The 57,671-nt window shown below is 48.1% G+C and carries 47 protein-coding genes (1 of these 47 running past the window's edge); 30 read left to right on the top strand and 17 right to left on the bottom strand.

The window, feature by feature from the left end; translation table 11 throughout:
• The 11 genes from F0P93_RS30285 to F0P93_RS30235 form a co-directional block, all read left to right on the top strand.
• Positions 1–309: the end of an efflux RND transporter permease subunit gene (locus tag F0P93_RS30285; protein WP_225309719.1), read on the top strand. Its footprint begins 1,044 nt before the window's first position; the window shows 309 of its 1,353 coding nt (coding positions 1,045–1,353); its start codon lies beyond the left edge, outside the window; the stop codon is at positions 307–309.
• 2 nt (positions 310–311) lie between these two features.
• Entirely contained in the window at positions 312–2,255 is a 1,944-nt protein-coding gene (locus tag F0P93_RS30280) for an efflux RND transporter permease subunit (protein ID WP_150881535.1), read from the top strand.
• Positions 2,242–3,579, top strand: a complete 1,338-nt coding sequence (locus tag F0P93_RS30275; RefSeq protein WP_150881534.1) for a TolC family protein — start codon at positions 2,242–2,244, stop codon at positions 3,577–3,579. Before F0P93_RS30280 ends, F0P93_RS30275 begins: the two co-directional genes overlap by 14 nt.
• A 19-nt stretch (positions 3,580–3,598) precedes the next feature.
• Complete coding sequence (locus F0P93_RS30270; protein WP_225309718.1) at positions 3,599–4,963, top strand: heavy metal-binding domain-containing protein; 1,365 nt, start codon at positions 3,599–3,601, stop codon at positions 4,961–4,963.
• Positions 4,964–5,163: 200 nt separating this feature from the next.
• Positions 5,164–6,789: an efflux RND transporter periplasmic adaptor subunit gene (locus tag F0P93_RS30265; protein WP_310588026.1), complete on the top strand. Its 1,626-nt coding sequence runs from the start codon at positions 5,164–5,166 to the stop codon at positions 6,787–6,789.
• A 64-nt stretch (positions 6,790–6,853) separates the two neighbouring features.
• Complete coding sequence (locus tag F0P93_RS30260; protein WP_150881531.1) at positions 6,854–7,930, top strand: class I fructose-bisphosphate aldolase; 1,077 nt, start codon at positions 6,854–6,856, stop codon at positions 7,928–7,930.
• A 244-nt stretch (positions 7,931–8,174) separates the two neighbouring features.
• Positions 8,175–8,606, top strand: a complete 432-nt coding sequence (locus F0P93_RS30255) for a 5-fold beta-flower protein (RefSeq protein WP_150881530.1) — start codon at positions 8,175–8,177, stop codon at positions 8,604–8,606.
• Between the two features lie 907 nt (positions 8,607–9,513).
• Positions 9,514–10,803: an efflux RND transporter permease subunit gene (locus tag F0P93_RS31935; RefSeq protein WP_150881529.1), complete on the top strand. Its 1,290-nt coding sequence runs from the start codon at positions 9,514–9,516 to the stop codon at positions 10,801–10,803.
• 17 nt (positions 10,804–10,820) lie between these two features.
• Positions 10,821–12,752: an efflux RND transporter permease subunit gene (locus tag F0P93_RS31930; RefSeq protein WP_150881528.1), complete on the top strand. Its 1,932-nt coding sequence runs from the start codon at positions 10,821–10,823 to the stop codon at positions 12,750–12,752.
• Positions 12,753–12,801: 49 nt separating this feature from the next.
• Positions 12,802–14,055, top strand: a complete 1,254-nt coding sequence (locus tag F0P93_RS30240; protein ID WP_150881527.1) for an efflux RND transporter periplasmic adaptor subunit — start codon at positions 12,802–12,804, stop codon at positions 14,053–14,055.
• Between the two features lie 18 nt (positions 14,056–14,073).
• The gene (locus F0P93_RS30235) at positions 14,074–15,249 is read left to right on the top strand and encodes a permuted SH3 domain-containing protein (protein ID WP_150881526.1); all 1,176 of its coding nucleotides are present in this window, start codon (positions 14,074–14,076) and stop codon (positions 15,247–15,249) included.
• Between the two features lie 473 nt (positions 15,250–15,722).
• Here the strand turns inward: F0P93_RS30235 and F0P93_RS30230 are convergent, their stop codons facing one another.
• Both F0P93_RS30230 and F0P93_RS30225 read right to left on the bottom strand, forming a co-directional pair.
• Positions 15,723–16,730 (bottom strand): IS110 family RNA-guided transposase, encoded by a 1,008-nt coding sequence (locus F0P93_RS30230; RefSeq protein WP_150881525.1) that lies wholly within the window; start codon positions 16,728–16,730, stop codon positions 15,723–15,725.
• 575 nt (positions 16,731–17,305) lie between these two features.
• The gene (locus tag F0P93_RS30225; RefSeq protein WP_374756798.1) at positions 17,306–19,276 is read right to left on the bottom strand and encodes a heavy metal translocating P-type ATPase; all 1,971 of its coding nucleotides are present in this window, start codon (positions 19,274–19,276) and stop codon (positions 17,306–17,308) included.
• A 906-nt stretch (positions 19,277–20,182) separates the two neighbouring features.
• Here F0P93_RS30225 and F0P93_RS30220 point away from each other — a divergent pair.
• From F0P93_RS30220 to F0P93_RS30210, 3 genes are all read left to right on the top strand, one after another.
• Complete coding sequence (locus tag F0P93_RS30220; RefSeq protein WP_150881524.1) at positions 20,183–20,767, top strand: helix-turn-helix domain-containing protein; 585 nt, start codon at positions 20,183–20,185, stop codon at positions 20,765–20,767.
• 52 nt (positions 20,768–20,819) lie between these two features.
• Complete coding sequence (locus tag F0P93_RS30215) at positions 20,820–21,212, top strand: hypothetical protein (RefSeq protein WP_150881523.1); 393 nt, start codon at positions 20,820–20,822, stop codon at positions 21,210–21,212.
• A 240-nt stretch (positions 21,213–21,452) separates the two neighbouring features.
• Positions 21,453–23,735, top strand: coding sequence for a heavy metal translocating P-type ATPase (locus F0P93_RS30210; RefSeq protein ID WP_374756797.1), 2,283 nt, complete (start codon positions 21,453–21,455; stop codon positions 23,733–23,735).
• Between the two features lie 662 nt (positions 23,736–24,397).
• Here the strand turns inward: F0P93_RS30210 and F0P93_RS32100 are convergent.
• Together F0P93_RS32100 and F0P93_RS30200 are read right to left on the bottom strand one after the other, a co-directional pair.
• Positions 24,398–24,742, bottom strand: coding sequence for a four-helix bundle copper-binding protein (locus F0P93_RS32100; RefSeq protein ID WP_150881522.1), 345 nt, complete (start codon positions 24,740–24,742; stop codon positions 24,398–24,400).
• Between the two features lie 34 nt (positions 24,743–24,776).
• Positions 24,777–25,418 carry a DUF305 domain-containing protein gene (locus tag F0P93_RS30200; protein WP_150881521.1) on the bottom strand — a complete coding sequence of 214 codons (642 nt, stop codon included), beginning with the start codon at positions 25,416–25,418 and terminating at the stop codon, positions 24,777–24,779.
• 701 nt (positions 25,419–26,119) lie between these two features.
• On the opposite strand from F0P93_RS30200, the gene F0P93_RS30195 reads away from it, so the two are divergent.
• From F0P93_RS30195 to F0P93_RS30185, 3 genes are all read left to right on the top strand, one after another.
• Complete coding sequence (locus tag F0P93_RS30195; RefSeq protein WP_150881520.1) at positions 26,120–26,581, top strand: hypothetical protein; 462 nt, start codon at positions 26,120–26,122, stop codon at positions 26,579–26,581.
• A 542-nt stretch (positions 26,582–27,123) separates the two neighbouring features.
• Complete coding sequence (locus F0P93_RS31820) at positions 27,124–27,510, top strand: hypothetical protein (RefSeq protein ID WP_225309717.1); 387 nt, start codon at positions 27,124–27,126, stop codon at positions 27,508–27,510.
• A 164-nt stretch (positions 27,511–27,674) separates the two neighbouring features.
• Positions 27,675–28,286, top strand: coding sequence for a DUF305 domain-containing protein (locus F0P93_RS30185; RefSeq protein ID WP_150881519.1), 612 nt, complete (start codon positions 27,675–27,677; stop codon positions 28,284–28,286).
• Positions 28,287–28,538: 252 nt separating this feature from the next.
• Here F0P93_RS30185 and F0P93_RS30180 read toward each other — a convergent pair whose 3' ends face one another.
• Both F0P93_RS30180 and F0P93_RS30175 read right to left on the bottom strand, forming a co-directional pair.
• The gene (locus F0P93_RS30180) at positions 28,539–30,953 is read right to left on the bottom strand and encodes a multicopper oxidase domain-containing protein (protein ID WP_225309716.1); all 2,415 of its coding nucleotides are present in this window, start codon (positions 30,951–30,953) and stop codon (positions 28,539–28,541) included.
• A gap of 317 nt (positions 30,954–31,270) precedes the next feature.
• Positions 31,271–31,798, bottom strand: coding sequence for a DUF305 domain-containing protein (locus F0P93_RS30175; RefSeq protein ID WP_150881517.1), 528 nt, complete (start codon positions 31,796–31,798; stop codon positions 31,271–31,273).
• Positions 31,799–32,458: 660 nt separating this feature from the next.
• On the opposite strand from F0P93_RS30175, the gene F0P93_RS30165 reads away from it, so the two are divergent.
• From F0P93_RS30165 to F0P93_RS30150, 4 genes are read left to right on the top strand one after another with little or no spacing between them, the layout of a single operon-like run.
• On the top strand, positions 32,459–32,854 hold the full coding sequence (locus F0P93_RS30165; RefSeq protein ID WP_019991102.1) for an ArsR/SmtB family transcription factor: 396 nt from the start codon (positions 32,459–32,461) through the stop codon (positions 32,852–32,854).
• Positions 32,851–33,438 (top strand): mercuric transport protein MerTP, encoded by a 588-nt coding sequence (gene merTP, locus F0P93_RS30160; RefSeq protein ID WP_027303351.1) that lies wholly within the window; start codon positions 32,851–32,853, stop codon positions 33,436–33,438. The genes F0P93_RS30165 and merTP overlap by 4 nt, the downstream gene beginning before the upstream one ends.
• Positions 33,439–33,444: 6 nt before the next feature.
• Positions 33,445–33,654 carry a GDCCVxC domain-containing (seleno)protein gene (locus F0P93_RS31810; RefSeq protein ID WP_083940642.1) on the top strand — a complete coding sequence of 70 codons (210 nt, stop codon included), beginning with the start codon at positions 33,445–33,447 and terminating at the stop codon, positions 33,652–33,654.
• A 26-nt stretch (positions 33,655–33,680) separates the two neighbouring features.
• Complete coding sequence (locus F0P93_RS30150; protein WP_138279473.1) at positions 33,681–34,085, top strand: VOC family protein; 405 nt, start codon at positions 33,681–33,683, stop codon at positions 34,083–34,085.
• A gap of 37 nt (positions 34,086–34,122) precedes the next feature.
• Here the strand turns inward: F0P93_RS30150 and F0P93_RS30145 are convergent, their stop codons facing one another.
• A complete protein-coding gene (locus F0P93_RS30145) occupies positions 34,123–34,737 on the bottom strand; it encodes a recombinase family protein (protein WP_019991099.1) in 615 nt (204 codons plus the stop codon).
• A gap of 120 nt (positions 34,738–34,857) precedes the next feature.
• Here F0P93_RS30145 and F0P93_RS30140 point away from each other — a divergent pair, with 120 nt between their 5' ends.
• From F0P93_RS30140 to F0P93_RS30110, 6 genes are all read left to right on the top strand, one after another.
• Positions 34,858–37,845, top strand: a complete 2,988-nt coding sequence (locus tag F0P93_RS30140; RefSeq protein WP_138994907.1) for a Tn3 family transposase — start codon at positions 34,858–34,860, stop codon at positions 37,843–37,845.
• 538 nt (positions 37,846–38,383) lie between these two features.
• Positions 38,384–38,698: a DUF8478 family putative metalloprotein gene (locus F0P93_RS32095; RefSeq protein ID WP_510186278.1), complete on the top strand. Its 315-nt coding sequence runs from the start codon at positions 38,384–38,386 to the stop codon at positions 38,696–38,698.
• Between the two features lie 64 nt (positions 38,699–38,762).
• Positions 38,763–40,040 (top strand): di-heme oxidoredictase family protein, encoded by a 1,278-nt coding sequence (locus F0P93_RS30125; RefSeq protein ID WP_225309715.1) that lies wholly within the window; start codon positions 38,763–38,765, stop codon positions 40,038–40,040.
• Between the two features lie 18 nt (positions 40,041–40,058).
• Positions 40,059–40,526, top strand: a complete 468-nt coding sequence (locus tag F0P93_RS30120; protein ID WP_150881515.1) for a QcrA and Rieske domain-containing protein — start codon at positions 40,059–40,061, stop codon at positions 40,524–40,526.
• Positions 40,526–41,785, top strand: a complete 1,260-nt coding sequence (locus tag F0P93_RS30115) for a hypothetical protein (protein ID WP_225309714.1) — start codon at positions 40,526–40,528, stop codon at positions 41,783–41,785. Before F0P93_RS30120 ends, F0P93_RS30115 begins: the two co-directional genes overlap by 1 nt.
• A gap of 97 nt (positions 41,786–41,882) precedes the next feature.
• Positions 41,883–42,242 (top strand): hypothetical protein, encoded by a 360-nt coding sequence (locus tag F0P93_RS30110; RefSeq protein WP_150881514.1) that lies wholly within the window; start codon positions 41,883–41,885, stop codon positions 42,240–42,242.
• A gap of 78 nt (positions 42,243–42,320) precedes the next feature.
• Here F0P93_RS30110 and F0P93_RS32090 read toward each other — a convergent pair whose 3' ends face one another.
• Together F0P93_RS32090 and F0P93_RS30105 are read right to left on the bottom strand one after the other, a co-directional pair.
• Positions 42,321–42,470 (bottom strand): four-helix bundle copper-binding protein, encoded by a 150-nt coding sequence (locus F0P93_RS32090; RefSeq protein ID WP_510186277.1) that lies wholly within the window; start codon positions 42,468–42,470, stop codon positions 42,321–42,323.
• Positions 42,471–42,708: 238 nt separating this feature from the next.
• Positions 42,709–43,422 carry a DUF4198 domain-containing protein gene (locus F0P93_RS30105; RefSeq protein ID WP_150881513.1) on the bottom strand — a complete coding sequence of 238 codons (714 nt, stop codon included), beginning with the start codon at positions 43,420–43,422 and terminating at the stop codon, positions 42,709–42,711.
• A 77-nt stretch (positions 43,423–43,499) separates the two neighbouring features.
• On the opposite strand from F0P93_RS30105, the gene F0P93_RS30100 reads away from it, so the two are divergent.
• Positions 43,500–43,721 carry a hypothetical protein gene (locus tag F0P93_RS30100; RefSeq protein WP_150881512.1) on the top strand — a complete coding sequence of 74 codons (222 nt, stop codon included), beginning with the start codon at positions 43,500–43,502 and terminating at the stop codon, positions 43,719–43,721.
• A gap of 72 nt (positions 43,722–43,793) precedes the next feature.
• Here F0P93_RS30100 and F0P93_RS30095 read toward each other — a convergent pair whose 3' ends face one another.
• The 7 genes from F0P93_RS30095 to F0P93_RS30070 form a co-directional block, all read right to left on the bottom strand.
• Positions 43,794–45,779: a heavy metal translocating P-type ATPase gene (locus F0P93_RS30095; RefSeq protein WP_150881511.1), complete on the bottom strand. Its 1,986-nt coding sequence runs from the start codon at positions 45,777–45,779 to the stop codon at positions 43,794–43,796.
• Positions 45,780–45,787: 8 nt separating this feature from the next.
• Positions 45,788–46,414 (bottom strand): hypothetical protein, encoded by a 627-nt coding sequence (locus F0P93_RS30090; RefSeq protein ID WP_150881510.1) that lies wholly within the window; start codon positions 46,412–46,414, stop codon positions 45,788–45,790.
• Between the two features lie 33 nt (positions 46,415–46,447).
• Positions 46,448–46,705 (bottom strand): hypothetical protein, encoded by a 258-nt coding sequence (locus tag F0P93_RS30085; RefSeq protein ID WP_150881509.1) that lies wholly within the window; start codon positions 46,703–46,705, stop codon positions 46,448–46,450.
• Between the two features lie 49 nt (positions 46,706–46,754).
• A complete protein-coding gene (locus F0P93_RS31640; RefSeq protein WP_191908960.1) occupies positions 46,755–46,904 on the bottom strand; it encodes a hypothetical protein in 150 nt (49 codons plus the stop codon).
• Between the two features lie 232 nt (positions 46,905–47,136).
• Positions 47,137–48,435, bottom strand: a complete 1,299-nt coding sequence (locus F0P93_RS30080) for an efflux RND transporter periplasmic adaptor subunit (RefSeq protein ID WP_150881508.1) — start codon at positions 48,433–48,435, stop codon at positions 47,137–47,139.
• A gap of 8 nt (positions 48,436–48,443) precedes the next feature.
• On the bottom strand, positions 48,444–52,865 hold the full coding sequence (locus F0P93_RS30075) for a CusA/CzcA family heavy metal efflux RND transporter (RefSeq protein WP_150881507.1): 4,422 nt from the start codon (positions 52,863–52,865) through the stop codon (positions 48,444–48,446).
• 93 nt (positions 52,866–52,958) lie between these two features.
• A complete protein-coding gene (locus tag F0P93_RS30070) occupies positions 52,959–53,288 on the bottom strand; it encodes a DUF6660 family protein (RefSeq protein WP_310588025.1) in 330 nt (109 codons plus the stop codon).
• A 394-nt stretch (positions 53,289–53,682) separates the two neighbouring features.
• On the opposite strand from F0P93_RS30070, the gene F0P93_RS30065 reads away from it, so the two are divergent.
• Complete coding sequence (locus tag F0P93_RS30065; protein WP_225309713.1) at positions 53,683–54,783, top strand: cytochrome-c peroxidase; 1,101 nt, start codon at positions 53,683–53,685, stop codon at positions 54,781–54,783.
• Between the two features lie 311 nt (positions 54,784–55,094).
• On the opposite strand, the gene F0P93_RS30060 is transcribed toward F0P93_RS30065, so the two are convergent.
• Complete coding sequence (locus F0P93_RS30060; RefSeq protein WP_150881505.1) at positions 55,095–55,808, bottom strand: hypothetical protein; 714 nt, start codon at positions 55,806–55,808, stop codon at positions 55,095–55,097.
• A 618-nt stretch (positions 55,809–56,426) separates the two neighbouring features.
• On the opposite strand from F0P93_RS30060, the gene F0P93_RS30055 reads away from it, so the two are divergent.
• Complete coding sequence (locus tag F0P93_RS30055; RefSeq protein ID WP_150881504.1) at positions 56,427–57,530, top strand: replication initiation protein; 1,104 nt, start codon at positions 56,427–56,429, stop codon at positions 57,528–57,530.
• The last annotated feature ends 141 nt before the right edge of the window (positions 57,531–57,671 follow it).

Raw genomic sequence — 57,671 nt, 5'->3', positions numbered from 1 at the left:
GTGGTGATTCTGTTTCTGCTGCACTGGCGGAGTGCCATCAGCATCATTATTCAGATTCCGATCACCATCGCTACCAGTTTTATTCTGCTGAACGCCTTCGATATTTCGTCCAACATCATGTCCCTAACGGGAATTGCCCTGGCCATCGGGGTCATTGTCGACAACGGGATTATCATGGCTGAGAACGCCTATAAAAACCTGGCCGTCCGCCAGGCTGAACTGACGGCGGAAAGCAGGAAGGTGGGGCCCCAAGAGAAAACGAGTGAAAATAAACCGGAGTCTACTCTCCATCCCCAAACGCAACCGTAATCATGTGGACGAAATTAAAACGCTGGTTCGGATTTGGACCCAAGAACTACATCGAAGTTCCCGAAGAAGAGCGGCTGGCGATTATTGAAAAATCCAGTATTCAGGTCTCCCGGGGCGTGTTCTACTCGACCATTATCATCATCACATCGTTTCTGCCGGTATTTCTCCTGACCGGTCAGGAAGGCAAGCTGTTTCACCCGCTGGCCTGGACCAAAACGTTTATCTTGCTGGTGGATGCGGTCCTCGTCGTCACGCTGGCCCCCGTGATGCTGTCCCTGTTTTTAAAAGGTCGCTTCAAGGATGATCACGCCAATCCCATAAACCGCTTCCTGGAGCGGGTCTATGAGCCCCTCATCCGGGGGGTGCTGCGCTGGCGAAAAACCACCCTGGCCATTAATCTGCTGGCACTGGGCATCAGTGTTCCTATGCTGCTGAGTTTAGGATCGGAGTTCATGCCCCCCCTTGATGAACAAAGTATCCTGTTTATGCCCGTCACGCTCCCGGACATTTCCAACGCCGAAGCCAAGCGAATTTTGCAGGTTCAGGACAAGATCATTAAGTCGGTGCCGGAGGTTGACAAAGTTCTGGGCAAGGCCGGTCGGGCTTCAACCGCAACAGACAACTCCCCCATTAGCATGATTGAGACCATTATCATGCTCAAACCCAAGTCGGAGTGGCGGGATGGCATCACGAAGAAAGCGATTATCAACGAATTGGACGCCAAGCTACAAATTCCGGGCGTCATCAACGGTTGGACCCAACCCATTATCAACCGCATCAACATGCTGTCCACCGGTATTCGAACCGACGTGGGAATTAAAGTTCACGGTCAATCGCTGGATAGCATTTATGCGGTATCTGAACAGGTCAAAACCGCTCTCGAAGGCATACCGGGTATAAAAGACCTATACGTAGAGCCGGTCACCGGCGGTAAATATTTGACGGTGGACATCAACCGAGATGCTTTGGGGCGTTACGGACTGAGCGTCGATGATGTCAATGGGGTGGTTGAATCGGCCATTGGCGGCTCGCCGATCGGTCAGACGATCGAAGGGCGTCGGCGGTTTGCCATTAACGTCCGGCTGGCGCAGGATTACCGAAACAGCGTTGAACGCCTTCGACGCATCCCCATTGGAACAGCCGCTTTTGGAACCATTCCGTTATCGGCAGTAGCAACCTTGAAATTTGAAGATGGCCCCCCGATGATTACCTCGGATAATGCCCTGTTGCGCGGGGCAGTCATGTTCAACGTGCGGGACCGCGACTTAGGCAGCACGGTGGAGGAAGCCATCGCCAACGTAAACCGGGAGCTTAAACTGCCGGGTGGTTACTTTCTGGAATGGAGTGGGCAGTACGAAAACCTGATTCGGGGTAAGCAAACCCTGCTACTGATCGCACCAATTGTGCTGGTCATTATTTTTCTGTCGCTCTATTTGGCTTTTCATTCGGCCCGGGAAGCATTTTTAAGTCTGATCACTATTCCCTTTGCCTTAATCGGTGGTGCCTACATGGTTTACTTTTACGGGGTTAATCTATCGGTAGCGGTGGCCGTTGGCTTTATTGCTCTGTTCGGCATCGCGGTGGAGACGGGGGTGGTAATGGTCATCTACCTCAATGATGCCATGCGAAAACTGGTCGAGCGGAAAGGCAATTCCAGGGAAACCATAAGCCCGCAAGATTTAAAAGAGTCCGTCATCGATGGGGCTGCCAAACGGTTGCGGCCCAAAATCATGACGGTTTCGGTGGCCCTGTTTGGCCTCGTGCCGGTTCTGTGGGCGTCAGGCGTAGGCAGCGATGTGATGCTACCCATCGTCCTGCCGATGATTGGTGGTGTTTTAACTTCCTCGACGCATATTCTGCTGGTAACTCCACTCATCTTTTTGATGACCAAGGAGTATGAATTAAAAAAATACGGTAAACTGGACGTATCCGATGTTACGCATTAAATCCCCCTATATTCTGGGTTTTACCTACCTCCTTTGCCTGACCGGGTTTGCACAAACCGCTCCAGGCAATCCGGTTGCCGAACCAGCCACCCTTTCCAGCCCAGCACATCGTAACCCGAATGAACGCGGCCCGGTTCTACGGCTCGATAGCATTCTGGCCGCCATTGACGCCGGCAATCCCCAACTCCAAACATATGGGAATCGCGCGGCCTCCCTGCGGGCGACGGCGGAGGGAGCCAGGAGCTGGATGGCACCGATGGTGGGCGCCGGAACATTTATGATGGCCTACCCACGAAGCTATATCATGGAAGAACGCGATAAAGGTTCGGTAATGATTTCAGGCGAGCAGGCCGTTCCCAATCAGGCCAAACAACGAGCACAGGTAGCTTATCAACGCTCCCGGGCCTCCGTCGAAGAAGCCGGGAGGGCGGTTAGTTTCAATCAGCTACGGGCTCAGGCCAAGCAACTTTACTACGAATGGCTGGTAGGCAAACAGAAGCAGGCGGTCCTGATTGAAAATCAGCAAATTTTGCAAACGATGAAGAAACTGGCGGACATCCGCTATCCCTATTCGAAGGGCAGTCTGGGAAATATCTACAAAGCCCAGGCCCGGCTTTACGAATTGGATAATATGCTGCTGATGGTTAAGGCAGAGATCGATCAGAAACGAATTGGGTTGAATACGTTGATGAACCGGCCTAAAACGGAGTTTTTCACGATTGATACGACCTTAATCATTCCGAAAGACCTGTCCCTGTCGGAGGTAACCTTGATCGACACGGCGCTGATTGCCGGCAATCGAAGCGACATTCGACGCATGGATCAGACCATTCGTTCCATGTACTTTGGCATTGAAGCCCAGAAAGCGGAGCGCAAACCTGAATTTCGGATTCGTTTCGACCATATGTCTCCCCTCGATAAAGTGATGCCCAATCAGTTCACGGCCATGGGGATGGTGACAATTCCCATTGCTCCCTGGTCTTCGCGGATGTACAAAGCGGAAGTTAAAGGAATGAAATATGAGATCCAGGCCATGCAGAAAGAGCGGGAATCGATGCTCAATGAAACGCAAGGCATGGTTGCCGCCATGCAGACGGAGTTGCGCAACATGAATCAGCAGCTGGACAATTACCGGGAGCGGGTCATTCCGACCTTCCAGAAAAATTATCAAACGCTGATGATTGCCTATGAGCAAAATAAAGAGCAATTGCCCGTCGTGATCGACGGCTGGGAAACGCTCAATATGAGCCAAATGGATTACCTGAATCGCTTGCAAGACTATTACCGAATGATTGTCGCTTATGAACGTGAATTGGAGAAATAGAGGAATTTTCCTCCTGCTTATGACCGGACTGCTGTTGGTAGGTTGCCAGTCGAAGAACGGGCAGAAATCACTTGAAGGTGATTCCCGCAACTTGAACGAAGGTGCACATCAGGGGCACGCTCACCAGTCCGTGAAAGAGGAATATACCTGCCCGATGCACCCGCAGATTGTACAGGACAAACCCGGTAGCTGCCCAATCTGTGGAATGGATTTGGTCAAGAAAGCCAGTGCAGGCGACAGCGTAGTGATTGACACGGACTTAAAAAGCCTGCTCAAGCCCACGAACTCCATTGTGGTGGCCACGATATCGACCGTACATCCCGAAAGGCGCAGTGAAACCGTCGAATTGAAGGCTAATGGCATTGTCACCTACGATACCCGGCGACTTTTTACCATTCCAACCCGATTTGGCGGTCGGGTTGAAAAGTTATTCGTGCGTTATAACTACCAGCCCATTCGAAAAGGGCAGAAGCTGCTGGAAATCTACAGCCCCGATATCGTTACGGCCCAAAGGGAGCTACTTTTCCTAGTGAGTGCCGACGCAGAAAACCTCCCTTTGATAAGCTCCGCCAAACAAAAACTCAGGTTGCTCGGTGTCACCGATAGCCAGATTGCTGACTTGATCAGGACCGGCAAGCCTAGCTATTCGCTGGCGGTATTTAGTCCCTACGACGGGTATGTGGTAGAAGAATCAGCGCCTGTACCAGCCGCTTCGACACCACCGGGCGAAGCTGCTGGTGGTATGAGTGCCGGCGGCATGAGTAGCGGTTCGGATGAAATCACCTTCACCCAACCCGCTCCCGCGTCAGCTGGCATGGGTAATGATCGGGTTGCTCCGCTGTTGTTGCGTCAGGGGCAGTATGTACAGACTGGTCAAACCCTATTTCGGGTGGTAGACCCCAGCCGACTTTGGGCAGAATTCCGGCTGTACGCCCGGGATGCGACCGGGGTCAAACCAGGCGATCCGCTAACCATGTCCTTCGACCAGGCTGGCCAGCCTTCACAGTCAGCCCGGGTGAGTTTCATTGTGCCTTTTTTTGAGAATGGGGGCACCGGGGCGTCGTCAAGCTTCGTGACAATCCGCGCTTACCTTCCAGGAGGAAAAAATAAGCGCGTGGGACAATTAGCCCGCGCCATTATCCGACAACCGGCCCGGGAAGGGTTATGGCTGCCCGCGACAGCCGTGCTGGATTTAGGAAACGACCGGGTGGTATTTATTCGCCAGAATGGAAGTTTTAAGCCGGTACGTGTACAAACCGGTGGCGTTTCTGGTCATCGGATTGCCATTAGGGGGGGATTAAGGGAAGATCAGGAGGTAGCCCGAAATGCCCAATTTTTGATTGATAGTGAAAGTTTTATCAACGTTTCTAATTCAACCGAATAATTATGCTCAGGCAATGGATATATGGATCAGCCGCTCTGCTGGTGCTGCTGAATGCAGCCTGCCAGTCGGACGGATCAACCGCGACTAAAACAAAGGATACAACTCAGCTACAGGCCGACAACCACCCGCACCTAGTTGATGGATCGGATGGACATTCTCATGGACCAGAGCAGGCCGGTGGAACCACATATACCTGCCCAATGCACCCGCAGGTTGTACAGACGGCTCCCGGAACGTGTCCCATCTGTGCGATGGATTTAGTACCGGTTACCAAAACCGGTGGAAAAGTGGCTGATCGTTCCGCCGTCGCGATTATGCTGAGTGAAAGTCAAATGCAACTCGCTAACGTAACCGTACAACCGGTCTCGGCGGGTAGCATTAGCAACGCAACGGTGCTCAACGCTCGATTGGCAGCCAATCAGGAGCAAACTGAGGTCATCAGCAGTCGCGTATCCGGACGAATCGAGCGGTTGGTTGTCAAGGAATCCGGCCAGTTCGTTCGCAAAGGGCAGGTACTTTACGAAATTTATAGCGAGCAACTCCTGACCGACCAGCAGGAATATCTGGTGGCTCTTCAGCAGGAAAATGAACTCAAGGAACCTCGTTATGAACAGTTTCGCAAAGCGGCCGAACAAAAACTACGGCTTTCAGGCATGACACCCGATCAAATCCGTCAGTTGGCCCGCACCAGAAAGGTGCAACTGCGCATCCCGTTCGTGGCTCCGGCTGGCGGAACGGTGACGGAGGTAGCGGCCAGTGAAGGCCAGTACGTGAGTGAAGGGGCCTTGCTGTACCGTCTGGTCAACCTGGGGCAACTTTGGGTGGAGGCTGATCTCTACGCCGGCGAATCGAATTATATAAAAGTTGGTGATCAGGTTGGGGTTGAGGTGGTCGGCAGCGAAGAAAGGCTGAATCTGACGGCACGGGTTGCTTTCATTAATCCGGAATACCGAACCGGGAGCCAGGTGCTGACGATGCGAGCCCTGTTGGCTAATCCGGGCGGCAAATTTCAGCCCGGCCAGCAGGCGCGGGTATTCATTCGGCATGGTATCCAGCGTGGGGTGACCCTGCCCACCGATGCCGTTGTACGGGCGGGCGACGGAGCGGTCGTGTTCATTCAAACGGGTACGGGCACTTTTCAGCCCCGTAAGGTTGAAATCGGCACCGAAACCGACCAGCGCGTGGCCATTAAGAAGGGTTTAATCGGTACCGAAAAGGTCGCCATGTCGGGAGCGTACCTGCTCTACAGTGAAATGATTCTGAAAAAAGGGATTAATCCGATCACGGCCAAAATCGATGAGGAGGACGTTCAAACGGCTCCCAATCAGAAAAAAGCTCCTGTCGCAAAACAAGCGGCTTCGCCCAACGTTCAGCAGACGCCTGACGCCTTTAAAAAACAACTGACCCTGGTGTACGAGGCTTCACTAAAATTGACCGAAGCCTTGATTCGGTCGGATGCCCGGCAAGCCCAAACCGCAGCGGGCGGGGCGGAGAAAGCCATTTCCAGCGTAGATATGAATTTGCTTTCCGGTGCGACGCATCAGGAATGGATGAAGCATGAAAGCACCATGAATGCGGCCCTGAAAATCATTCGTACCACGAATAATCTGGAAAAACAGCGTACGGCTTTTGCCGGGTTCGAGGATGAGTTATACCATAGTGTGAAAGCGTTTGGCATTACTGATAAGCCTGCTTACCGGCAGTATTGCCCCATGGCCCAAAACAACAAAGGAGGCTATTGGTTGAGTGATCAAAAAATCATTCGCAACCCTTATTTTGGGGAAGCGATGCTCAGCTGCGGGGAAACCAAAGAGGTTATTCAATAAGTTTTAAGGATAGATTGAACCGATCCATCCGCAAGCTGAATTTTTTATTTTAACCTGCGAAGCCATGAATAAATCAGAAATATCCAATTTATTGGGCGAAGAGGCAGAAAGTCTGTTGACCCATGTGTCCCAAACCATCCCAAAAGAGCAACTTCACCTTCCTGGGCCTGATTTTATTGACCGGATATTCGTACCGTCTGATCGGTCTCCACAAGTGCTTCGAAGTCTAGGGCATCTCTTCAATCATGGCCAATTGACCGGGACCGGTTATCTGTCGATTCTTCCTATTGATCAGGGCGTCGAACACAGCGCCGGGGCTTCTTTTGCTAGAAACCCCCTCTATTTTGATCCTGAAAATATTATTCGATTAGCGCTGGAGGGTGGCTGTAATGCAGTTGCCACAACATTCGGAGCACTGGGTATTGTGGCCCGGAAGTATGCACACAAAATTCCATTTATCGTTAAAATTAACCACAATGAATTGCTAACCTACCCTAATAAATACGATCAGATCCCATTCGGAACTGTGAAGGAAGCCTGGAATCTGGGGGCAGTTGCCATTGGCGCAACGATTTATTTTGGCTCCGAGGAATCAGGTCGGCAGATTGTTGAAATTGCCCAAGCGTTTGAAGAAGCACATTCCCTGGGAATGGCTACTATTTTATGGTGCTATCTTAGAAACAACGCGTTTAATAAAGGGAAAGGAGAAGATTACCATGTAGCCGCCGACTTGACGGGTCAGGCTAACCATCTTGGCGTTACGCTACAGGCAGACCTGATTAAACAAAAACTTCCGGAAATCAACGGAGGCTTTCAAGCTCTCAATACGGGTGGGAGTAGTTACGGTAAACTGGATGATCGTATTTACACCCAGCTCAGCAGTAAACACCCCATTGATCTATGCCGGTATCAAGTGGCCAATTGTTATATGGGCCGCGCAGGACTTATTAATTCCGGAGGAGGCTCCCTCGGGGCCTCGGATCTAAGAGACGCTATCCGCACGGCTGTCATCAACAAGCGGGCGGGCGGAACCGGTTTGATTTCGGGTCGCAAAGCGTTTCAGCGGCCCTTTGAAGAAGGAGTTAAGCTTTTGAATGCAATCCAGGATGTGTATTTGGATCCGGAAGTATCAGTAGCCTAATTCATGTCGTATAGTATATTAGGCTACGGGTACTAATCAGTCTAACAACCTTTATAGGGTTATGCCTAAAATCTATCTCATATTTCTGTATGATTAGGATCAGTTTAATGATTTAGAAAACTATTCACATTTGTACCAGGCCAAACAACGTATGTAAGTTGAATCAGGGATTATTTCTCTAGAAGTGCTCACTATACGGATTTTTAGGACCTTCATCTGAAACCAATTCTATCATTATACAACTATGAAATCATTCACTTTTTTTATTCTGCTGCTTTTGGGGTTTATTTCCGTTTCCATTTCTTCAACTGCACAAAGCCAGAACTACAAACATATTGGGCATAACGGGGAAATTAAAGACGAACGAGGAGTCACGATAGGCAAAGTGACAAAGGACCAAATTATTCAAGACAATCATGGCCAGAAAATTGCCTTTATCGACAACCAGGGCAATCTTGTTGACGCCAAAACCAACAAAAAAATGGGTCGTATGGGTAAGGACGGCAAAACGTACTATAATGTCAATGGTGATATTGAGTTAACGATTAAAGACAATGGAAAAACCTGTGATGTTTACGACGCTGAAGGAAAGAAAATTGGTAATGTGCACAGCAGCTTAAAAGGTTCTGCCTGTGCCTTGGTTTGTTTTCAGGAGCAACATGTCAAAAAGCCATAATAGATATATCTACATCATTTTTTAACTTCGAAGTAATAGATTCTGTTCATTAATCAGCAGCTGGAGTAAAAGTTAACAAATACCAGAAACTTAACTCCAATTCAGTTGTAACATGGCAGAGAAATTTGACTGCGTAGGCGACCACGTTCGACAAGTTTCAGGCTCAGACCATTAAAGCCTTGTACGCGGGCAAGTCTCTCACCGGTGGAAATGACGTATTTGCTCTTTTACTGAAACATTTCATAATAACGGCTTTTCAGGGTAAAATGCACCTGCGCTTGCAAGAAAAATAAGTGGCTGCCATCGTTAATCGCCAAAATGTGGAGGCTCCATATAAAATTCAGCTGAAAGGCAACGTAGTTTCCCGCGATTGTATAGCGTCATTGGCTTAAGTTTGAAAGGGAAATAAGAAGTGTTCGGTATCTACCTGACAGAAAGTAAAGTGAATAAATTTTGCGGGGCAGCCCGTGCGGCTTCCGGTAATGACCGACTTCCGGCAACGTGGTGTATCCAATGTTTTTGTTGTTTGTATTGACGGCTTGAGAGGTGTTAGATTTTGCCGATGAGCTGGCAAGTTGGGAAACACCCATTTTGTCTGAAGGGAAATGAGGAATCATTCTACCCAAGCCGTGTTTGCGATTTCTAAAAGCAAAATATTTCCATTACGGTTCGATTACTCCCACCACTTTTGATTTTCAACACTCCTAGAATTCGCCCGCATACAAATAGTTTATCAACGTCATGTCATGGCAGGCAAATACTCCATTTCAAAGAAAGCCTATCAGTGCAGCTTTTTGCCTAAAAGGTTCAGTTGATAATGACTAATGTTTATTAGAGCTAACCTTCAAAATTGAACCTACCAGTCAGTGACTATCTATTGCTTTCATTGCCTAATTGTGCTCATGATATGATCGAAAAAACTATTACCTGGTCTATTCACAATCGATTCATGGTGCTGCTACTGATTATCGCTATCCTGTCAGGTGGTATATATGCCATCTGGGAGACCCCCGTGGATGCCATTCCGGATCTTTCTGAGAATCAGGTGATCATTTATACCGAATGGATGGGGCGTAACCCGCAGATAATGGAAGACCAGATTACGTATCCTTTGGTAGCCAATCTGCAGGGTATTCCAAACATAAAAAATATAAGAGCGTCGTCCATGTTCGGAATGAGTTTCGTTTTTGTCATTTTCAATGACGATGTAGAAATCTACTGGGCACGCTCACGGGTATTAGAAAGGCTCAATTATGCTGCTCGCTTACTGCCTCCCGGTATCACCCCAACGCTCGGCCCGGATGGCACGGGGATCGGGCATGTCTTCTGGTACACGCTGAAGGCTCCAGGTTATGATTTGGGTGAACTTCGAGCGGTCCAGGATTGGTATGTCAAATTTGCTCTTCAAAACGTTCCGGGGGTAGCAGAAATTGCCTCATTCGGAGGATTCCAGAAGCAATACCAGGTGACTATAGACCCTAATAAGTTAGTCTATTATAATATTTCCTTTATGTCCCTCATTCAAGCCATAACCCGGAATAACCGGGATGTGGGGGGAAGTCTTTTTGAAATGAACCGGGCCGGATATATGGTGAAAGGGCTAGGGTATTTGAAAAGCATGGAGGACATTGAAGATATCCGGTTGGGAATGTATAAATCCATTCCCATCACAGTGAAAGATGTAGCCTCTGTGCAAATGGGGGGAGATATCCGGCTTGGAGTTATCGAAGAGAATGGCGAGGGAGAAGTCGTCGGTGGCATTGTCGTAATGCGGTACGGCGAGAATGCCAAAGATGTAATTGAACGGGTCAAGTCAAGGCTTCAGGAAGTAGAAAAAGGGCTTCCACCAGGAGTATCTTTTCAAGTGGCCTATGACAGAAGCAACCTCATTCTGGCCGCCATTGATACGTTACGAGAGACTATTACGGAAGAAATCGTGGTGGTATCGGTCATTGTATTGTTGTTTCTCTTCCATTGGGGAGGAGGCCTGGTAGCTATTCTCAGCATTGTATTTTCCATTCTGATAGGATTTATACTCATGAAAATATTTGGGATAACTTCCAATATTATGTCATTAGGAGGGGTAGCATTAGCGGTGGGTGATTTAGTCGATTCAGGCATTGTGATGGTAGAGAACGCTTATAAGCAATTAACAAATGAGGTACTCGACATTGACGAGCAAAAGCTGGACTACTAAAGCAAAGAATGACTACCATGGCTAATCCAAAGCATCGTATCGGTCATACGAAGGAACTCAAAGAACAAGATAGAATTGATATCATTGAAAAATCGAGCCGAACGATTGGCAGAGCTGTATTTTCCTCCATACTTGTCACCCTAATTTCATTCTCCCCCATTCTGTTTCTAACCGGGCAAGAAAAAAAGCTATTTAGCCCTCTTGTTTTGACCAAAACGTTTACCATGGGCGGTTCGGCAGTTGTCACTTTGCTGATTATCCCCATGTTACTACGGATTTTCCTAAAAGGAAGATTAATCCCAGAAAGTCGTAATCCGGTTTCTAACTTTTTTATTCACCTTGCCAGCCCCGCCGTGCATTTAGGTCTGAAGTGGAAAAAAACTACACTTGCCTTGGTTCTACTGACGCTGTTGGGAAGTATTCCTATCCTGATAAATACCGGTTCTGAATTCATGCCCCCTTTGGATGAAGGCTCCTTGCTATTGATGCCAGTTGCTCTGCCCGATGTTTCCAATTCAGAAGCCAAGCGAATCGTACAAGTACAGGACCGGATTATTAAAAGTTTTCCGGAGGTGGAAAACATCTTAGGTAAGGCCGGACGTGCCTCTACGGCTACCGACAACTCTCCCATCAGCATGATTGAAAGCATTATCATCCTTAAACCCCGTGACCAGTGGCGGGAAGGAATGACAAAGGAGAAGTTAATCCAGGAAATGAACAATAAAATAAGAATTCCAGGGGTCTCAGTGGGCTGGACGCAGCCCATCATCAACCGAATTAATATGCTGTCAACCGGTATCCGCACCGATGTGGGAATCAAGGTGTACGGGCAGCGCCTTGATTCCATCTATGCCCTTTCTTTACAGATAGAAAAAGTCATCAAAGGCGTGGAGGGATTACAGGATTTATACGTCGAGCAGTTGATGGGTGGGAAATACCTTGAATTAGCCATGAAACGCAAGGAGATCGCCCGGTACGGCCTTGATGAGGAAGATGTAGGAATGATCATAGAAACCGCCCTAGGCGGGGCGAATTTAACCAGCACTGTGGAGGGTCGCCGTCGCTTCAATGTAAATCTGCGCCTTGGGCAGGACTATAGGAACGATATTGCTGAAATTAAACGAATTCCAATACTTACGGAGCAATATGGTACCATTCCCCTTTCCTCCGTTGTGGATATCCGAGTGACCGAAGGGCCACCAATGATTAATTCTGAAAACGCATTGCTACGGGGAACGGTACTCTTTAACGTAAGAGGCAGGGACATGGGTAGTGTGGTGAAAGAGGCTAAACTTCGCGTTGAAGAGCAGTTTAAAAGACTACCACAGGGGTACTTCATCCAGTGGAGCGGGCAATATGAAAATCAAGTCAGAGCCCAACAACGACTGACTTTCATTATTCCCATCGTGCTCCTTATCATCACTTTGGTCCTATACCTTACGTTCAAATCATTACGAGAAGTATTAATTGTGCTAAGCAGCGTACCTATTGCCTTAATGGGGGGCGTATACTCGTTGCATTTCTTTCAGGTAAATTTTTCAGTGGCGGTAGCGGTCGGCTTTATTGCCCTCTTTGGGGTAGCCGTAGAGACGGGTGTATTAATTTTGGTCTACATGAATCAATCCTTAGGAAACTTAGTTCGGCAGAAGGGGCAGCGCCAGGAAACGATATCCGAAACCGATATTGAAAATGCAATTTTTGCAGGAGCTGTTTTACGAATTCGGCCCGTACTGATGACGGTAGTGGTAGACATGATTGGTTTATTCCCGGTTTTGATTTCAACGGGGGTAGGTAGCGACATCATGAAGCCCATAACGTACCCGTATGTTTTTGGTCTGGTTACGGCAACAATATATGCCTTAATTATCTTACCCGTGGTCTTTTCACTTGTAAAAATCTGGGAGTTTCGGCGGCAGGGTAGGCTTTCTTTTCTCACTGTGGAAAATTAACCGGTTCTTTTACCGGATGTAAACACGATTATTCAAAAAATCAAAGCAAATGTTTTCCATAGGTTGCTTTTCTCGTTTTTCCTGGGAACAGAAAATTCTGTTCCCATTGATGCTATCTTACCTGGTAGGTTGCACTCAAAAAGAACACCTGTCTGGCGAGCATCCTTCGTCTTTAGATCTATTGAATCCGCAGGAAGTGCAGTTAATGGAAGACATCGCTCAATCCGCTAATCACATAGTTATTTCCAACCAGACGCTGGTTAAACCAAAGTTTGTGCCACACAATCTCCGTGTTCCTATTAAGGGATACCTTACTTACGATAGTCGTCGGAACAATAAAGTAGCCATTCGGGTAGGAGGTCGGATAGAAAAACTCTACTATAAATACAATTATCAGTTCATTCACAAAGGGGATAAAATCATGGATCTCTATAGTCCAGAACTTAACACCTACCAAGCCGAGTTTCTGTACCTTTTGCAATCCGATAACAATCCTAACCTTATTGAGAAAGGACGGGGAAAACTCCGGCTGTTAGGGCTATCAGATGACCAAATAGGTCAATTAGAAAAAACGGGGAAATTTACTGAAACGATTGCTATTCATAGTCCTTATCAAGGGTATATCCTTTTTGAAACCGCATTAGATGCACCAACCGCCATGGGCGACAGTGGCTCCGAAACAGAACCCAATGGCATGAAAAAGATGAATAGTAATACTGAGGAGGTAACCTCATACAGCACTTATAGGAACGATGAACTACGGGAGGGAAACTATGTAAATACCGGGCAAACCTTATTTTCTGTAAATGATTTGAACACTCTTTGGGCAATTGGATCCTACGAAACCCGAATGTCCTTTGATGTCCGATTAAACGATCCAGTGATATTATACAGCGATCTGGTGCCGGATCAGAAGTTAGCCGGAAGAGTTAACTTTATTGAGCCAATTTTTCAAAAAAACCAAAAGTTTGCGCAAGTAAGGATTTATCTAAACAATTCAAGCCACCGGTTAAAGATAAACGCTCTGGTGAGCGGGATACTTATTCCGCGATCCTCAAGCCTCTTCGTTGTGCCTGTATCAAGCGTGTATGATCTAGGACGACGAAAGATTATTTGGGTATTTGCGGGTAAAACACCAAGCGGCAAAAAGCGTTTTAAAGCCCGCCAGGTATTAACAGGTGTACCGCAAGACGGCTACATACCCATACTTCAAGGGCTAAATGGACAAGAAGAGATTGCCCAGGAAGCTGGCTATCTGGTAGATAGTGAAAGTTATATTGAGCCTTCGGTTTATCCTTTCTAGCCTTTATTTCCCGTGCAGATGTATAAAACTATTAAATACCGTTCCTTGCCTATCATTTGCGGCCTGTTGTGGTGGGCTATCGGTTGCGGTATACCCACCTCCCCAGAAGGGCAACCTAAGCAAAATGTACCAACACCTCACACTGGCCACAAAACCCATAAGATTGGACCGGAAACTCATTCAGCCATAGAAGGTGATACGTTACATTTGGAAGCCTTGCCAAGCTTATTGGCTGCTTTAAAATTAGATACGGCGAAACAGAAGTCTATTTCTCAGTTCGACAACTTGGTGGGCATTGCTGCTGTGGATCAGGAAGCCGTAACCGTCGTAAGTGCCCGGGTGAAAGGAAGAATTGAAAAACTTCTTGTGCGAAACCCGGGGATGGCTGTAATGAAAGGTCAGGCACTCTACCAAATATATAGTGAGGAGTTATTGATTTACATCAATGAATACCGCTTCGCCCTTCAGCAGTTGGCTAATGTTACACCTATTAGCCAACTGGTAAGTAGGCGAATTCAGGAAGGCGCTAAACGAAAATTACTATTGTGGGGCCTCAACGAATACCAAGTCCATCAAATTACCAGTACAGATACACTATCTGCTTTTATTACCTATTATAGTCCTGCATCAGGCCACCTAATAGACTTACAGGTGAAAGAAGGACAGTACGTAGAAATTGGATCTCCCCTTTTCACAATGGCCAATTTGCAGACGCTGTGGATTGAAACTCAGCTATATTCCAACGAGGTGCATTATATGGATCAACAGCCAAAAGTAACGCTCCATTTCGAAGCTTCCCCCTCCCGGATCTACGTTGGCAAGTTGGTGTTTAACAATCCCAAATTGGAGGAAAATCAAAAAATAAACCTGGCCCGTTTCCGGATCGTCAATACTGACTTAAAAATAAAGCCAGGGATGATGGCTTACGTGAATTTTAATCGAAACGGAAGAAGAGCATTGGTCATTCCGAAATCCTCATTAGTTATTGGCAAGATGACCGTGGCATGGGTAAAAACCGGTGAAGGAATGTTTGAACGCCGAATGCTTCAAACGGGGATTGAGAGTAAGCAAGAAGTAGAAGTAGTTAAAGGTATTCATGATGGAGAAATAGTGGTTACTTCGGGAGGATACTTGCTCAGTGGTGAACTTACGCTCCGACAAGGAGGATTGAAAGGACATTCTCACTCTCAATAGTCAACTCTAACCTAGCTCGACTTCTATACCAACGAAATGACCTGCCTCAACTGTACCCGAAATAATCAACAGGTCCATGCTATATTCAGAATATATTTTTGAAATGATTCTTTACTTTTATGCCAGAATCACTTCGAGGAAGACTATTCGTAGAACATATCCGAACATCTCGGCAGAAACCACAGTTTTCTCATAATCTCGACTAAGCCGACGATTACATTAAGCCAGGCGAGCTGCGTTTAACCTGCCAATGCTCTGTTTGGGTGACAATGCCTAGGGATATTTCAGTGTTAACGAATGTCAACGCTTTATACAGAGTAGCCTGCATATCGCTCAAACCCACCAGAATAACTGCCATCTGCCACGATCAGCACCAGCCGTTCCTGCATGGCATCTAATTGCCACAGCATTTCGCACGGCTACGTGTCGCTTGCGTCCACTGACCCGTTTGTTGCCGCACGGATTTCCATGGTTTATGCAAGTGAAAGGACATAATTTTTGTCATATTTCTGCTGCCGGTGGACGACCGAGCAAACCCGATGAATCAGCTTATTGCGAACGGCATTGAGAACAAGCATTTTGTTCTTGCCTTCGGCCACTTTACGTCGGTAATAGTCCTGGAGTTCGCCCTTCATGCGGATAGCTGACATAGCTCCTAAGTGGAAGAGCGATTTCAACCGTTTTCGGGCATGTTGGCTGACGCTGGTTTTGCCCCGAACACTGCTCCCTGACTTGTACTCAAAAGGAGCAACCCCGGCATGACAGGCCAGTTTTTTAGGGTCAGTGAACTGTTTGAATTCGTCCGTAGCGACCAGCACTTCGGTGGCGGTCGCACTACCAATACCGGGCACAGAAGTCATCCAGTCGACTAATTCTTTCAGGCGCTCATCGCTCTGAATGAGTTGGGCGAGTTGTTGGTCAACCTTTTGTAGGTCGGCATTGAGCGCTTTGAGTGAAGCCTGACAGCTTTTCATCAACTGCTTTTGGAGAGCCTTGTCGATGAAGCCCTGCTGTTCAGTAATCGGTTGTTGGAGTTGTTGGCGTACCTGCAACAAGCGTTGCCGCATGGCACTAAGTGCCGCCAGTTTTTGTAAAACGGGGCGCGGAGGTTGCCAAAGCCGCATCTGATCGCGGAAGCGAAAAGCGTATTGGGCAATGCGAACGGCATCAATTGTATCGGTTTTACCGCGTTGCAAACCGCCTGCTTTTTTAATCTGTAAGCTGCTTTCGAGCCAAATAGGCAGTTTAATTTTGTGTAAATGTGTTAGCAGGTGGGCATTGTAAATGCCGGTATGCTCCATACAGCACACCGACTTGGTCCCTGTAAAACCAGGCAGTACTTTGATGAGTTTGAGGGTCTCTTTAATGGCGATTTCGGAATTGGCCGACTGACATTGCAAGACGACAGTTTGGCCATTAAAGACCGCCCAGTCTAAGGTAGCTTTAGAGATATCAACCCCAATGAAATAGTGAATGTCCATGAGAAATGATAATTTAGAGTTCCAACAAGTTCCTTGCCTTATTGCTCAATCCCTTGCTAATGGGGCTGCATCCCCGAATTTCCATTTGAGCCATAAGCAAGTAAAAACAGAGCGGGACCTGAATCCGCGCTTAGAGCTCCTACTCTGCGACCCCATAGGACAACCCGCTCTGTTCACTTGTTGGCAAGCTACCAAATCTTGGTTTCTTACCAGCTCTCAAACCTAAAGGGCGGCCCCGAATCTAGGTCGGAGTCATGACTCACCCAAACTCCTTTGAGCACACTTTGCCTGTCTACAGGTACTCGACCGGGTAGAGGCTGGCGACCTTGCCACTGGCGTTCACCTTTTTCCAAATGCTCGACTATCGTTTGCCAAATCTGCTTTAGTGTCCAATGGCGAGAATAGTACGGGATATCAGATGCCTAGGTGAATTGGATTCGCATGAGAGGTGAGATTCAGATTCGACACAGATCGGTTTGCCACGCTAAATCTACCGCCAATACCCACTTTTTAGTACGACAATTGGCAAAGTAACAAAAACAGTTAACCTAATTTAAAACTCACTCTTACGATTATTAATTTATCTCACGTTTTAATAATTGGGCGTTCAACGCAACAATTACCGTGCTGGCACTCATCAGGACAGCGCCCAGCGCCGGGCTTAGGACAAAATTGGGGTATAAAACCCCGGCAGCCAATGGAATAGCCACCACATTATACCCGGTAGCCCAAATAAGATTTTGAATCATTTTTCGGTAGGTGGCTTTGCCGAACTCAACCAGATTGGTAATATCGGTAGGATTGCTGTTGACCAGTATAATGTCGGCGGTTTCTGCCGCTACATCCGTGCCTGACCCAACGGCGATGCCCACATTGGCTTGTGCAAGGGCCGGTGCATCATTGACCCCATCACCAGTCATTGCCACAAATTGGCCTTTTTGCTGTAAGTCTTTTACAATCCGAACTTTTTGATCCGGCAACACCTCAGCAAAAACCCCATCCAGACCTAACTCCTTCGCTACGGCATCGGCCACTTTTTGATTATCACCCGTCGCCATATAGACCTTGATACCCGCTTCCTGCAAACGTTGTACAGCTTCTTTAGAGTTTGATCGAATCGTATCAGCCAGTGCAATGAATCCAATTATTTGTTGGTCTTGCAGAACAAAGACAACTGTCTCCGCTCCACTGCTATAGGCGCCTTTGGGCAATTCGATCCCATTTTCCTTTAGGTAGCCAGGACTCACTACAGCCACTTTTTTTCCATCCACGGTGGCTGAAATGCCCTTCCCCGTAATCGACTGAAAGTCACTAATGGAAAGTGGTGCCAGGTTACGGGTCTTTGCTTCCCGTACAATACCCTGGGCGATGGGGTGTTGCGATTGTTGCTCCAGGGCCGTGGCTGTGCGAATCAATGCCGTTTCATCTACTTGATCCACGAGTGACACGACGCGGGTCACACCGAATTGCCCTTCCGTTAAGGTGCCGGTTTTATCGAAAACCATCGCTGTTATTTTTCGGGACTCTTCAAAAGCTGTTCGGTTTCGGATCAACAATCCTTTTTGCGCGGAAATAGTGGTGGAAATTGCCACGACAAGGGGAATCGCCACTCCCAGGGCATGCGGACAGGACGTAACCATGACGGTCACCATTCGTTCGACCGCAAATGCCGTATCCTTACCGCTAAACAGCCAGAACAATAGTGTAATGACCCCTACGGTTAAAGAAATTAGGGTTAACCATCCGGCAGCCCGGTCGGCCAGCGTTTGAGTTTGTGATTTCGCACCCTGAGCCTCCTGAATCAGCTTAACAACCTTGTTGAGGTAACTATCTGCCCCTTGGTGGGTTACTTTCACTTTTAAAGCGCCTTCGCCATTGATGCCCCCGGCTATGACAGTATCTTGTTGCTCTTTTTGCACCGGCACACTCTCCCCCGTCAGCATACTTTCATTGACAAAGCTGTTCCCTTCAACTACCTCACCATCGGTCGGAATCCGCTCACCGGGACGTACCAAAACAATATCGCCAATGGTAAGCTGGTCAACTTTGACGTCACGAATTTCATCGCCATTCACTAAATGGGCATCGGAAGGAAGCATTTTAACAATCAATTCCAGTGAGTGTGAGGCTCCGGCAACGGATTTCATTTCCAGGTAATGACCCACCAACATAATATCAATCAGGGTAGCCAGCTCCCAAAAGAAATCCATACCCGGCAGAATACCCAGAGCGACCACCATGCTGTAGGCGTAGGCTGCGGTTATAGCGACCGCTACCAGGGTCATCATTCCGGGTTGACGCCTGCGGATCTCACCGATCAAACCGGTCAGAAACGGCCAGCCACCGTAAAAATAAATGACTGTGGCCAAGCTCATGACGATCCAGTCGCGATAGGGAAAATCCAGGTGATAGCCCGCCACTTCCTGAAACATCATGGAAAAGGCGATGACGGGTACAGAAAGCACCAGGCATACCCAAAATCGACGCAGAAAATCGGCAATCATGGCACCATGATCATGGCCGCCGGTATGTCCCTCCTGATTCATTGAACTCCCATGGGAATGGGAATGACTCTGGTGGTGATCATGATTCATCACGTCGACTTTCCCTACGCTACCAGGGTCCGTGTCCATCGGACCGCTGTGATCATCATGCCCAATATGCTGTAGGGACTGCTGCACAGCAGGAGGATCCCTGAGGTGATCGGGTATTTGGCTTGGATTATTTTTCCGGGTATCATGGGCAACTGATGCTTCTCCCTCCGCAGCCTGGTGATACGAGCCATGATGGGGGTGCTTGGTCGTTTCATTCCCCTTTTCGACTTCCATCAGATGAAATGACCCTACAGTAGAAACTACCTGCTGAAGTTCCGCCAAGATGGGATGTTTTCCAACGGTAACGATTACCTGGGGCGGATTTAACGTAACCTCCGCATCCAGAATGTCGGGATGTTTTTGGAGAGCAACCCGAACTGCTTCCAATTCATGGGCTTTGGACAAGCCATGCAACCAATAGTGATGTTGATGTTTCATTTTAAAATCGAGTATGAAAATGATTCGATATACAAAGTAACTCGAAAGGGGTACCATTCGCCTTACAAGGTTTAGGCTCTCACTTATAAAATTTTTGCCGGTGTTTATTTTTTCAACGACCTACATCCTTGTAACTCAAAATAGCTGTCGTGTTAAGAAGCTATAATCTTATAAGTTACACCCCAAATTTTACAACAGTACATAAACCATGTCGGTATACATTTGTAGTGGCAAACCAGCTTCAAAATCGTATAGCAAAGCAGCCACGGTTGCCCTTGATATAAGCGTTTTGAATGAGTCCTATGGCCCCGTTTCACGATCAGATAGTCAATAGATAGTTGCTATGCCAGATCGCAACTTTTATTACCGATTAATGAATGTATAGTTCTTCGACATAGACTTGGCTTAAAATTAAACGGGATGAATACAGAATTGCGGATACGGGGTATGGTTTGCGGACGATGCATCCAAGCCGTCGAAGGGGAATTGAAGACCTTGGGGTTGGTACCAACCGACGTTCAACTAGGTGTGGCAGCCGTCTCTTCTATCAATACGAAGCAGTTACACGAACTCAGTAAGCGATTAGAGACTTTGGGGTTTTCCTTATTGGTTGATCGGAAGGCTGAACTCATTCAACTGGTAAAAGACCTCATCCAGGAAACCTTGCAACGAGATGATTTAGGTGACAATAAAGTCCGTTATTCCGACCTGCTTGAAGAGAAAACGGGCGCAGACTACGACACATTAAGCTCGCTATTCTCTGGTTATGAGGGGATTACAATTGAAAAATACACCATTGAAAAAAGACTTGACAAAGTAAAAGAATGGCTGGTTTACTCCGACCTGACCCTATCGGAAATTGCCTATCGAACCGGTTTCAGCAGTCTCCAGCATTTATCCAACCAGTTTAAACAAGTCACGGGATTATCACCTTCCCACTTTAAAATGATTAAAGCAGAACGCGATGAAGTTCGCCATCGAATAACGGAACACATGAATTCTTAGGATTATCACCAATAAATATTTCCTATCTAAAACAGACCCCCCGTAACATAAAATGGAACCTCAAATCAGCAGTGAAGAATTAGAAGGTATTGAAAAATTTATTGTTAAAGTCAATCAGGGCGAATTGCAACAACAGGTTCAAAACGGCCATTATTCGCAAGCAGATAGTGATACGGTTCTACCCGCTATTCGAAAACTGCTGGAATTTGGTGAGAAGCAGATAAAAAACAGGTCCGATGATTATAAATTATATCGCACCAATGGCGAAAGTAACCCCATGTTACTACTGGGGCTTGCTATTAAAAATCCCCAAATGATTCAGGAGTTACTCAGCCAGTACCGGCTTGCCGAACGGAATGCGGCTAAAGAGAAGTTTTTTTCAATGAAAGTTGCCGATATGACCGGAGCTGATTTGGCTCAATTCTTACAACTGGTAAGTAAATGAAATAGACTCTATAAATTGGGTTAGCTAGATTTAATTTCACACATTCGATATAAAACCAGTCATGGCTTATCTGTCGAAAACGTAAGCGGGTACCTAAAATTTACTGGAAGGACCCACCTCAATTATGGATAAATACATCGATCAATACTTAAATATTACAAAACATCTCCCGGTATTATATAACGTCTCCAGTTGGCCAGCTTAGTAATTTTGCCTTCTAAAGGTTAAAAGCGAACAGCTATGAAAGTCAATCCTGAAGATATTGCTCCTTCCCCGGTCAAAAACCGAGGGGGTCGAGTTGTGAAAAAAACCTATCCGGTACTGGAAATGACCTGTGCCGCCTGTGCCATCAGTGTGGAATCGATGCTCAAAAATACGCCAGGCGTCGTTGATGCATCCGTAAACTATGCTAACCAGTCAACGACAGTGGAGTATGACCCCAAAGCGGTGACTCAGCAGGCGTTACAGAATGCGATTCAATCAATTGGATATGATCTTATTATTGATGAGGAGAATCCCCAGCAGGTGCAACAAGAAGCCCAGCAGCGAAACTATAAAGCCTTAAAAAAACGAACTCTTTGGGCGGTTATCCTCTCGATTCCGGTTGTCGTTATTGGTATGTTCTTTATGGACGGGGACTCAGGATCGCTGCCCTATGCCAACTGGATCATGATGGCCTTGTCAGCACCAGTGGTATTCTACCTGGGCCGCCCGTTTTTTGTCAATGCCTGGAAACAGGCTCGTCACGGAAATGCCAATATGGATACGCTGGTGGCCCTATCAACGGGTATCGCTTTCATTTTTAGTGTTTTTAACACTGTCAATCCTGATTTCTGGCATAGTCGCGGAGTCCACCCACACGTCTATTTTGAAGCAGCAGCAGTCGTCATTGCCTTCATCTCACTAGGAAAGTTGCTGGAGGAACAAGCCAAATCTAATACATCCTCAGCCTTGAAGAAACTCATGGGCCTGCAACCTAAAACGATACGTATTATCGAAGAGGGGATCGAGCGCGAAATACCGATTGCCCAGGTCCGGGTTGGGCAAATTGTAATTGTGAGACCCGGCGAAAAGATTCCGGTGGATGGTGTCGTTTATTCAGGTTACTCGTGTGTTGACGAAAGCATGATTTCCGGCGAACCGGTACCCGTCGAAAAAAAGGAAGGTGAAAAGGTTTTTGCCGGGACCATCAATCAAAAAGGAGCTTTTCGATTCCAGGCTGAAAAGGTAGGTGGCGATACCATACTGGCCCAAATCATTCGAATGGTTCAGGAAGCGCAAGGTAGTAAAGCCCCGGTACAGAAGTTGGTAGACCGAATCGCAGGCATCTTTGTTCCCGTGGTGATTGGAATTGCGCTCCTAACGTTTGTCACCTGGATGATTGTTGGTGGTGATAATGCGTTTACCCATGCTTTACTAACGTCAGTCACGGTCTTGGTGATTGCCTGCCCATGTGCCCTGGGACTGGCTACTCCAACGGCCATCATGGTTGGTGTTGGCAAAGGAGCAGAAAACAACATCCTCATTAAAGATGCAGAAAGCCTCGAACTAGGCTATAAAGTAAATGCCGTGATTCTGGATAAGACGGGAACCATCACGGAAGGCCGACCAAAAGTAACCAATCTGGAATGGTTTATGCCCAAAACAACCCCCAATTACCTTCATGAAGTATTGTACGCCCTGGAAGCTCAATCGGAACACCCGCTTGCGGAAGCGGTACTGGAAAGATTGAAAGCGGATGGCGTCAAAGGAGCTCAATTGGACGGCTTTGAGAGCCTAACGGGTCGCGGTGTCACGGGTTATTATCAAGGAGAGAAATACTTCGTCGGCAATCCCCGCCTGCTGGCAGAAGAAGGAATTAAGATGATTCCGCAGGCGAATGAGTTGGCTGATCGCTGGCAGAATCAGGCCAAAACGGTCGTTTATTTCTTCGATAAAACATCCGTCAAAGCCATTATTGCTATCGCCGACCCCATCAAAGAGACCTCACGGTTAGCCATTCAGACATTGAAACGCCGTGGTATCGAGGTCTATATGATGACGGGCGATAATCGGCAAACGGCATCGGCCGTGGCGCAGGAAGTAGGTGTTACAGATTTCCGTGCTGAAGCCCTACCGAATGATAAAGCCGAATTTGTCAAGCAGCTACAAAACCAGGGAAAAGTGGTAGCAATGGTTGGGGATGGCATCAATGACTCCCAGGCACTGGCGCAAGCGGATGTAAGTATCGCGATGGGCCGCGGATCAGATATTGCTATGGATGTCGCCAAGATGACGTTGATTACGTCCGATTTAGGAAGTATCCCGAAGGCATTACAACTCTCGAAAAAAACCGTGCAGACCATTCGGCAAAATCTATTTTGGGCCTTTATCTATAACGTGATTGGAATACCTATCGCAGCTGGTCTCCTTTTTCCGTTTAATGGCTTTTTGCTCAACCCCATGATTGCCGGGGCAGCTATGGCCTTAAGCTCCGTTTCGGTGGTTACCAATAGTCTACGACTTAAGGTAACTAAGTTATAAGGGAGTAATTCTGTAATCTTTAACGCTAAATATTACAAGCCGTTTAGCAGGACACTTTTTAATCTGATGGGTTATCCTACTGTTCTGATTAGGTAGGGTATGAATCAACCGGCTTATTTACTACATTGAAGCGGCACGGGCTGATCACAAGAAGCCTGTGCCGCTTTTTTACTTTATATTTTGTATTAGCATGATGAAAAGAATCCTACTCCTTATTCTGACTAACTGGGGTTTGTTCAGCTTCTCTTTTGGGCAGCATCAGCATCACCCCAGGGTACCGCTCCAGCCGACACAACCCGCTCAGCAAAAGGGAGAACAGAACGTGGGAAATCTGCCCCCGCATACGAGTTCGGCAGACATGGGCCATTCAAACCAACAGGGTGTGATGGATCAAATGTAAATTGGCTTAACGATTTCACGTCATATTTATGAACGCCGTCGCCCGTTGTGCCGAACCAAAGGTCCGCAACGCTGTATAAACTACTCAATCTAATTAAAAAGAACAAAAATACGAAAACAAGTGCTTGATGATTAGGTATTTAATGAGTTAAGGTTAAAGTTTTGTGCCACTTTTACTGATTACTTGAACTACCGAGGAAAGGGCTCTTTCTGAGTACGCTTACTTCCCGACAGACGATGTTATAAGGATTCTTTGTTTTGTTTTACGCCGTTATGCTCATCTGGCTCCGGCAAGCCTCGGCGCACCGCTGGCAGGCTTCAGCGCACTGGCGGCAGTGTTCATGATGGTGTGCGTGCTTTTCACACTCGGCCGCACAGGCTTCACAAATACGGGCACAAAGTTCACAAACCTGCATAGTAAAGGGGCTATTGGAAGCCATAAAGGCTACGGCAGTCTGGCAAATGAGGGCGCAGGCCCGATCCAGGCGAATGCACTCCGCCAGCATTTGAACGTTGGGTTCCATCAGACAGGCATTAGCGCAATGGTCACAGGCAACGGCGCATGTCTGGCAGGCTTCGATGCAGCCTAGATATTTTTCGTGTGACATGGATTTGGTTTTCGAGTTAAGATGAAAAAGTCTATTAGAAAGGTTTGTTTTTGATGAGCCAATCCTGGAGTTCCATGATCTCTTTTCGCTGATCTTCAATCATTTTGCTGGCCATCTCCCGAATCATCGGATCATCCCCGTAAGCCAATTCGGCCATGGCCATCTCTAGAGCACTTTGGTGGTGATCGATCAGTAGCTGCGCATACGTTACGTCGCTATCCTCGGAGAGCACCCGGATGTCCTGTGCCTTCATCATTTTGTCCATGGACATCATCGATTCCGAATTAAACGTTGGACCATCTGGCTCCGCCACCGGAGTGTGAGACTGTAGGTATTGTTGGAGCATGGCTTTTTCCGCCTGCTGAGCGTCAATTACCCGCTGAGCCATCTCCTTCATCTGCGAATTATCTCCGCTCTTGAGCTCCTCTTGTGACATATCAATAGCGCTTTGATGGTGCATCGACATCATCATGGCAAAATCATGGTCCGGATCATTGGTATGCTGCATCATATCCATTTCCTCCATCATATGGTGGTTGATCTGCATGAAGACATTCTCATCATGCGGTTGGATTTCTAGACAGACCGCCTCGTCGCGGTGGTCGGAACAGCTTACTAAAGAGAAAAAAGTACCCAGAAAGACGTACGAAAACAGCTTACGATAGATTTTGTTCATGATTACGATTTATAAGAATGTATTTGTGATACAGGTTAAAAAGCTTCTCTGAATGGCCACGTAATTTTCCTCTGCATTTGGTACGGTCTTTCTCCTAACTACTGACCACCTATTGCGCTGGGAGAGCTTAGATCTGCCATATGGAAGAGAAAAACAAGAGTCTACCTGTTTTAATCGGTGAATCTTCTGAATCATGGACTAAGCAGGATCGGTATAAATCGACCGGATTATCACTCACATTGGCGTCTAATCGTTAGTTAACCAGCGCTTGCTTGGTTTAGCGATTCCAATCAAAAATACAATGGCCCTAGATTGATCTAAGGAACACTGAAGAGATATGTTATTTTCATAGTAGGATATCGAAGAGTTTCAAGAATAGAACTCCTAAGACCGGATTGAGTTTTTGCAATATTCATCCAGGGAGTTACAAAATTTATGGTACCCCTTTTTTCTGCCGCATCTCAGTTGAGCGTCGTAACACGGGTATTTCCCGAACGACGGGCTTATGGGAATTACGTGGAAAAAAAAGCCCCGAATGGGTTGAGACGCTTTTGGAAGGTTAAACCTCCTTTTCGGGCGAAGTCACCAAAAGAAAGTTCCGCCCTAGGGAATGAAGCAGAATATGCGGAAACGAAAAGTTTTATAAACCCACTGAAAAATATTACAATACCTAAGCAATCGTATTCAATTAAGTTTGTAATGTGAAAAGTTCCACTACTCAGTTTTCCTTTTTAAACCGTCCGCTGTGCTTATGGCTGGCGGTGTCAGTGCTGCTGGGGAGTAGTGGATTTGTTGTGGTTGACCATTGGTGTTTGATGCGTGGGGAACAAGTTAAAGTTCGGCTGATGCCCAATGATTGTCAAAGCGCCTGTGATCCGCAAGAAGAGTGTCCTATGCCGGAAAAATCTTCGGGTATTCATAAGACGCCCTGTTGCAGTCAAGACTGTTACTACAACCATTTAAAAACCGAACAAAGCAACCTCGTTCAAGTAGTGGTGTTGCACCCGGTTGAAGGAGTACACCATTTGCCATTTAATTTTAGGCGGTGGTTGACCGTGTTGTTTCCCGTGAATGGAATCGCTTTTGCGGCAACCCTGCTGGATAATCCGCTCATCCATTCCGGGCGTTTCAGGTTAATATCCCTCAGTATTTGGCTGGTTTGAATCATCTTGCCAAGAACGCCCACTGGCGGCTATAAGGCAATTTCTATTGGCGTCTGTACGCAGTATGGAAATAAGCTGATATGTCTGTTATTCTAGGGACTTCAGCACTTCGACCACCTGCAGGGACACATCCCTTACCTGCATTTAAATTAGACTTAAACGTATTTTCAAACTGACCAGATTAACTATCTATTAGGCAAACTGGTCCATAATAGTGCCCTACCATGAAACAACTCCGAGCCTTAAGATTATTGGTTTTCTTGCTGGTAAACTTTCACATAAGTTACGCCCATCCGGGTCATCCCAAAAAGAAACCACAGCCGGATTCAACCCGCCATAATGTGGTCATGAGTCCGGCCTCCCAAGTTGGTGATCGAATTACCGACACGATCACCAGGAAGCAGGTTCAGTCAATCGCCCCGATGCCCGCTCCCTTAGCCGACTACCCGACTTATCACCCCATGGTGGTCCATGTCCCCATCATGTTACTAATCCTGGCGGGACTATTACAGCTAATCGCTCTGGTCAAACCATCGCGCCCTGTGCATGGGTTGACGCTCCTGCTGGCTGCCGGGGGAACGGTTGGGGCCTACGTGGCCAGTACATTAGTCCATCCCCATACATCAGGCATCAGCCAGGCCGCGCAACTGGTTCTGGAAGCACATGAGCTGTATGCCGACTATTCCCTCTGGCTGGGGGGATTCGGCACGCTGTTCAAAGCGATCACGTTATGGCAGCCGCTAAAATGGCTTGAAACGGTGACAGCAGCTGCTCTGGTATGCGCCGGAATAGCCGTTGGGCTAGCCGGTCATCAGGGAGGTGTTTTAACTTATCAGTATGGTATCGGTCCGCGGGGGGCTTACCTGGAACAACATGGGGAAGGACACGCAGATGGCCGTGAACACGCGCACCCAAAAGCAACGCAGTAGACGGTAGGAAAAGACGAAAAGTTTCGAATAAAAACGGCTATTCGAGTTTCATCAATATTTGAGCAAGGTAATACCCAAAAATTCTATAACATTTCTGGGAAATCTTGTAACAACCTTCGGTTTAGGTCCATAGTTATACTGAAGTCTAATCAATTACGAAACAGATGAAAAAAAGATTTTTTGCAGCAGCGAGCATTAGCTTGGCCTTGGTGCTAGCACATCCAGCGGTGGCCCAGCAGGGACAACATGCTGGTCATAAAACAACTAGCCCGGCGAGTGGCAACACTTTGATGAAGGCGATGCAATCGGGAATGGATAAAATGATGAGCATGAAAATGACGGGTGATCCCGATCACGATTTCGCCATGATGATGTCGTTGCACCATCAATCGGCGGTTGAAATGGCAGATTTGGAGCTTAAGAAGGGCCAGAACGCGCAGGTTAAAACGTTGGCCAGTAAAATAAAAGCTGCCAATCAGAAAGAGATCGGGCAACTGACCCAATTCATTGGCAGCCATAAACCCCAATCAGCTTCCTCGACATTAGGAAAGGACGCGATGAAAATTATGCACAGCGGTAATCACTCTATGAACGGCAACGTCGATCATGACTTTGCTAGTATGATGGCACAACATCACCAGCAAGGCGTTGACATGGCTCGCGCATTCCTGAAAGAAGGGAAGACAGAGAAAATGCAGACGATGGCCAGCAGCGTTATTAAGATGCAGACCAAAGAGATTGCCGAATTAAAGCGGCTGGAAGCAATTCTACGCTAATAATTAATGCAGTATCAATCAGCAAATGCTCCGGTCAGCTGATATATTTGATGCGGTAGCCAACGATTTGATTACGAATCTTTTTTCATCTTCATTTTGCTGTGGTCCGTTTTTTTAGCCGCCTTCGCTGACTTTTTTGGAGTTTTCGCACGTTTGGAAAAAGAACCTCTACCAGCAACATGTCCTGATTGGCACATTCGAACCGGCCGAGACCAGGCAGTGCCAATCAGAGCATGTTACGAGATTGTCCGATCAGAAATTATACCCAAGCCCTCCCCCTACAGTGCGGTACCGCGTGTCATAATCGGTGTGTAGAAAAAGATTCTTGCTTACCGTATATTGCAGCTCAACGTGCGCCCGCACGTAGCCTCCTACCAGCCACTGAGTCTGATACTGGAAATCTAAACGGGGAAACAACATCTGCTGCCCGTTGAGTTGGAAACGGACGTTGCCGCGTGTGTCAAGTTTTACCTCTGACTGAATCAAAAACGGCAGCATATACCGAATACCCGCCACGGCCCGGACGATGCGACGATCACCAGTTGGCGGTCCTTCTTCTGGCCGTATCCGGCGCAGGAATTCTTCATTACCGCCGTCAATTCCGGCAAACACCCGAAACCAGTCGCCGAGGTAGCGTTCATAGTCTAGGTCGAACTCGAACCGGTTTGTGCGCCAGTCGTGATCACCCCCGGCAACGATGGCGTTTTTATTATTGGAGATATTTAGATTAAAGTAGTTGATCGGATAACCGGGTTGCAGAAAGCCCCAGACAAACGGCTGGTTGTCACGCATATCGCGCAGGTGCTGCTTTTGAATGTTGGCAATAGACGAATCTGGCTTGTCGCCATAGCTAACCACACGGGCCATGCCACTAAGCATATGATAGAGCAGGTGGCAGTGAAAAAACCAGTCTTTCTCGTCATCAGCCATAAACTCAATCGTGATGTTCTCCATCGGCGATACGTTCACTGTGTGCTTCAGGGGTGAATACTGGCCCTGCCCGTTCAGTACCCGGAAGTAGTGTCCGTGGAGGTGAATCGGGTGCATCATCATGGTGTTGTTCATCATGATGATACGCACAATTTCGCCCCGCCGAATCTGAATCATATCCGCCCGTGACAGAGGTTGCCCATTGAAGCCCCAGATATACCGGAACATATTTCCCGTCAACGTGAGTGGTATTTCCCGAACCGGATGTTTGGCCGGAAAAACAATGGGTTCGGGAGATTTGAGAATGCTATAGTCGATGGTGTTCTGCTCGTCCATCATACTCATGCCCGCCATCCCACTATGATCCATACCTGCCATGGAACCGGTCGGTTTCGTTGGCTTAGGTGATTTTTTAACCGTATTCGCTCCTTTCTTTGACAGCTTCCCGCCCATATTCATCTGGCTATGATCCATTTCTGCCATATTGCCGTGATCCATTCCCGCCATAGAATCAGACTTTATAGGGAGGGTGGAAGCCGGTTTGGACGCTCTACCCTGCCCCATATCCATTTGGCTATGGTCCATTTGATCCATAGCCGTCTTCGCTTTGCCGGGTTTAACCGGGTTAGTCGACCCATGGCTCATGCCCCGGTCCGACGTATCAGGCATTTCGTGCATCAGGAGGCCGTTCATATCCATATTAGCCTGAGCGGTCGTGTCTGCTTTACCCATATCCATTGTACCCATGCCCCTACCTCCCATTTGACTCATGTTGGCTGTTAACTTGTACAGATCGGGGCGGGGAATAGTTGGGGCGTACTTCGCCGGACCCTTTCCCAGCAAAACCGTTGCGTAGCCAGAACCGTCTTGAGCCGTCGCCCGCACTTCAAATGCTCCACTGTTGGGAACTGTGACAATAAAGTCGTAGGTCTCTGCAATGGCAATCAGCCGCCGGTTAACGTCCACTGGCTGTACTTGGAGGCCATCGGCTGCAATTAGTTTCATGGGACCACCGGCATAATTAACGTGAAAATAGGTGGAAGCACTGGCGTTGATAACCCGAAGCCGAACGGTTTGGCCCGCCTTGATTTCCGGGTACCTAACCGTGTCTTTTCCATTTACCAGGAACCGGTCGTAGTACACGTCGGAAATGTCCATAGGTGCCATCTTCATCATCGACTGTCGCAGGTACGCTCCCACCGTTTTGTGTTTAATAATGCGGTTGAGCGATTGGACATTGTTTTTTTTGATGGAATACCATTCGTTGCGCCGTTTCAGGTTTTTCAGAATATACGCTGGGTTCTCATCCGTCCAGTCTGACAGTAATAGCACCAAGTCATGATCCACTTTGTAAGCGGGCTGCTGGGGCTGAATCACGATGGAGCCGTACACTCCGACCTGTTCTTGATAGCGGGTATGCGAGTGAAACCAGTACGTGCCGGACTGAACCAACGGGTACTCGAATGTATAGGTGTCGCCCGCCTGAATAGGGGGTGTATTCAGATATGAAACGCCATCCTGTTTATTGGGGAGCAGTATACCGTGCCAGTGCAACGAGGTTTCCGTTTTTAACTTGTTGTGTACCCGAATCACGGCAACATCGCCTTCGGTGAACTGCATGGTTGGGCCGGGAATACCCCCATTGATGGTCATGGCCTGCTTCGGCTTGCCCGTAATGTTGACCGTCTGCTCATCAATCGTCAGGTCGTATTCGACTCGCTTCCTGGTGGGTTTCACGCGGGCAAGTGCCTGAGGCCGGGAGACAGGCAGGGACGTTTTAACTACCGGGAAGTTTGATTTATCGGGATTAGCAGGTGCCTTAGCTGCCTGATCGCCAGCTGAAATAGTGTGCTGCTTGTGTTGCCCATAACTGGCTGTAAATAGTAATGTCAACAAGCTATATGTTGTGATAAAGGTATTTTTCATAGTTGTGTACTCAGTACATCTTTTCTGATAGAGCTGAAAAGCAACCCTGCTGGATGGAAGGGCTGCTTATAATATTAATCAATGGTATTTTGAAACTTTAGGATTTTAGCCCTAAAAGCCGCCCATTGCTATCTGTCTAAGTGGGCCAGTTTATCCTTCATTTGCCTTATTTCCTTTTCTTGGGCTGTGATAATGTCCTGCTGGAGCTTTTGTAGTTCAGGGTCCGTCAGTTTCGCTTCTTTTGCCATTAGAATAGCGGCAGCATGGTGCGGAATCATGGACTTGGCAAACTCTCTATCGCCAACAAATCCCTGCTGACGGATAAGTAGGAAGAACCCAATCAGCGTAAGGGTACTGACGGCAATGATGAGGGTATTGCGCCGTTTGTCCATATACATGGATGACATCAGCAGGACTTCAATAATGACCATAGGCATGGTCATAAGGACTGCCATGTACACCTGATTAACGTTAGGAATTACGTTGGCAAACCGGTCGACCATCGAGTACATTAGCACATACATGGACGCGAATGACAGACCAGTCATAATAGCCAGTTTTTTGTAGTGTGGCCCATTGGTGGACTCGTGAGAGGACGTAGAATGACCAGATTTAGTAGGTTGAACTTGCCCCGTATGTTGTTTGTGTGCTTCCATAGATCGATACATTAATTATCTTATAACCAATTAGCCGCCCCATCGGATGACAAATCGACTTATAAGATTTGGTCTACTTCTTGCGAAACTTTTGGAAATCAGGGACGCGGTTTGTAATCTGCCTGATAAGCAGCCTGTCCCACTGCTTTAATGACAAGGGTGCCAATTCGGTGATCCGTTACCTGGACCATCAGTATTTTTTCGGGGCTGTCGGTGTCCACATTCCAGCCATTCACCTGATCGATATTATTTAAAAAAGGCGTAACAGCCGCTACGCAGCCACTGATGTGATATTCGTTTTTAAATTTAAGTTTCCATTTTTGAGGTTGTGGATTTATTCTATTTTTGGTAGTTGCAACTCTTTACGCCAACGGCGTATTACTGGATTTGAATATGAGGTTTTTCTTACAAATGTCCGGAAAACGGCGTTAGTAAACTACGCTTTTAGTTTTGAGGCATAATTTATACACTGTTCTATACGAAATTTCCAGTTGCCTTGAAATAGGGTTCTTCTGGTCCGCCAACCCGGTCCCAACCGCAGCGGCGGCCAATGAGTTAGTTTACTCTGTTTGACTATTTGCACATAGTTTTTAATCTTCAAAAATATATTTAAGCAAATACTTAAATACTGTTATATTTGCCCAAATATTAGTGGCAGATATGGAAGATGTAGAAAAAGAGTCAGATCAAATTAGTAGCTGCATCCGTTTGTTCGCGGATCAAGAGCAGATCCAACTATGCAAGGAAACCTTAGACGAAAATGAAGACGCTTTTACCAGGTTAGCGCAGGTTTATGCGCTTGCTGGAAATGAGGCCCGGCTTAAAATACTTTATCTTATCCAGCAGCAGAACGAGCTTTGTCCTTGCGATTTGAGTGATATTTTGCAAATGACCGTCCCTGCTATTTCTCAGCACCTGCGAAAACTGAAAGATGCCAGTTTAGTACGTACCAGAAAAACTGGACAAACTATCTTTTATTCGATCATACCTGATCAGGCCAGTATCATCGGTCAACTATTTGTTGATATCCCCAGTCAAGAAAGTGTAGCCTTATGAAAGCGTCCAAAATCACCGCTAATGCCAGCATACTAACTGCATTGGCAAGTTCTGTTTGCTGTATCACACCATTATTGGCCATGGTGGCCGGGACAAGCAGCTTGGCAACCACTTTTGATTGGATTGCGCCTGCGCGTCCTTATTTTATTGCTGGAACCGTATTGATTTTGGGTTTTGCATGGTATCAGCAGTTAAAACCCGCTTCCGAAGACTCATGTAATTGTGGACCTGAAAACAAACCATTTATGCAAACCAAAAAGTTTTTAAGCCTGGTAACCCTTGCAGCAGTACTTCTGATTGCCGTCCCAAGTTATTCAGGACTGGCCTATCAGCAAAAGCAGGAAGCACAACAACCGGTTTCCAAAACAGACCAAACAGCCTATATAAAAATTAAGGGAATGACCTGTGAAGGGTGTGAACATCATGTTAAACAGGAAGTTAATAAGTTAAAAGGCATACGGCAGGTTCAGGTCTCGTATAAGAATGGCAATGCAACGGTTAGATATGATAGTAAGAAAACGTCACTGGCAGAAATTAAAAAGGCAGTCGACGCTACTGGTTATAAAGTTGTTGAAACAAACTAAGCAGTTATGAATTTAATATTGGAATCCATACTTACTTGTCCGCATTGCGGCACCCGACGCTTGGAAACAATGCCTGTTGATGCATGTATGTACTTTTACGAGTGTACAAATTGCAAAACATTGTTAAAGCCTGCTTCCGGTGACTGCTGTGTTTTTTGCACTTATGGAACCCAAAAATGTCCCCCGATACAATTGAATAAGTCGTGCTGTGCTTGAACTAAATGATATCAGTATCTATGAAAATGAAGAAAACGATCCCAGCTCTTCCTGTTAAAAACATTGACGAATCCGTTAAATTCTATTCTGAAAAGTTAGGTTTTACAGCACCTTATTATGACGATGGCTTTGCAAAAGTAGTCCGGGACGAAATTGAAATCCACTTGTGGGCATCTTCGGATGAAAGCTGGAAGAATAAAGGCTTATCCCTGGTAGCAGATCCAATTTGCAGTGGGGCTGAAAGCTTTCTGGCAGGCACGGCCAGTTGCCGGATTGAAGTCCAGGGTATTGATGAGTTGTACGAAGAATATAAAAAGCAAGGTGTAATTTATGATATTGACACTGTTGTACAAGAGCAGCCATGGGGAGACCGGGAATTTCCGGCACTAGACCACCATCGCAATCTGTTAACTTTTTATGAGGAGATTTAGAAAAGCCAAGATCATCATTGATGCTAAATTAACGCGGTTAAAGAGTATCCTTCGCTTTGGATAGGTAGTTGTAAACTGTTCCATAAGCTATTCCTAGTTGTTTAGAAATCTTGTTCATTGATAATCCTTGCTTTTGCAAATCAAAAATTTCATTCTGTCGATCCATTGATATAGTTGGCCGTGAAATACGTTTTCCTTGTGCTTTTGCCCTTGCCATACCGGCTTTAACCCTTTGGCTGATCAGTGAGCTCTCAAATTGGGCCAGAGAAGCCATCACATGAAATATCAGCTCACCAGTCGGCGTGGTGGTATCAATATTTTCCTGATAGGAGATAAAATCTATTCCCATACTCTGAAATTCCTTCATGGCATTGACCAGTGCCTGGGTTGAGCGGGCAAAGCGGTCATACCGCCAAACCAGGACTACATCCAGCTTTCTCTTTCTGGCCGCTTCCATCATCAATTTATACTGGACCCTGTCTTGGGTTGTTCCGGAAGCGTAGTCTATAAATTCTCCCATGACTTCAAAGTTTCGTCTTTGGGCGTAGTCCCGTAACTGGTCCAGCTGGGTCTGTGGATCCTGCCCTTTATCCAGAGTAGATACTCTGGCATATAGTGCTACCCGTTTGGCCCGATTGTTCTGTTTTTTCATTTAATTGCTTATCAAAAAGGAACTCCTTTACAAATATACTTTTTAACGCTTAAAAACAGGCTTTAAACCTATTGCAGACGGGGTGAATTTTGATACCCTTTTTGATAGCCCCATTTTCATATGGCATCACGATTTTTGAACCAATCCCAGCGTGAACGTTACGAAAAGGTCCCGACAGAAATATCAGAATATGACCTGATGCAATTTTTCCAAATCACGCGGCAGGACAATATTTTTCTTAAATCGTTCAGAGGGGAGCACAACCGGCTAGCGATCGCACTCCAGATTGGGATTGTCCGGTTCATGGGTTTTCTTCCAGACAAATGGCAGCAGCAGATCCCGGCAAATGTAGCTGCCATGGTAAGTAGGCAACTGGATTCTGATATTGAACTGTTATTAATATACGGGCAACGGGATAAGACCAGAACGGAGCATTTAAATGTAATCTTAAAATATTTGAAATTCCGCCGGTGGCAGCCCCTGGATGAAATCTGGCTTTTGCCCTGGCTGCTCGATAAGGGGATGGAACATGACAACCAGCCGATATTGCTCAGGCAAGTGTGTTTAAAACTGGGGCAGGAAAAAATTATGAGGCCGTCTATTGGGACATTGGAAAGGATTGTTGGTAGCCTGGATGAACAGCTGCACCAGGAAACCTATCGAAGGCTTAGTTTGCTGCTGACCGAGGAAATGAAGGCCAGGCTGACGCAAATAGTCGAATTGGACGATACCGGCGGCATCACTTTGCACCGTTGGCTTTGCCAAGTCCCCACCAGCAATACGCCCAGGGCTATTAACCAGACGTTGGAAAAGATCAATTTTTTAAAATCATTAAACGTCCATGAATGGGACTTATCGGTAATAAGCCTAAACCGCAGAAAAAGGCTGGCCCAAATAGCCAGGAATGTTTCTAACAAGTATCTACAGCGGATGAACGCTACAAGGCGGTACCCGATTTTAATTTGCTTCCTGTATGAGAGCCTGATAGATACCAATGACAAGGTGTTGGAAATGTTTGATGATTATTGGGAGCACATTGTCAACGGATCAAAAAAGCAACTCGACACATATCAGCAGACCTTGTTCAAATCACAGAACGAGGCGATGAAAACCCTGTCCCAGACTGTTAGTATTATCATCAATGACACCATTACAGACGATCAGCTCCGTACCTGTATTTTTGAAATATATCCAAAGGAAATGCTCAGGGAGGCATTACTGGTAACCGGGGCTGCTCTTCGCCCAGCCAGGCAAACTTACTTATACTATCTGAACAACTACTATACAACCTTAAAACAATTCACCCCTAACCTTCTTAAAACCATTGACTTTCAAATTGCCCATTCCAAAGATGGCTTTCTGGGTGTGCTTGATATTTTGACCGGGTTGCAAACGGGCAAAAGAAGAAAACTGCCTGATGACGCGCCGATTGATTTTATAACGCCTTCCTGGAACAAACTGATTTTTGAAAACGATCAGCAACAGCCGGAAGCCCTTCCACAACGCCAACCTTACGAATTATGTGCCCTGGCCAACTTGCGGGACCGGCTCCGTGCGGGCGATGTATTTATCAATATCTCCCGAAAATATGCCGACTTTAACTCGTTGCTTCTTTCAAATGTGCAGTGGGAACTGCTACGACAGGATTTTTGCAATCAAATGTCAATGCCAACTCTTCCCACCGAGCGTATCGACCAGCGCTTGCAAGAGCTGGAATCACTGTTGAAACCGCTGGATGAGCTCTTGAATGCGGGTGGAGAGATCCGGCTTGAAGAAGGCATCCTGGTAGTGCCTGCATTGCCGGCAGAAGATGTACCCTTTTCAGCAAAAGCACTCCGGGAACAAATCAATCAACGGCTCCCGAAAGTCAACATCACAGATATAATTAAAGAAGTGGATGCATGGATAAATTTTTCCGAACATCTTCATGGATTGGAAAATGAACCGCGTAACCAGGAACACCAGTCTATTTTATATGCGGCTGTTTTTGCATCCGGATGTAATATTCCTCTGTCGGATTTGGCTAGGTCTTGTGAGATTGATTATCAAACGCATTGGTGGACAAGCAATAACTATCTCTCAGAAGAGAATCTTAAAAAAGCCAACGATGCACTTGTTAACTTTCATTATCAACAATGGTTGAGCGGCTATTGGGGCGGGGGCACACTTTCATCCTCGGACGGGCAGCGGTTCCCGACCAGCGGGAAAATCCGGAATGCGAAGGCGCTCCCCAATTATTTTGGTTACGGTAAGGGAATTACCTTTTATACACATACCTCGGATCAATATAGCCAGTATGGCAGCCGGAGCATTTCGTCCACCGAAAGGGACGCCACTTACGTACTTGATGAAATTATAGGCAATGAAACCGATTTGACAATACTCGAACATACAACCGATACGTCAGGATATTCGGACCTAATCTTTGCGCTGTTTGATCTGCTGGGTATGGATTTTTGTCCAAGGATCCGGGACATAAAAGATCAGCGGCTGTGTAAAATCAAGGATCGGGAATGGGAATACCCTGCTTTGAAATTCACCGGTCGTGTTAATCCTGATTATCTCAAACAACATTTTGACGAACTTCTCAAAGTCGCAGCTTCCATTAAATCAGGGCGTGTAACCGCTTCATTGCTAATCTCTAAGCTTCAATCGTACCCGCGCCAAAATAACCTGATGTATGTTTTGCAGGCTTATGGCCAGCTGGTAAAAACCATTTTTATCCTTAAATACCTGCTTAGCATGCCTTTACGTAGAAAGATCAACACACAGCTGATCAAAGGAGAGCAGCTGCACAACCTAAGACTTTATCTTTGGTTTGGCGGCGATGGGATTGTACGCAGAAAACAAGAAGAACAACAGCAAAAAGTGGTCAGGAGCTTGAACCTGATCACCAATATTGTCCTGGTATGGAACACGGTTTATATACAAGAAATTATCAAAGAATTACACCAGGAAGGATATCCGATAGATGAAAATGACTTTGAATTTATCTCTCCTGCTCCATTTGCCCATATCAACCGGTTGGGAAAATACTCCTTCAACACAAACCCGGATCTTGGAGTCAATGGCTTACGGCCTTTGAGAAAGCCAAAACTAAATACATAGTTTACTAACGCCGTTTTCCGGCTATTTGTAAGAAGAACCTCATATATGGGTGAACTGTTCACCGATACCTGCCCGTGCATTTGGTTTCCAATTATCGATCTGGGCGAGGCAATAATTGGAAAGAAACATGCCTGCCATCATCAGGATGGTTTTCATCGCTCATCAGCGGGCAATGCGTAGGGCTTCCGCGTAAGCATCCGGCAATTCACTTTGCTCAACGGCCTGGGCTGCTTTCTCTATATCGTAGGCAACGCGCATAAATTCCACGGCTCTAGGCCGGTGAAAACCATTGGTTTCATGTTTTTTTGGTATAGATAAACCGTGGCGTAAAGTTCTCGGTCAAGCACTGTTTCAAAAAAATCGCATCGTAAAACCGGAATTCTCAGTATTTAAGCTCATTCCAATTTGAAATTAGGCAGAACTAGTCGCGTAATTCAAAAAATACTTACCTTAGGCGGGAACTAGCTTCTTTGTGAACCACTTAACTATCATACGTCGGCCGCTGGCTGGACTTCTCTTCGCCATCCAGGCGTTGATCATGTTCAACAGTGTGTTTTTTACGCATGCCCACCGGCTTGCGGACGGAAAGGTTATTGTTCACGCTCACCCTTACTGGCCGACGAAAGGAAGTTGCCCTTTCCCGTATCTGCCCAATAATCACACGCGCCATGAACTGACCTTGCTGGATGCGTTCAGTCATGCGCTTTATACGGAAGCAGATCCATTGCTAATCCATTTTTCTCCAGCCGAGAGTTGGGGCCAAATAAGATGGTTTATCTACCGACCTCCGACTTTTTTTACAACATTTCAGGTTCATACTTCTCGTGGTCCTCCTCCTATTTTCGTTTTCTGAGTTGATCTAACCCTTCGCATTGATTTGTGATGGGTTGTGCCGGTTGCTGACCCTGCGTTCAGCTATGTACCTGCCTATTTCTTTCAATTTCCTATTCACTAAAGCTAATATACTCATGATGAGGCATATAATGCAGCTGTGCTTGCTCATGGCTGGTGGGGTGATGGTTTTAATCGCCTGTGACACCCTCCTGCCAAAAGCACAACTCGACCATGATTTACTGGATGGTCCTATTGGGGAACTGACCCCCGAACAAAATGCTCTTTTCTTAGAGGGCGACCGGGGCTTCAATGATGAAATTTTTACGCCCGCAACCGGTCTTGGTCCCATCTTTGTCGCATCGTCGTGTGGGAGTTGTCATGCTGGGGATGGTAAAGGCCACCCCTTTACGACCCTCACCCGCTTTGGCCAAACGGATGAAACCGGCAACCAATTCTTGCATTTAGGCGGCCCGCAACTCCAGAACCGGGGTATACCTGGCCATACGGCCGAAGCGATCCCGGCCGGGGCCACCATGTCGAAGTTCATGCCACCGGCTAATACGGGTTTAGGACTGCTTGGCGCACTCTCCGATGCCCAACTCTTGGCCAGGGCCGACCCCGAGGATCGCGATGGTGACGGTATTTCCGGTGTGGTAAACTGGATAGACGCACCGCATTTCTTTAAACCGCAATGGTTTCATCAGGCCCTTAATGGCAAATACATCGGACGATTTGGCAAAAAGGCGGCAGCTATTGATCTGCTCCATCAGACGGTCAACGCCTACAAACAGGATATGGGGATTACCTCTGAATTCGATCCGGAAGATCCGATCAACTACGCCGTATCGGGACAGGCCGGGGATGTCGCGCCTGATCCGGAAGTGGCGTCTTCCACCGTCAACGCCGTGGTCTTTTACCTGCGGACGCTGAGAGTCCCGATACAACGCAATGTCTCCGATGCCGGTGTGATAGCCGGAAAGCAGGTTTTCACTAAAACAGGCTGCGCGGGATGCCACACCCCAGCGTGGACAACTCCAAAATCCGACATAGCCGTTTTGTCGAACCAGACCTTTGCGCCTTATACCGATCTGCTGCTGCACGACATGGGAAAAGATCTGGATGATGGCTATACCGAAGGAACGGCAAAAACATCGGAATGGCGGACACCGCCCCTGTGGGGCTTAGGGCTATCCAAAAATTCACAAGGGGGCAACGTTTTTCTGCTGCACGATGGTCGGGCCCGTTCGATTGACGCGGCTATCCGCCTGCATGGCGGTGAAGGAGCCAAAAGTCGGGATACCTATAGTCAACTGACCGCTAGCGACCGTGACAATCTCCTTCAGTTTTTAGACTCACTGTAACCACTAATTCACCCAACTATGTCCTCTTCTACGACGATAATCAACCGAAAGACTTTTCTACAAACCTGTGGCGCAGCCTGCCTCGGCACCATCGGCTTCACATCGATTTTAACAAGTTGTAAGAGTGTCTATTACGCACAACTACCCGTGTTGAAAGGCAAAACCATTGAAGTGAGCCGCAAGGAATTCGATCAGGTGTCTAAAAAAGGAGACGTTACGATCCGACCCTTTATTCTTGTCGAAATGAAAGGCCAATCGCACCCGATTTACCTTTACCGGCGTAGCGATACGGATTATACCGCGATCCTTATGAAATGTTCGCACCAGGGCAATGAGCTGAATGCCCACGACGGGTATTTGACCTGTCCCGCTCACGGCAGTGAATACGATGCCACGGGAAAAGTTACCGAAGGCCCGGCGGAGAAAAACCTGACAACGTACCGTGTTACGGCAGACGCACAAACCATTAATATTCACCTTGGCTGATGATGAGATACCTACTCTATCTTTTTCTAGGGCTGGTCACCCGCAGTGTGCTTGCCCAAACGGACAGTACATCCGCAAATCCGGCCGCTTTTGAGGAGCTCTTTGGTCGCGATACCACACTCAGACCCGGCAGTCAGCAACTCAAACTGAATATGGATGCGACTTACGACCGGCCCTTTCTGACCATGGGTAAATTACCCGTGTCGGTTGGCGGCTACCTGGAAGCCAATACCCAGTACATGCAAACCAATGGCATTACGGAAGGATTGTCGTTTCAGATGCGCCGAATGACCATTTTTCTGGCCTCTACGATTAACCGGCGGCTAAAGTTTCTCTCGGAGATCGAATTTGAGGATGGAACGAAAGAGATCAATATCGAGTTTGCGGCCATGGATTTGGAACTGCACCCCCTTTTGAATCTGCGGGGTGGCATCATCATGAATCCAATTGGATCTTTCAATCAGAACCATGATGGCCCCAAATGGGAATTTGTTGACCGCCCCCTGTCGTCCACGCAGATTATTCCATCCACCTGGAGCAATGTCGGATTTGGAATTTACGGAAAAATGTACAAGAAGGATTGGGTCTGGGCCTATGAAGCCTATCTGACGAATGGGTTTGACGATCAGATTATTACCAACAATCAGAACCGCACTTTTTTACCAGCAACCAAAGCCAATGCCGATCGGTTTGAGGAAAGTTTCAATGGCGTTCCCCTGATAACGATCAAAACGGCGCTTAAACGTCGGAAATGGGCGGAAATAGGTCTATCCTGGATGGGTGGAGTCTACAACAAATTTCAGGATGATGGTCTGGTGCTGGACAAGCGTCGCCGGGTCGATGTGTTCGCTCTTGATTTTAATTCGACCTTGCCCACCCGCACCGTCATCAATGGCGAACTGGTGTGGGCCCGTATTGATGTGTCGTCTTCCTATTCGCAACAATTTGGACGCCAGCAACGGGGCGGCTGGGTGGATATTGTCCAGCCGGTTCTCCGACGGCGCATTCTGGGTTGGAATACGGCTGTTCTCAACGTCGCCTTGCGGGTTGAGCGGGTGGATTACAATGTGGATACGTTTGCCGAAACGGGTGAAAGCATTGCCGATGAACTCTGGTCCATCGTCCCCGCGATTAGTTTCCGCCCATCGCCAACGACCGTTATCCGCGCCAATTACCGCTACCAGTGGGATACGGATTTATTGGGCAATCCGCCGGCCCGCACAGCCGGATTCCAGATTGGATTCTCAACTTATTTTTAATGCCATTGGCCTATTGTAAAACCCGGTGGGCCAATTTTTACAACCTGATGAAAGATGCATAAACTTTATCGCCCCCGTACCTTTAACGCTCGTTTGGATGAAGACTGTTTTCTTGCTGGTATTCTGCCTGATAAGCTGTCAGCGGATACCTTTCTATTCTTCCTCGCATCGTTGCGAGAATCCGGTTGAGGAGTTACGCTGGCTCAATGACTTGATCGCCAATGTTCGTTCCTACGCGGCTCGCGGTGGTTGGGAAATGCATCAGGCCCGGTATGAACGGCAAGAAGTATTTGTCTTGTACCTCATCGTACCACATGCTTCCCAAAGCACCTTCGTCCTCTACAACCATTATGGAAAAGAGATTTACCGCGCCCCCGTCAGCGAGAATAAGGTGTTACCCAAATTACAGGAAGATCGCTTGTTAGCAGGCGTTGCTGGCAGTCACAATCTTCACTAATCTACGATCTGAAGTTACTTGGGCAGCAGGTTAAGTCAGATTTTTAGAATAGTATGCTTAAGTAATCTTTTCCTTTTGTTAATAGCAAGCATTGGCACGTTTACGGCAAGTCTTTTCGCATATCTTGCAGTGGTCCAGTAAATGCTCATCACTTTCATCCGCGTAATTCCGGCAGAACGCATCGCCGATGACTAAGAACTGATGACTGATTTCAGCATTGCACTCCACTGATCAGATACCCTAAAAGCAGATGTCGACGTTGTCACGGTCGATAGTTATTTATCGGCCACCGTCTGCACTTCGGATCCTTGCAAGCAGGAAGTCGCGCAGTACGGTACAGCCCGGACACAATTTTAGTCATGGTCTTGGCGAGCATATCATCTTAAGTGTCTTTATGCTGGCACATTGTCGTTAGAATTTTGTTTCTTAAACCGTTATCCGATGGAAAAGTTAGCAGTTGAGGTATTTAAAGTAGGGTCAGCGTCAAGGCCATCTTGTTACGAATAGCCTCGTAGTCTTTACCCTCATACTGGCCCGGCGTTTTATCCAAAAAGTCCACGTCCACTACGTACTGCCCAGCTCCTGTTGGGGTCAGTGTCAATCGACCGCTGGCATCAGCAGTCTGTTTAGTCTGCTTGCCATCGGGCGTTGTCAGTTTAACCGGCGCGTTGGCATAGGCGGCACCATCTTTTGTAATCAGCAGTACGGTTGGCTTACCCACGGCTGGTAAGTCATGGGGTATTACGTCTAAATAGTACTTGGGATTAGTAGACAGTGGTCCATTACCAACCTGGCAGATGGCCCGCAAGTAGTCGCGGGGGCGCACAATGCCGAGGTGGTGCTTGGTCAGGTCCTGCACGGCGCGGGTATCATTAACCAGCAGCACTTGATACGTTCCAGGCTGTTTAGGGGTGAACTGCGCCTGATAACAGTTATCAGCGGGCGTGAGAGTGAGCGGTTCGGTGGTGCCGTCGGGCATCAGTACTGACGCAGTGAATGCCTTGATGCCAGCCAACTTATCGGCTTTTTCGCGCAGGCCGTTTTCGAGTTCGCCGAAGTAGCATTGTACCGTCATGGGCTGACCGACCTTACCCGAACCTTTAAGTTCGAGCCAATAACTGTGGGCCTCTGATAAAAGAGGGAATAGCAGAAGGCATAGGAATAGGAAGGATTTTTTCATGGATTTTTAATTTGGAAAAATGAACATTGAATAGATCAAACCGTTGTAAAATTAATACTATCAAACCAACTTTTACGATGGCACACGAGCACCACAAAGAGGCCGCTTACCACTTCCGCAAAGCCGCTGAGTATCACGAGAAAGCCCAGCAACTTCATGAGGCTGGCGAACATGAGCAGGAAGCCCATGCGGCTTACCTGGCCTATGGTCAACACAATCTGGCCGACGAACACGCCCAAGCGGCTGCCGAACATCATGCCGAAGGCCACGACAAAGAGCATTCCGACCCGATTGCCTGATTACGGGGTATAATACCGTTTGACTTAAAGCAGCCCCATAACCGATTGGAAATGGGGCTGCTTGATTAGCCGTCACTTGAATTTGAGATTCTGCACCCGCACGGCGTTCAAGATAGCCAGCATCGCCACGCCCACGTCGGCGAAAACCGCTTCCCACATGGTCGCCAACCCGCCTGCTCCCAGCACCAACACGATGGCTTTGACCACCAGTGACAAGGTGATATTTTGCCAGACAATCCGACGGGTAGCCCGGCCAATTTCGATGGCCATGGCAATTTTTGAAGGTTCGTCGTTCTGAATAATCACGTCGGCGGTCTCGATGGTCGCATCGGAGCCCAAGCCACCCATCGCCATGCCTACATCGGCAAGGGCCACAACCGGCGCGTCGTTCACCCCGTCGCCAACGAAAGCCAGCTTTGCCTTTGGGCTACCGGACAGCTCGGCTTTGAGCCGTTCGACCTGCGTTACCTTATCTTCGGGCAGCAGATCGCCGTGCCACTCGTCCACGCCCACCTGTTTGGCGACCGCTTCCACGACAGCCGCTTTATCGCCCGATAGCATTACCGTGCGAATGCCTTCGGCTTTCAACCGAGCAACGGCCTTCTGGGCATCAGGCTTGGCTTCGTCGGCAATGGTGAAATAGCCCGCAAATTTACCATCGATGGCGGTCATCACAATGGTGTAAGGAATCTTGGTCAGGGCCTCATCGAAGTTTACTTTATACTTACGAAGCAACTTGGCATTACCCGCCAGCATTTCTTTCCCGTCGACGCGGCCTTTTAGGCCATGACCGGCTATTTCTTCAACCTCTTCGACCGATACCGTTTCGTAGCTGGTATCCGCATGATCAATGATTGCCGTCGCCACCGGGTGCGTCGATTTGCTTTCCAAAGCCGCCGTGAGCCGGGTCAGTTCTTTCGCGTCGATGCCGACCGGCTTTACCTCCTGTACCTTGAAAACGCCTTTGGTGAGGGTACCAGTCTTATCCATGACAACCGTTTTGAGCTGGGTCATCAGGTCTAAAAATACAGATCCTTTAAATAGAATACCCTGCCGCGATCCGGCACCAATCCCACCAAAATAACCCAACGGAATCGAGATGACCAGCGCGCAGGGGCAACCAATGACCAGGAATACCAATCCCCGGTAGAGCCAGTCGGCAAAGCGGTAATCGGCCACCAAGAAATACGGTACGATCGTGATCAGCACCGCCATTAAACAGATAATGGGTGTATAAATCTTGGCGAATCGGGCAATGAACTCCTGGGTTTGGGCTTTGCGGCCCGTAGCTTGCTGAACAAGCTTTAAAATCCGGGAGAGCTTGGAATCCTGATAGGGCGTTGTTACGTCCATCTCGACCAGCGACTGCCGGTTGATCATGCCCGCCAGCACCGCTTCTCCTTTTTCGATGGAGCGCGGGACGCTTTCGCCCGTCAGAGCCGCCGTATCGAACGTACCAGTCGCTGAACGCATGGTACCATCCAGCCCCACTTTCTCGCCCGGCTTGATTTGGACCACATCGCCCACCGCTACCGTTGCAGCCTTTACCACCTGCGCTTTCCCATTTTTAAGCACAGTCACCTCGTCGGGCCGCACATCCAGTAAGGCTTTAATCGAACGACGCGCCCGCAGCACGGCCGCGTCCTGAAACAGCTCCCCGATGGTGTAAAACAGCATCACGGCGACGCCTTCGGGATACTCACGAATAGCGAACGCGCCGAGGGTCGCCACGCCCATCAGAAAAAATTCGGTGAACACATCGCCCCGGAAACTACTGCTCCACGCCCGGCGCAACACCGGCCAGCCAACCGGTAGGTAAGCCACTATATACCAGATTAGCCGCACAGGATCTTTAAACCAGTTGGTAGCGTAATTATCCAGCGCGATACCGCCCAACAGTAATACTAAACTACTAATAGCCGGAACATAGGTACGCCAGGTTTGTTCGGAGCCTTTTTTGGCGGGAGCGGCATCCGCTGCTGGCGTAGTCCCCTCCTCGATCAGCTCCACATCATCGTGGGTATGACCGTCTTCATCGTGGTTGTGATCGTCTGCCATAGTGTTAGTTAGAATTCGATAAAAAAATTAAATACAGCCAACCCGACAAGCGTCAGCCCGGTAATCAGATTCTCGTGATGCTCAAACCAATGCGGATTGACCTGTTGTAAGCCCCGTCGTCCGAGGGTCACCATCAGGAGCATGCCTGATAGCGTGATTACGTTATAGATGAGAGCCACCAGCCCAACCGCACCCCAACCTTTTGCCCCCGCGCTCAGAAAGTAGGTTTCGATCTCCAGGCAAGGCGACAGAAACATGGCCAGCCCCAGCGATAATAGCAGCGCCGAATAAGACCGGGCTTTGCGGACGACTCCGGCGTCGAAGTGATCATGCACGTGTCGGTGGCGCAGGTGCTGCATTAAATACCACAGCCCCAGTGCCAGCAGCAGGAGCGGAATGGCCCGTTCCGACAGGTCGTGGTAATTCTCCGCCAACTGCCAGCCCGCCAGACTCACCAATACCCCCAGCAGCGTCGTGCTAACGGTATGCGCCAGTCCCGCGATTGCTGTAACCGTCAGCGTCTGCCGCAGGCTCCACCGCTCCGTTTGGCCGATGGTCACGAACGGGAGCCAATGGCTGGGAATCAGTGCGTGTAGCAGACTCAGTGTCAGGCTACCAATAAAGATTGCATCCATAGTCTTAAAACTTTCGATGAGAGCAATGGTTGTTCAATCGTGTTCCCGTCTCGATGTGTAAAACATCCTCCGGGAATGGTTGTTAGCGCCCTTTTTCTGTCCTTTCGTTGATACTGGCTTGCCTACCAAACCAATTTGGTTGCCATTTGTCGGACGTTTTGCCGCTTTTGTCTGTTTCCCACCCTTGATGACTTTAAACCAGACCGCCAGTCGATACAAACTCCACCCCAGCAGGGCCAGCGTAAGCGCAATCCCAAATACGAGCTTTACGTGATACATGGTCTGATGCATGGTTTCTTTAAAGAATATAGTTCATGGGCGAGACCATAGGCTGTTCGATTTATTGTATTAGTATATAAATGGCCTTGCCGTGTACTTCCTGATTGGGGTCGGCAAAACGAAGTGAGGGCTCAAAGTCCGAAATCGCCAGTCCCGTCAAGGTCGGACGATCCTGATGGTAGCTCCCCGATAACTCCTCGGCAAAGTGCATGGCATCTGAGTAAGAACCATTGTTGTCACAACGTATCACGTTGCCTCCCCACCTGAGCGCATCGGCTATTATCCGGACGTCCCGCTCAAGGGTGGCTATTTTCTACGCATCATCCATAAACGTGCTTCGAACCGCCTGGGCTTTAGCGAGTTTCTGTTAAATTTGTGTCTGTTCATCACTTTGTCAGATTTGCAGTTAAACCGGACCGCTCCTGAATTAGGCCGGTTGTGCATCAGTGTGCGTGGCCTTCCTCTTCCCCGGTGGCGGCCTGTAGCTGCGAGAGGACCGCAAATGCGCCTTTTATCACAACCTGCACCTTGCCCAGGTCGAGCGTACCGGGTAGCGTCACCTGGGAATAGCCCCCCTCGGTCACGCCCCGGCGCACGGGAATCTGCTTAAAGCTTGTTCCATGCTGCTCTTTTTCGCCCGCCTTGTGGTCGTGCTCTTCCTTCGCGCTGTGTTCGGCTTCACCTTCCTCATGTTCATGGTGTTCAGGAGCCCGCTCGTCAGTGACGATAAAGATGTAGTCTTTCCCTTCTGCCGACACGATAGCCCCTTCGGGCAGCGTCGTAACCCGGCTGTCGCCCAAATCCAAGCCCGCTTTTAGAAACGTGTTTGGAGCCAAACGAGCATCGGGTTGGTCGAGTCGGGCCACCACCCGCACAGAACGATTGGCGTCAATGGCCCGGTTGATGTACATGATGCGCCCACTGCGCTCCCGGCCCTCTTCGTTGTTCAGCTGGATGCTCAACCGCTGGCCCTCCCGGATCCGGGGCAGATCTTTCTCAAATACGGTCAGCTCCGCGTACAATCCCTGGCTGCTGGTAATGCGGGCCATTATGTCGGCGGGCTGCACATACTGGCCTACCGTGGCGGGCACGTCAGTGACCACGCCCGATACCGGGGCCGTGACCACGTATTGTGCACTGAACTTGCCATTTAGTGCGGCCTGGGGCGAGAGGCCCACCAGTCGAAGGCGCTGAGCCAGACCACCCAACCGGGAACGGATCTGGTTTCGCTCGGCGGACGTTTGCTGGAATACTTTCAGAGCTCCGACATTCTGTTCGCTCAGTTCCTTTTGGCGGGCATATTCGGCTTCTAAATACGTCAGGCGGCTCTGATTTTCGGCGTACTCCTGCTGGAGTCCGACCAGATCCGGGTTTTCAATGCGGGCCAGCAACTGGCCTTTACGGACCGGCTGCCCCGGAAGTAAGGGAATACTGCGGACAAAGCCACCTTGCAGCGCGGTAACGGCTACCTGGCTCTGAGCAGGTACGGCCAGCCGCCCGTTAATCTGGAGCAGCTGGCCCAGATTACGATACTCGACTTTTCCCAGGCTAATGGCTCCAATGCGGAGTTGATCGGTGGTCAGTTCCACGACATCGGCCGGGCCTTCCTCGTGGCTGGACTCTCCTTCCGTAACGTCGGCAGTGGGTTTAGTCTCCGTGGTGGTAGCGGTGTCTTTTTCGGTGGATTCTCGACAGGCACTGGCCAGCCACAGCAGACCGATACTCAAAAGAATTCGTTTCATGATTGTTATCAGGGTAAGCCCAGAACTTGTTCTAAGCGAATGACGGATTGATTGTATTGACCCAGTACGTCGACGTAACTGGCACGGGTCTGGTAAGCCTGGGTAAGGGCCTGTGAATACTGAAGATACCCAATATCACCGGCTCGAAAAGCAACCCCCGCTTTGTCAGCCAGCAACCGGGCGGTCGGCAGGCCCGTCTGCTCATAATAGGTCATGCTGCTTTGCAGCTTGCGGATCTCCTGGATTGTCGTCGATAGCTCACCCTGCAAATTGCGCTGGGTAAACGCCAGGGTGGCTTCTCCCAGTTGCTGACCCAGCCGGGCCGCTTCGACGCGCGCGCGCTGGGGTTTGGTAAACAGCGGAACGGCAATCCCCGCGGTGACCCCCTGAAACCGTCTGCCACCTCCATACGTCACTTCCTGGTTGTTTACCGTATAGGTGCCGATGAGCGACTGGTTGAAATAGCCCAGCGAAAAACTGGGCAGCAACCGGGCCTGTTCCACGTCAGTTTGCCGGGCGGAAACCTCGATTTGCTGGCGTAAAAAGGCCAGTTCAGGGGTTAGAGCCAGCGTTGCTGAGTCCGTAATGCTGGGTAGGGCACGGCGGGTCAGGGTGCTATCGGAAAGGCTTAGAGGCTGGTTGGTGTTCAGCAGCGTTTGCAGCCGACTCATCGCGATTTGCCGGTCCGCTTCGGTCTGTTCCAGTCCGTTGCGGACCTCTCCCTGTTGGTTGGCAGCGGTAGCTACTTCAATGGCGGTTCCTTCCCCGGTTTTGAGCCGCAGGTCGGTAGCCGACCGGAAGGCGATCAGCAAACTATCCTGAGACCGGAGAAGCCGACGCCGTTCGACGACATACAGCAGGTCATAATACGCGGCCTTTACCTGCGCCCGCAGGTCGTTCTGGTTAACCCGCGCCTGCACTTCACTACCAACCACATTAGCATCGGCCAGTCGACCGAGCTGGCGAACCAGTTTGGGATTAGGGAAGCTTTGTGAGAGCGTAAAATTATTGTCAAAGTTAGGGCCATTATACTGCCCTCCCATCCAGGAAAAATTAGTGGGACCCATATCGCGGGCTGCTCGCCGACCCGTTTGCTGCTGACTGATCGTCAATGCATTAATCCGGGCCGTCCCGTTGTTGGTCGCGGCCAACTGGAGGATCCCATCGAGCGACAGCGGCTGAATTGCCTGGCTGCGCATTGCGGCTTGCGGGCCCTGGGCCTGAACCGATAGAGCCGACCCCAAACTCAAAGCCCCAATAAGTAGCCAACCGGCTATTTTACCGGCCACCGCGGGCCGTTCAGCAGTTGTCTTCTTCCCGAAATTTGTCTGTTCCCACCAGTACAGGCAAGGCAATACCAGCAGCGTCAACAGGGTGGCCGAAACCAGTCCACCGATGACAACGGTGGCCAGCGGTCGCTGCACTTCGGCCCCCGCCGTGGTGGCTAATGCCATCGGCAGAAATCCCAAGGAGGCCACCAATGCCGTCATCATGACCGGGCGGAGCCGGGTAGCTGTTCCCTGTAAAATACGTTCCCTGAGGCTTAGATTCGTTTCGTCCTTGAGATGGTTGAACTCCCCAATCAGTACTATACCATTGAGCACCGCCACCCCAAAGAGAGCAATGAAGCCCACTCCGGCCGAAATACTGAATGGCATATTCCGAAACCACAGTGCCATGATCCCGCCGATAGCCGAGAGCGGAATGGCCGAAAAGATGAGCAAACTTTGTCGCACTGACCCGAAGGTAAAGAACAGCAACAGAAAAATCAGGCCTAAGGCAACCGGTACGGCAATACTGAGGCGGTCTTTGGCTTCCTGGAGATTTTGAAACTGGCCACCGTAGGTCACATAATACCCCACTGGTAATTTGATTTGCGTGTCCAGTTTACCCTGCAGTTCGTTCACCACGCTTTCCACATCGCGCCCCCGCACATTGAAGGCTACGATGATCCGTCGTTTGGCATCTTCTCGCTGAATCTGGTTGATACTGTTTTGAAACGACACGTTGGCGATTTGACTTAAGGGGACATTTTGTCCGTCGACGGTGGTGATCAGCAGATTTTGCACGTCTTCCAGCCGCTGACGGCTCTGCTGCTGCAAGCGTACCACCAGATCAAACCGTCGTTCGCCCTCGTAAACCAAGCCGGCTGTGGACCCGGCAAAGGCGGCTTGTAAATAGCGGTTGGCTTCTTCTACCGACAATCCAAATTGGGCCAGCGCGTCGCGGTCGTAATTCACCACAATCTGGGGCAGCCCCGATACCTGCTCGACGTACAAATCTTCCGCGCCGGGTACCGAACTGACAACCCGGCCAATGCGGACGGCATAGTCGGCCAGTACACCCAGATCCTCACCGTAAAGTTTGACGGCAATATCCTGTTTGACACCCGAAATCAATTCACTAAATCGCATCTGGATGGGTTGCAGAAACCCGAAGCTAACACCCGGAATTTGATTGAGTTTTTCCTGCATTTTTTCGGCCAGTTCCTCCCGGCTTCTCGCCGAGGTCCAGTCTTTGCGATCCTTCAGAATCACCATTAAGTCAGTGGCTTCAATGGGCATGGGATCGGTAGGAATCTCGCCCGCGCCGGTTTTGCCGATCGTTTCGATTACTTCGGGGAAGTTTTCTTTCAACACCTTTCCGGCCTGGAGCGAAGCATCCGCCGACTGGGAGAGCGAGGCACCCGTCATGACGCGGGTCTCCACGGCAAAGTCTCCCTCATCCAACTGGGGAATAAACTCGCCACCCAATCGGCTGAAGATAAACATCGCTCCCGCAAGTAGGCCTACCGACATCCCGACGATCACCCCCTTATGATCTAACGTCCAGCGGATGGCCGGATCATAGACCCGGTGAAAAACCCCCATGATGCGGTCAGAAATATTTTTGGCACCTTCCTTAACGGGTTTCTTACTCAGAAGCAGGGCTGAAGCCATGGGCACGTAAGTCAGCGAAAGAATGAACGCCCCCAGAATGGCAAAGGCCACAGTCTGAGCCATGGGCCTAAACATTTTCCCTTCGATACCGATTAAGGCCAAAATTGGCAGATAAACAATCAGGATGATGATCTCGCCGAAGGCGGCTGAGGAACGGATGCGGCTGGCCGACACATATACCTCTTCATCCATTTCGGCTTGCGATAGGTGGTGCCGAAAATTCTTCAAGGCGATGTGGTGAAGGGTGGCCTCGACGATAATGACCGCGCCATCGACAATTAAGCCGAAGTCGATGGCCCCCAAACTCATCAAATTGCCCGATACACCGAAAAAGTTCATGAGACTAACCGCAAAAAGCATCGCCAGTGGGATAACGGAAGCCACCACCAAACCCGCCCGCCAATTGCCCAACAGCAGTACCAAGACAAAAATGACAATCAAGGCTCCTTCAACGAGGTTTTTTTCGACCGTACCGATGGCCCGGTTAACCAGCTTGGTACGATCCAGAAAGGCGTGTATTTCGACGCCTTCGGGCAGCGATTTTTTGATCTGCTCAATGCGCTGCTTGACGTTTCCGATTACCTCGGAGGAATTGGCACCTTTGAGCATCATCACAATGGCCCCAACCACCTCGCCCTCCCCGTTGCGGGTCATGGCTCCGTAGCGCACGGCCTGTCCGAATTGAACCTTGGCCACGTCACGGACCAGTACCGGAATGCCGTTCGGCGTTCGGCGCACAACAATCTTTCCGATGTCCTGGAGGGTACCGATGAGCCCTTCAGACCGGATGAAGTAGGCATTCGGTCGACGGTCGATATAAGCTCCGCCGGTATTCTCATTATTGCTTTCAAGGGCCGTGAACAATTCATCCATCGTTACGCCCGAAGCTCGGAGCGCCTGAGGATCGACCGCTACTTCGTATTGTTTGAGAAAGCCCCCAAAACTACTGACATCGGCTACACCTTTGGTGCCCATCAATTGCCGCCGAACGATCCAATCCTGAATCGAGCGCAGTTCCATGGCCGGGTAGCGTTTTTCGTAACCGGGTTTAGCCCGAAGAACATACTGATAGATTTCACCCAGCCCCGTCGTAACGGGGGCCAGTTCAGGGTCACCCGCATTGGTAGGTATCTGGGAGCGGGCTTGTTGGAGCCGCTCAAATACCTGCTGACGGGCGACATAAACATCAACGTCGTCGTTCAAGACAATGGTAACGACCGATAAGCCAAAGCGGGAAATAGACCGGACCTCGACCAAATTGGGCAGCGTGGCCATGGTCTGCTCAATGGGAAAGCTAATGAGCCGCTCGACGTCCAAAGCCGATAGAGCCGGACTTTGGGTTATCACCTGCACCTGGTTATTGGTGATGTCAGGTAGGGCGTCGATCGGCAGTCGGGTTAGCGAGTACCCGCCCCAGATAACGAGGGCGAAGGTGAAAAGCCCGATAATAAGTTTATTTTGAATGGAAAAACGGATGATGGCATCCAACATGATACGAACTTGCTAAAATGGAACAAGAGAAAATAGCCGGGCGCTATCCTGCAACAGGGTTGCAGCGAATGGTAAAGACGCACGTATCCAGTCTTAGCTTAATTGGGGCGGTTGCCAGGTCGTGAGCACGACCGAGGGTAAAGCAGGCACAGTCAGCGTCGGCACGGCTTGTGCGACGGATTGCCATTCCTGAAAAGTGTGGGGTAAAGTATGGGGTTGATCGAGCACAGTGCCACAGCAATCGCAGCTACAAAGGGGAGAACAAAGATCGCCCGTAGCGGATTGACTATCGTGGCTGTGCTGGTCGTTGGCAAGCTGAGTCGGTTGGTCCCTAGCAAGCACAGAGGAGCAACCATCGGCGCAGGGCAGCACCGACAGGAACAACATGTATAAGCTCATCACGAGACCAAACACCGATTTCATGGAGCAAAGATACGACAAACCCGTTTGCAACAGGGAGTCAAAAACAAAAAACAAGTAAATGGCGTGAAATTTTCAACAAAAAATGATCTGGTGTGAACTAATAAACCAGAAATTGCCTCCAATTTTATTCTTCCTAACAGAGCTACTGCTTTGACCTTAGCCCGCCACAAGCATTAAAAACCTGAAGGTCAGAACCTTATAGTTATTCCGCGCTACGAAGTTGGCTGTTACAGCTATTTAGTGTGATCGCTGCAGCCTATTTTTGTTGATTGTAAAGTAATCTAAAAGAAAATTCCGGCCCTTTCGTTGTATAAAGAGTCAACCTTCCAATGTTGCATTATCGTTTAGGCTACTACAACTTACGGTTTCGATCTAATTAACTCTACCCTGTAACGTGATCAATCGACCAACACTAGTAATTTTATGGATTGTTGCAGGGTTGTGTTGTAGCCTGATAGCCTGCCAGAATGGTCAATCCACGGAAGTTACACCGACGGATCCAAAACCTTCCAAACCGACCGACTATAAACCAACGCTTTACCCCTGGAAAAAACCGGCTAATTTTCCAGATCCAGCCTATAACTTTACCCAAAACCCGCTGACCCAGGAAGGGGTTCTGCTGGGGAAAAACCTGTTTTTCGATCCCATACTTTCGAAAAATGGAACCATTAGCTGCGCTTTTTGTCATCAACAGGAAGTAGCCTTTGCGCATACTGACCACATTCTGAGTCACGGTATCAATGACAAGATCGGACCCAGAAACACACCGGGGATTCAGAATGTGGCCTGGAGCCGGGTGTTTTTCTGGGATGGCGGGATTGTTGATTTGGATCAATTGCCCATTTCACCCATTCAAAATCCCATCGAAATGGGCGATTCCATGGCTAATGTGCTACAAAAAGTACAAAGCAGCGGGCAATACCGGGGACTTTTCAAAGCCGCTTATGGTTCGGAAGAAGTTACTGCCGAACGGTTCCTTAAAGCACTTTCCCAGTATATGTTGACGCTGGTTTCGGCCACATCCAAATACGATAAATACATCCGCAATGAAGGAATTCAGCTTTCTGAACAGGAACTGAGCGGATTGCAACTTTTCAAAGCTAATTGTTCCGCTTGCCACAGTGGAGAATTATTTACCGACCACAGTTTCCGCAACAACGGCTTGCTTCCCAACCCTTACGTGCCCATACCGGATCTGGGACGATTTGCCATCAGCCAGAAACCCGAGGATAAAAACAAATTTCGGGTACCGAGCCTGCGCAATATCGCCATGACCACCTACTACATGCACGACGGTCGATTTAAAACGCTGGATCAAGTCCTCAATCATTACGCCACGGGTATTGAGGATAATTCGCAATTGGACCCGCTTCTAAAGAAAAACGATAAACCTGGCATTCCGTTGACTCGACAGGACCAACAGGACATTATTGCTTTCTTGAATACCTTGACCGATTATGACTTTATCACCAATCGCCAGCATCACCCCGATTAAGGTTACACCTAACCCTGTTTTGCAGATAAGAACATATTAGGGGTTGTGAATCGAAAAGTTTACTCCCAAACACCACCTTAAATTGATTAGGCGTTAACACCTAAGGTTCAATTAGCCTTACCAATTCTCTGCTATTTGCCGTTAATCGGTCGGATTTTCTCCTGACCTCATACATTCTATTACGTCAGACAAATTCACGACTACCCACTAATTTCAGTTCCTTGTCACAGCTCGCCGTTTGGACGTAATATGTAAAAGAAACTAGAATGACTGGTTGTAAATAGTCGGTTATATTTTAAGGGGTTAAAAGATTACAATTTGCGCAGATAAAGGGTTATTGTCCCTCGCCTAATTCGGGTTGGGTAGGTTTCCAGTTCCCGGTCGATGAGCTTATTATCCTGGGGTACCTGGCGCGTAATGTAGTAGGGATCGACGAAAATGATATTCAAGCGCTCAATGCGATTTCCTTCTAAACGCTCGGTGTGTTTCAGTAAGTGCTCGGTTCCCGAGGCGGCTTGGGTTTTGTCCTCATCTTCGAAGAACCGGTAGGAACAGTACCAATACTTGTAGTAGTGATGGTAATTACTAAAGCAGTACTGGTAGGCTTCGGGGTGGTCTCTGATTTGTCGCAGCAGGTCGTCGGTTTCCTGGAGTTCCTTTTGCTCTTTGATACTAAGCACACTAGTTAGGGATTTATTGAGTAGCTCATCGCGGTGCTCTCTTACATGTCGAAGGACCTCCTGGGGGTCGACATCCCGCTTAATTTTGTACTTATGTTTGAAATAAAAGGAAAGGGAAATAGCGGGTCGCTCATAATTGATGAGTTTGAGGTTTTTAAGTGGCTGTCCCGGCCGATGGTAGGGCTGGTAAAATTTCATAAAGTCGGCGGGCACGAAATAATATTCCAGATCCGCATCGACGGGTAAAGCTGAAACCTGGTTCATGACCGGTTGCAGGGTAATGGCCTGATCTTTCAGTGCTAAGCGAATAGCAGCCAACGGAGCGGAATCAATGCGTTTGGTCATCGTTGCTAAGGGAGGGAATGTTTAAGAGTAGATCGAACTGGCTCCTACTCTACTTTAGATTGATAGAATAAATTAGTAGTTCTATTACAAGGTTTAGTATAATAGCTAAATACTCTATTGTTTACCGTAAAAGTAAACAAATATACTCTTTTTGAACCTCTTTCCCCTTTCCAAGAAATCACTTTTTTGATTTTTAATTTTTATCTTTTTTATTTGATTGATTTAAGAGGCTTGTAACCATATGATTTACAAAAGGTTACAAAGAGAAAAACAAGGTTTGGTAGATTGAAAAACAAGGTTTAGTAGGTTTTGGAGGCACATAATAACAAGGTTCAGTAGGTTCTATTACAAGCTTTGGTAGACTCAATAACAAGGTCAAGTAGGTACCCGATTTGAATAACAAGGTTTGGTAGGTACTGCATATGGGAGTTTGATTTTAGTACTAAAACTATGTTTTATGGTACTAATACTCAGTCCTTAATCTCATTTTCTCTTTATTCTTTGTAAATGCCATTAGCCCAAATGGATAAAAACAAGGTTTGGTAGGTCGAAAAACAAGGTTGTAACTTATAAACTTGTTATTTATATTTACAACCAGGACCTCCACTGCATAAGCTTATGGATCAAGAACCTTCGGACTCATTGGCGTTTACTCAGCCAACCTTTATTAAATACTCGACCAATTACCAATCTAACCTCTTCACGGAGTCACGCCAAGAGTTTACCGAACTTGAAAAGAACATTGTGACCTTAGTAGTGAACCAGCTTGGCAACATGGCCGTGAAAGGAAAAATAGAGCCTCGTGTAAACGTGCTGATTCAAATTCCGATTCAGCAATTGACTAAATCCAGATACGATCAGGTTGTTAAAGCAGCTGAGTCACTAAGTAAAAAACGAATGTCATTTAGGGATGACAAAAAGGGTGATTTCACCTTTATTACTCCTTTCCCCCTAGTACAATCAGGAATTGGGGCGGATGGCCTAAAGGTTATTGAAATTACCATGCTGGCCAATGTAGTGCCTTATTTTGCCGAATTGGGTCAACGCTATACCCAATACGAAAACGAAGTCATGCTTTCATTGGCGTCTGTCTATGCAAAAAGAATGTTTGAGATTGTTTCGATGTATTTTCACCGTGGCCAGTACCGGTTTCGTTACACCGTCGATGAGCTTCGCAGGATGCTTAACTGCCCGGAAACCTATCGTTATAATGATTTTATATTGAATGCGCTGGTTGTATCTCAAAAGGAATTGCATGAAAAGGCAAACATTGCCCTCGACTGGAACCCATCCCAAAAGTCGGGCAAGAAGGTGCTAGAGCTTGAATTTACTGTAAAAACTGATCGACAATTAGCCGAGCAGGGCGTTGAGCAGGACCGACAGGCGCTCAGGGGGATGTCAATTCATGAGGCAGTTCAGTTAGCCTGGCCCTTGCTGGCAAAATACAAATTGACAAGATGGCAAAAGGATCTAATTACCTCAGAATTCGAGCTTCTGGATACATTCTACCGGATTCATTCGGAATTGACTAATGGTTTACGTCCTGGCGTAAAGAACCCCACTGCCTATCTGGTTAAATCCTTGGGTATCGATCAGGCTAAACCCGAAAAGTCGACCAGTACTCCCGAATTTTCATTCACGCCGACGCCCTTGGATAGCAAGCGATTCGGAGGGGTACAGACATTGGCGAGTATTATTAATGGTGATTTGTTTAAACAATAAGCCATCTCTACTTGAATGTAGTACAGTAATCTGAAGTTGGTAAAGAACCGGACTTACGAGCAACTCTCTACTGAGGTAAGTGGAAAATATCCCAACTTGCACTAATTGATCCAATTGAATAATCATTCACCAGACTATTTT

The organism is Larkinella humicola (assembly GCF_008727875.1).
In the GTDB taxonomy this organism is placed as follows: domain Bacteria; phylum Bacteroidota; class Bacteroidia; order Cytophagales; family Spirosomataceae; genus Larkinella; species Larkinella humicola.
Note: the sequence above shows the minus strand (reverse complement) of the source record. Positions and strands in the feature narration are given on the sequence as shown.

What these genes read in the sequence shown, in the direction of transcription:
- F0P93_RS30280 (WP_150881535.1), top strand. Translation starts at nt 312, where the DNA reads ATGTGGACGAAATTAAAACGCTGGTTCGGATTTGGACCCAAGAACTAC.
- F0P93_RS30275 (WP_150881534.1), top strand. Translation starts at nt 2,242, where the DNA reads ATGTTACGCATTAAATCCCCCTATATTCTGGGTTTTACCTACCTCCTT.
- F0P93_RS30270 (WP_225309718.1), top strand. Translation starts at nt 3,599, where the DNA reads ATGACCGGACTGCTGTTGGTAGGTTGCCAGTCGAAGAACGGGCAGAAA.
- F0P93_RS30265 (WP_310588026.1), top strand. Translation starts at nt 5,164, where the DNA reads ATGCACCCGCAGGTTGTACAGACGGCTCCCGGAACGTGTCCCATCTGT.
- F0P93_RS30260 (WP_150881531.1), top strand. Translation starts at nt 6,854, where the DNA reads ATGAATAAATCAGAAATATCCAATTTATTGGGCGAAGAGGCAGAAAGT.
- F0P93_RS30255 (WP_150881530.1), top strand. Translation starts at nt 8,175, where the DNA reads ATGAAATCATTCACTTTTTTTATTCTGCTGCTTTTGGGGTTTATTTCC.
- F0P93_RS31935 (WP_150881529.1), top strand. Translation starts at nt 9,514, where the DNA reads ATGATCGAAAAAACTATTACCTGGTCTATTCACAATCGATTCATGGTG.
- F0P93_RS31930 (WP_150881528.1), top strand. Translation starts at nt 10,821, where the DNA reads ATGGCTAATCCAAAGCATCGTATCGGTCATACGAAGGAACTCAAAGAA.
- F0P93_RS30240 (WP_150881527.1), top strand. Translation starts at nt 12,802, where the DNA reads ATGTTTTCCATAGGTTGCTTTTCTCGTTTTTCCTGGGAACAGAAAATT.
- F0P93_RS30235 (WP_150881526.1), top strand. Translation starts at nt 14,074, where the DNA reads ATGTATAAAACTATTAAATACCGTTCCTTGCCTATCATTTGCGGCCTG.
- F0P93_RS30230 (WP_150881525.1), bottom strand. Translation starts at nt 16,730, where the DNA reads ATGGACATTCACTATTTCATTGGGGTTGATATCTCTAAAGCTACCTTA.
- F0P93_RS30225 (WP_374756798.1), bottom strand. Translation starts at nt 19,276, where the DNA reads ATGAATCAGGAGGGACATACCGGCGGCCATGATCATGGTGCCATGATT.
- F0P93_RS30220 (WP_150881524.1), top strand. Translation starts at nt 20,183, where the DNA reads ATGAATACAGAATTGCGGATACGGGGTATGGTTTGCGGACGATGCATC.
- F0P93_RS30215 (WP_150881523.1), top strand. Translation starts at nt 20,820, where the DNA reads ATGGAACCTCAAATCAGCAGTGAAGAATTAGAAGGTATTGAAAAATTT.
- F0P93_RS30210 (WP_374756797.1), top strand. Translation starts at nt 21,453, where the DNA reads ATGAAAGTCAATCCTGAAGATATTGCTCCTTCCCCGGTCAAAAACCGA.
- F0P93_RS32100 (WP_150881522.1), bottom strand. Translation starts at nt 24,742, where the DNA reads ATGTCACACGAAAAATATCTAGGCTGCATCGAAGCCTGCCAGACATGC.
- F0P93_RS30200 (WP_150881521.1), bottom strand. Translation starts at nt 25,418, where the DNA reads ATGAACAAAATCTATCGTAAGCTGTTTTCGTACGTCTTTCTGGGTACT.
- F0P93_RS30185 (WP_150881519.1), top strand. Translation starts at nt 27,675, where the DNA reads ATGAAAAAAAGATTTTTTGCAGCAGCGAGCATTAGCTTGGCCTTGGTG.
- F0P93_RS30175 (WP_150881517.1), bottom strand. Translation starts at nt 31,798, where the DNA reads ATGGAAGCACACAAACAACATACGGGGCAAGTTCAACCTACTAAATCT.
- F0P93_RS30165 (WP_019991102.1), top strand. Translation starts at nt 32,459, where the DNA reads ATGGAAGATGTAGAAAAAGAGTCAGATCAAATTAGTAGCTGCATCCGT.
- merTP (WP_027303351.1), top strand. Translation starts at nt 32,851, where the DNA reads ATGAAAGCGTCCAAAATCACCGCTAATGCCAGCATACTAACTGCATTG.
- F0P93_RS31810 (WP_083940642.1), top strand. Translation starts at nt 33,445, where the DNA reads ATGAATTTAATATTGGAATCCATACTTACTTGTCCGCATTGCGGCACC.
- F0P93_RS30150 (WP_138279473.1), top strand. Translation starts at nt 33,681, where the DNA reads ATGAAGAAAACGATCCCAGCTCTTCCTGTTAAAAACATTGACGAATCC.
- F0P93_RS30145 (WP_019991099.1), bottom strand. Translation starts at nt 34,737, where the DNA reads ATGAAAAAACAGAACAATCGGGCCAAACGGGTAGCACTATATGCCAGA.
- F0P93_RS30140 (WP_138994907.1), top strand. Translation starts at nt 34,858, where the DNA reads ATGGCATCACGATTTTTGAACCAATCCCAGCGTGAACGTTACGAAAAG.
- F0P93_RS32095 (WP_510186278.1), top strand. Translation starts at nt 38,384, where the DNA reads ATGTTCAACAGTGTGTTTTTTACGCATGCCCACCGGCTTGCGGACGGA.
- F0P93_RS30125 (WP_225309715.1), top strand. Translation starts at nt 38,763, where the DNA reads ATGTACCTGCCTATTTCTTTCAATTTCCTATTCACTAAAGCTAATATA.
- F0P93_RS30120 (WP_150881515.1), top strand. Translation starts at nt 40,059, where the DNA reads ATGTCCTCTTCTACGACGATAATCAACCGAAAGACTTTTCTACAAACC.
- F0P93_RS30115 (WP_225309714.1), top strand. Translation starts at nt 40,526, where the DNA reads ATGATGAGATACCTACTCTATCTTTTTCTAGGGCTGGTCACCCGCAGT.
- F0P93_RS30110 (WP_150881514.1), top strand. Translation starts at nt 41,883, where the DNA reads ATGAAGACTGTTTTCTTGCTGGTATTCTGCCTGATAAGCTGTCAGCGG.
- F0P93_RS30105 (WP_150881513.1), bottom strand. Translation starts at nt 43,422, where the DNA reads ATGAAAAAATCCTTCCTATTCCTATGCCTTCTGCTATTCCCTCTTTTA.
- F0P93_RS30100 (WP_150881512.1), top strand. Translation starts at nt 43,500, where the DNA reads ATGGCACACGAGCACCACAAAGAGGCCGCTTACCACTTCCGCAAAGCC.
- F0P93_RS30095 (WP_150881511.1), bottom strand. Translation starts at nt 45,779, where the DNA reads ATGGCAGACGATCACAACCACGATGAAGACGGTCATACCCACGATGAT.
- F0P93_RS30090 (WP_150881510.1), bottom strand. Translation starts at nt 46,414, where the DNA reads ATGGATGCAATCTTTATTGGTAGCCTGACACTGAGTCTGCTACACGCA.
- F0P93_RS30085 (WP_150881509.1), bottom strand. Translation starts at nt 46,705, where the DNA reads ATGCATCAGACCATGTATCACGTAAAGCTCGTATTTGGGATTGCGCTT.
- F0P93_RS31640 (WP_191908960.1), bottom strand. Translation starts at nt 46,904, where the DNA reads ATGCACTTTGCCGAGGAGTTATCGGGGAGCTACCATCAGGATCGTCCG.
- F0P93_RS30080 (WP_150881508.1), bottom strand. Translation starts at nt 48,435, where the DNA reads ATGAAACGAATTCTTTTGAGTATCGGTCTGCTGTGGCTGGCCAGTGCC.
- F0P93_RS30075 (WP_150881507.1), bottom strand. Translation starts at nt 52,865, where the DNA reads ATGTTGGATGCCATCATCCGTTTTTCCATTCAAAATAAACTTATTATC.
- F0P93_RS30070 (WP_310588025.1), bottom strand. Translation starts at nt 53,288, where the DNA reads ATGAAATCGGTGTTTGGTCTCGTGATGAGCTTATACATGTTGTTCCTG.
- F0P93_RS30060 (WP_150881505.1), bottom strand. Translation starts at nt 55,808, where the DNA reads ATGACCAAACGCATTGATTCCGCTCCGTTGGCTGCTATTCGCTTAGCA.
- F0P93_RS30055 (WP_150881504.1), top strand. Translation starts at nt 56,427, where the DNA reads ATGGATCAAGAACCTTCGGACTCATTGGCGTTTACTCAGCCAACCTTT.